Origin of the sequence: Deinococcus sp. Arct2-2, from assembly GCF_004801315.1 — a bacterium.
Taxonomy (GTDB): Bacteria; Deinococcota; Deinococci; order Deinococcales; family Deinococcaceae; genus Deinococcus.
Genome location: NZ_SSNW01000012.1, coordinates 1 through 57,671 on the forward strand (window position 1 = coordinate 1; position 57,671 = coordinate 57,671).

Genomic DNA, 57,671 nt, shown 5'->3' on the forward strand with positions numbered 1-57,671 from the left:
GCGCAGGGCATCATGCCGCTCTATACCCCTGTGGCGGGGAGCTGGCTGAATATGGCGGAGTCCATCCAGCGCATCTTGGTTCGTCGGGCGTTGAGCGGCCAATGTCCAACCAGTCCGGCACAGATCATTCAATGGTTGGAGGCAACGGCGAGAGGATGGAATGCACGCCCGACCCCGTTCGTGTGGGGCGGAAAAAGAAGGGCTCGCCGTCAGCGAGCCTATGCGAGGCGCCACCCTCTGGGAGGTTCTGGAGCGCAAACCCTGCAGGTCGTCCAGTGAAAGCCTACACCCGTGGCAAGTGACCCACTAGGAATGGGCCTGCCTTGAGGTCAAACCACTGCGTCCACGAACTGCCTTCTTGGATTCGCGCTCAGGCAAAGTTCAGTCGCCGCGCTGGTAGAGCAATTTTGGAACGTCCCGGTACTTGAGGGGAAAGCGGTGACCGGGCCAAACCGCGTGCTGACTGATGGCTCTTGGCAAACGGTGGCGATCCGGTGACACAACCCCCGTCACAGGTCTCGGTTGGCGGTGCTGCTACCGTCACCCCGGAGGACAAGGCCGGGCGGCACGCCATACTGGGCTATGGCCCGCATCTTGCTGACCGGCGGACGTGCGCCGGCCACCCTTGAACTCGCCCGCTTGTTCCTGAGACGGGGCCACGAAGTCGAGGTCGCCGAAAGTTGGGGAATCTACGCCTGCCGCTTTTCCCGCGCCGCTCGGCGGCATTGGCCGCTTCCCCCGCCCCGGCAGGCGTTCGTTGCCTTTTCGGAGGCCCTGCAGCAGTTGGTCAGCCAGCGCCGCTACGACCTGCTGATTCCCACTTGTGAGGAAGTGTTCTGGGTAGCGCGGGCCAAGCCGCTGCTAGAAGCCTATGTACACGTGCTGTGCCCACCACTGGCCGAACTGCGCGAGCTGCACGACAAGCACGCATTTTCCGAGCTGATCGGGCGCTGTGGTCTGCCCGGCCCCGATACCACGCTGCTGCACAGTCCAGAAGCGGTACGCAGGTACGCGGCGGGCGCTCCGGCGTCGGTCTACAAACCCAGTTTCTCCCGGTTCGGCACCCAGACCCTGATTCGCCCGTCTTGGGCCACCCTGAGCCGCCTGCGCCCCACACCCGAGCAGCCCTGGAGCGCGCAGCCGTACAAAGCCGGTCAGGAATGGTGCGCCTACGCCGTCCTTCAGACCGGCCGCGTCGCCGCGCTGGCGGTTTATCCCTCGCAGATTCGGATAGGCGGTGCCAGCGTTTATTTTCAGGCGGCGCGGCACGCCGGGATCGAGCGCTGGATCGAGCAATTCGGCCACGCCACGCAGCTCAGCGGGCAACTGGCCTTCGACTTCAAGGAAGACGCCGACGGCCTCTGGGCCTTGGAATGCAATCCACGTCTGACCAGCGGTATTCACCTTTTTCGTGATCAACCGGAAGTGAGCGAAGTCTACTTGGGCCAGTCGTCTGCAAAACCGCTGCACGCCCAGCCAACGACGGCACTGGCCCTCAAGACGGCGATGGTGCTGGGCGGCAAATTGCGGAGCGCCCCGGAGTGGCGGGCCTGGGCCGCTGCACGCGACGTGATGTACGCGCCACACGACAAGCTGCCCGCTCTGGCTCAACCGCTGCTGGGCGCTTCACTGGCGCTGCGTGCCGCTCGGCTGCGGGTGGGCCTGCTGGCCGCCACCACCCACGACATCGAATGGAACGGTGAGGCATGAAGCTCGGAAGCGATCCTTCCCAAATCGAGTGGCCGCCCACTCCCGATGGCGACTACGCCCGGCGCGCCTTGACACCTCTACTAGAGCAGGGCGCGGCGGCGTTCGTTGCCAATGCCAAGGTGCAGATGGCGGTGTTGACGGACGCTCAGACAGCCCTGCCGATCACTTTTGATCCCGCGTGGCATGACAGTTTTACCGTATCGCCAGTCACGCACTTGGCGCATTACGCCGCGCAGGAGCTTCATCAACTGGGCGGCCGGGCAGCAGCACTGGCCGCGCCGCTGCTTAAAGGCCTAGGCCTAGGCCTGCGCGGTCTGGGATTTGAGCGGACGGTGTATGTCAACAACTGGCTGCTCTCTACCAACTTGTACCCGCACCTGACTTCGGCCCAGCTGCGGGAAGCGACCCATACCCTGCTGGCCGCCTTTCCCGATCGGCCGCTGGCGTGGCGGTCTCTGGATACGGCGCGTCATGGGCTGCTGATCGGCGCGTTGGAGGCGGCGGGCTACCTGCGGCTCCCCAGCCGCCTAGTCACGTATCAAGACCCCCGTGAGGCGGCCTTCTGGCGCAATTCCCAGTTGCGCAACGATGCCAGCCGCACCCGCCGTCCGGTGGCCGAGCCAGTTCTCCACGAGGCCTTTACTGCCGCCGACTTACGTGCAGCCCTGACGCTGTATCAGCAGTTGTATCTGGGAAAATATTCTACCTACAATCCGCAGTTCACCCTGCCTTTTTTGCAACTGGCCCACCGCGAGCGGCTGCTTGAGCTACGCGGATTACGGGTCGACGGGGTTCTGAGGGCGGTGCGCGGCAGCGTCAGTCGCGCGGGCGTCATGACCTCCCCTGTGTTCGGGTATGACCTCAGCGCTCCCCAAAAGGAAGGCTGGTACCGCCGCTTGAGTCTGGGCGTGCTGCAAGACGCCCGGCAGGAAGGCCTGCTGGTCAATGCCAGCGGCGGCGTCGGAGCCTTCAAACGCGCACGGGGGGGTGTAGCGGTGCCGGAGTACACGCTGGTCTTCGTGGCCCACCTGCCCAAAGCCCAGCAGCACACTTGGACACTCTTGGCAACCCTGCTGGAGCGTTTTCTCCTGCCGTTTCTGATCGAGAACGACCTTTAGCGCGGCTGGACTTGTGGCAGTGGTACGCGCAGTGGTGCGCTCTCGCCTGGACTGCCGACCCGTGCCGGCGCCGCCAGAGAAGGAGACCACTACCGCTGAAGGGGAGGAGGGACGGTTTCTCTGGACGGCAGTGTTGCCCTGAGCTTTTGAGGAGCACCGCGCCACACTGAACTGATCCTCCGTGCAGGCGTTGCGATATGACAACCGGGTGGCACCTGCCCGCTTGAGGGGCGAGATCAGCACGAGACCGGGCGCGGCACCAACTGCCGGATCAGGCGCACCCCCACCTCGGTCATCGAGGGCGGGCGATCTTTCCTCCAGACCAGCCCAAACGACCAGAGTGGCCCGTGCTGTAGGGGACGGGCCAGCAGACCAGGCCGCAGAGCAGCGCTGGTGAGTGGCGCGGGCAGCAGAGCAATGCCTTCTCCAGCGGCGACCAATCCAGCGAAGGCCGCAACGCCGGTGCCCCGGTACACCACCCGGAGGCTCTGCCCGGCAGGTGAGAGAGCCAGCAGCAACGTTTGTCCCGCCGTGACCGAGAGTTGAGGAAGGAGCAGACGCTCCGAGACGAGTTGGACGGCTGAAAGTCTCTCCCCGTGAGTCAGAGGATGCTGCTGGGGCAGGAGCGCTTCATAGTGACCTTCCAGCAGCGGGTGAAAGCTGAGCTTTGAGCTGCTGAGGCCCCCGAACGCGAAGGCAATGTCCAGTCGGTCGTCCAGCAGGGCCTGTTCCAGTTGGTCGGACGGCAGCACCTGAATCTCGACGCTGGCCTCTGGAAACTGGGTTCGGAAGGCCGTCAGCAGCGACGGCAGCGGGGGCACACTGCCCAGTTCTACAAAATCGAAGCCGACCCGCACGGCCTGATCGTCCAGCCCACCCGTGCGCCGCACCCGCCTCACTATGTGCGCGGCGGTCTCTAGCAGGCGGCGGGCCTCGTCCAGAAGCACCTCACCGGCGGGGGTCAGCAGCGCCCCACGGGCCGTCCGGAGAAACAGCGGCACACCCAAATCGTCTTCAAGCCCCCGAATCTGCTGGGACAACGCAGGCTGCGACAAATTCACCCGCTCGGCGGCGCGGGTAAAATTCAGTTCCTCGGCAACAGCCACAAAGAGTCGGAGCTGACGGAGATCCACCGCAGCAGTCTAGCCCGTAAGAGTCATTCGGAAAACCAATAGCTGTGCACGATATCCAATTGGATTTTTGGTCTCGGGAGGCCGACACTGTGGGCACTTCCGGGCAACGCGCACTCCTGCGCTGACCCCGCCCACCGCTTCCTGTCTGGTTCGAACGATCGCCCCGGTTGTTCGCAGGAGACCTGTGGCTTGCCCGGATCAGGAGACTGACATGTCCAACAAAAATCTCGCCTACCGATTTGCCCAGAGTCTCACCGAACGCGACGAACCCGGCTACGCCTCACTCCTTCATCCCGACTACGTGAATCACAATGCCTTTGCCGCGCCCGGCAAGGACGGATCGGTGAGCGTCTTCTTTCAGGGCTTCGTTCCGGCCCTCCCCGATTTCCGCGTGACCGTAGAAGACGTCTACGAGGACGGCGACACCCTGATCGCACGCTTCAAGTACAGCGGAACCTTCACCCACCCCCTGATGGGCTACGTACCAACCGGACAGCCCATCGAAATGCGCTCCATCGACATCTGGCGGGTTCAAGGCGGCCTGCTTGCCGAGCACTGGGACGAACTCAACACCTTAGAGGTCTTCGTTCAGATGGGCGCGGCGACCCTCAACGCTCCCGCTGCACCGGAAGTTCAGGCGTGAGGAGGCTCAGCTTTCGGTCACTATGGGGAGCAGCGCATGATGCAACGGCCAGCACTCTGAAACCTCGGTCTGGAGGGCGCTGATGACCCTGCTCAATGCCGTTCTGGTGCTGACCGGTCTGCTTTCTGCTGGCGTGGTCTACGGCACCGACATGTTCTTTGCCGTCGTGGGCCGAACCGCCCTCGCACGGACGAGTGACGCCGCCCTCACTGAGGTCATGGGCCGCTTGCATGAGGTGGGGGACGCCCGGATGCCGTTGTTCGGTGTGACTGCCCTGCTTTCCACCCTTGCGCTGGTGTTCACGACAGGCGCAGGCTCTCGGCCCAGCGTGTTTGCCGGACTGGCGTTGGTTGGGCTGGCCGCCCAATTGACGGCTTATTTCCGGGGAGCACAGCCGGTCAACCATGCTCAGACGGCAGCGGCCCAGCAGGGCATCGTTCCTCCAGCGGCGCGTGCCCTTCAAACGCGCTGGGACAGCGTTATCGTCCTGCGGGCGGTAGGTATGACGCTGGGGGTCTTGGGATTGGGCCTGTGCGCGTTGTGGATTCGGTAACGGGCCGGAGCAGAGTTGACGACGCCTCTGCTGGAGTACAGGCTGTGGTGGCGGGAGTGTACAGAGAGTGCAAGGGAATCCCTGCGCCCTCCGAGTAGGTCTGCCTCCCCCCCATCGCCTGACAGCCTGCTCTCACACCCTCAGCAGTCACGGCGTTCAGCCAGAGGCGACCCTCTCATATCCCGCCCAACCCAGCATCTCTGGCACCCCCCGAGCCGTTTGGTTCTGCCGAATCTGGGATGCTGCCCTATAACGTGAGGAGTGCGGCGCGGGGCGCATCCGGCCTGACCAAGTGAACGCCGTGAGGCACCACTAAGTTGTGATATCACCCACTGCCTAGCGGAATTTCAGCGTCGATCAGACTCTTCTCAAGGTGCCGTAGCGCCCTCCAAACGGCCTCCAACAAACACACCAACGTATCAGAATAGTTTTGACATATCAGAATTATTCTGATACGGTTTGGGCACACGGGAGGCGAAAACATGCAGTTGGGTTCGCGAATCCGTGCGCGTCGGCGGCATCTGGGGCTTACCCTCAAGGCCGTCAGTGAAACCAGTGGGCTGTCTGTTCCCTACCTCTCCCAGATCGAGCGCCATCAGGCCAATCCCACCGTCACTTCGCTCGCCAGTATTGCCCGCGCCCTCGGCGTAAATCTGACCTTTTTCGTGCCGGAAGACCGGCATGAAACCGCCGTGACCCGCCGTGACGCTCAGACCTTTCTTCATTTGCAGGAGTTGCCTTACCGGGTCAGCAGTTTGGCTGGCCGGGGTACCGATCTTCAGTTGGAACCGTTGCTGATTCATCTTCAGCCGCGCTCCGAGTCTGCGCCCAACAGCCACCTCGGGGAAGAGTTCCTGCATGTCTTGCAGGGCCAGCTCATTTTGACGGTCGGCGCAGAGCGCTTTGAACTCGGCCCCGGCGACAGCGCCCACCATCCCAGCACCACGCCCCATGCTTGGGCCAATCCGAGTGACACCCAAACGCTTCTCCTGTGGATTGGAACCCCCCGGTTGTTCTAAGCGTTCCGCAGCGCTCCCAGCTTTTGTAGTCGTCTATCTTCACGGCGCCTGGAGGTTTTATGGAACGGCTCACCCTTACGGCTCAGGCGTCCACCGGCACGTTCCAGCGCTTGCCTGCCCACACCGGCCAGTTGTTTTTGCCCGCAGGCACCGTGTTGCCGCCCACCAGCCACCCTCAAGACGAGATCTCGTTCCTCCTCTCCGGCTCGCTGCGTGCGGTCAGCGGGGATCAACACTACCTGCTGCGCGGCGGCGACGTGACCCTGATTCCGGCAGGCGAGGTGCATTCCGGCGAAGTCCTCGAAGACCTCACCCTCTGCTACGTCTTGCTGGAACGCCCGTGAGCCTCGGCTGGCTGATCCGGCGCGTGTTGCTGGCCCTCATGGCGGCCCTTGGCGTCAGCGTGTTGGTGTTTACCTTGCTGCGGCTGGTGCCCGGCGACGTGGTCACGCAACTGATCGGCCTGGAGGGGAACGTCAGTGCCGAACAACAAGCAGAGATGCGGCGGCTGTTCGGGTTAGATCAGCCGATTTGGATGCAGTTCGGGACGTGGTTGATCGCGCTGATGCAGGGAGATCTGGGCGTCAGCCTGCGAACCGACCGCCCGGTGTTTCAAGACCTCTTGCTGCGCTTTCCCGTCACGCTGCAACTCACGGCGATGGCCCTGTTCTTTGCCGTGCTGGTGGGCTTGCCGCTGGGCATTCTCGCGGCATTGCGGCGCGGGCAGGCCGCCGATCTGTTGTCCAGCGGCTTTGTCCTGATCGGGTTGGCGGCTCCCGAATTCTGGTTGGCCATTCTGATGATTCTGTTGTTCAGCCTCAATCTGGGTTGGTTTCCGCCCAACGGCTACGTCTCGCCTGCCGAATCCGTGTGGGGCAATCTCCGCAGCATGTTTTTACCTGCGCTGGCCCTCAGCTTCAGCTTGGCCGCCGCCACCACCCGGATCGTGCGGGCCAGCCTGCTCGACGTGCTGTCTCAGGATTACATTCGCACAGCCCGCGCCAAGGGACTGCGGGCGAGTACGGTCATCATGCGCCACGCCCTGCGCAACGCCATGATTCCGGTGGTGACCGTGATCGGCCTCCAAGTCGGCAACTTGCTGGGCGGCGCGGTCATCATCGAGCAACTGTTCGGGCTGCCCGGCGTGGGGCGCTTTGCCCTAGAAGGCATCAACCTGCGCGATTATCCGGTGGTGCAGGGCGCGGTGCTGTGGATCGCCGTGAGCTTCGTGCTGGTGAATGTGGTCGTAGACCTGCTGTACAGCGTCATCGACCGCCGGGTGGTGTATTCGTGACCGCCGTGACTGGCTCAAACGCGGGGTTGGCTCCCCTCTCCCCCACTCGCCGGGCCGTGCGACTCTTTTTCCGCACGCCCAGCGGTGTGGCGGGGTTGGTTCTGGTCTTGATCGTGGTGGCCGCCGCCCTGCTCGCCCCAGTGCTGGCCCCCTACGACCCCGTGCAGTACGCGCCCATCGACCGGATGCAGGGGCCGTCGCTGCGCCATCTTCTGGGCACCGACTTGTATGGCCGCGACCTGCTCTCACGGGTCATCTTCGGCAGCCGCATCAGCCTTTCGGTGAGTCTGATCAGCGTCACGTTGGCCCTGCTGATCGGCGGATTGTTGGGGGCGCTGGCGGGCTATTACCTGCGCTGGGTCGATACCCTGATCATGCGCGTCACCGATGTGCTGCTGGCCTTTCCCGCCATCTTGCTGGCTATCGCGCTGCTGGCCTTTTTGGGAGGTGGATTCTGGAACCTGACCCTCGCCATCGCGGTGGCCTATATCGCGCCCTTCGCCCGCGTCGTGCGGGCCGCCGTCCTGCGAACCCGCGACACCATGTATGTCGAAGCCAGCACAGCGCTGGGCGCGTCCGATCCCCGGCTGTTGTGGCGGCACGTGCTCCCCAACTCTACTGGCCCGGTGCTGGTCGAAGTGAGCTTGCGGCTCGCCTACGCCATCCTCGGTGAAGCGGCGCTCAGTTTTCTGGGACTCGGCACCCAGCCGCCCGCTCCCGCTTGGGGCCAGATGATCGCCGATGGCCGCCCTTTTCTGGAAACCAACCCGTGGATTTCTATCGCGCCCGGCCTCGCCATCATGGTCACGGTGCTGGGCTTCAATCTGCTGGGCGACGCCCTGCGTGACGCCCTCGACCCCCGGCTGAGCCGTTAACATACCTCTCCAGTCTCAATGTTCTGCTTTAGATGTACTGCCCCGTTGCCCCTATAGGAGGGAGCCATGCCAATCCAATCCCGATCTGTTCGTCCCCTGACCGTCACGCTTCTCTTGGCCCTCTCCGGCGCAGTGATCGGGTCAGCCCACGCCCAGACCGCTGGCGGGATTCTGCGGGCAGGCATGCAGGCCGATCCAGTGGGCTTAGACCCACATGTCACCGAGGCCACGTCCACCCGCAACCAGTTGGAGAATGTGTACGACACGCTCGTGGCCTTCGACAGCGCGGGCAAGATCGTGCCCTCGCTCGCCACCCGCTGGACGGTCAGCAAGGACAACCTGACGTGGACTTTTACCCTCCGCAGCGGGGTCAAGTTTCACAACGGACGCGCACTGGACGCCAGCGACGTGGCCTACTCCATCAACCGGATCAAGAACCCGGCCACCAAATCACCCCGCATCGGAGATTTCGATTTGGTCAAAAGCGTGACGGCGCCCAGCAAGTCCACCGTAGTCCTCACGCTCAGTAAGCCGTTTTCGCCGCTGCTCAGCAAGTTGGCCTTTACGCTCAATGTAATCGTGCCCAAAGAGGCCGCCGCCACCCTCAATACCCGCCCCGTGGGAACCGGCCCCTTCCGGTTCGTCGAGTACGTGCCCCAGACCCGCATGGTGCTGCGGAAAAATCCAGACTTTTGGGGCAAAGACGCCAAGGGCAACAAACTGCCTTACCTCGACGGCATCACCTACAGCTATCTGCCCGATCCCACCGCCCGCGTCACGGCGCTCCGCACCGGCACGGTGGACTGGATCGAGTATGTGCCTTCTACCGACATCACCAGTCTGAAGGCCAATACCGCCGTGAACGTGTTGGGTGGCCCCGCCGCCAACTACCGCGCCCTGTTCTTCAATGTGAATGAAAAACCGCTGAACGATCCCCGCGTGCGGCGGGCCATCGCGTATGCCATCAACAATCAGGAGATCGTGGATGTGGCCCTCTTGGGTGTGGGCGGCTTGGCCTCGGCGGGAACAACCTTTCCCAACGGCAGCTACTACGCCAAACCAGACCCCAGCTACGGCAAACCCAATCTGGACAAAGCCCGCGCCCTGCTGAAACAAGCCGGACTTCCCAACGGATTTACCCTGAATCTCAAAGTGACCAGCACCTACGATTTCCTCCGGATCCCCGCCGAAATCTTGCAGGCGCAGTTGGCCCCCATCGGCATCAAGGTCAACATTACGGCTCTGGAATGGAGCGTGTACTTGCCCGATATTCTGAAGAAGAACTATATGGCGACCATTTTGGGCGAGAGTGGACAAGGCGATCCCGACGACTATCTGTACACGCCTTTTGCTTCGGACAGCGGAGGCAACCTGACCAATTTCAAGGACGCCACCATTGACGGCTGGCTGGATCAGGGCCGCCAAATCTCAGACGCGGCTGCCCGCAAAGCGCTGTATGCCAAGGTGCAGCAACGCCTCGTCGATCTCAGCCCGATGGTGTTCCTCTATTCCAGCACCCAGTACGAAGCCGCCAGAAAAGCCGTACAAGGCTACCAACACTTTCCCAACACCAGCTATATCGGTCTGCGTACCACTTGGCTAAAACGCTGAGCGAACCTGAGTAACAGCAGACAAGGGGCGGCTGAAAGGCCGCCCTGTGCTGTGTAGCGTGAGCGGAGGGGCCGGAACAGAGCCCCCAATCGCCGCCCTGCTGCGGCAGCGGTCAACGTGCTGCTGAGTTGCGGCCTCCAAAACGAACTGACCCCATTGGCACTGAGTTCTCACGCTATGCCCCGTATAGACGACATCCCTGAGCGATCCACCGAAACGCAGAGAGGTCAGCGCTCTGATTAAAAAGGTCAAACGATCAAACCTGAGCTTTAATCAATCTCCTCAACAAACCACTTCAGTCTTTTAAGAAAGCTGGGGGAAAACAAGGCTGTTTTGGGTCCCGGTTTCCGACGACACACCTGAGCGGTATGGCCCCCCCCGGACAACATACCTGAGCGGTTACCGACGACACACTTGAGCGATTTTGTACGACACACCTGAGCGATTGTCCTAATTTAAACCGTGCTGCACAGTATAGTTGCGCGGCCAGTTGATGATGATCATCAATGGAGTTATTCAAATCTTTTCTATCAGAGAAGGTAAAATTCATCAATCACAGCATCAATTACAGGGGGCTGCGTGACTGGCAAACTTACCCGCTTCGACGAACTGAACTTGTCACGGCTCAATCTGATCTCCGCTGTCGATCAGGCCGAGGTCACGGAATGGGACGTGAGCTTGCCTCGGTTTCGCGGCTCTTCCGCACTCCCGGTGCCGCGGGTTTACTCAGGCACCCTGTGCCAGAAGGCGTGTGAATGCGGATACGCGAGTTTTAGCGCGGGGACATCCAGCCAGATGATCCACGACCCGAAGCACATTCAGCGCTGAGGCAGTGGAGAGGTGTTGCAGACGCGTTGTAGCCAGCCCGTAATAGCGTGACCGGCGCATGCCGGTCACCCGCACGCCGACAGATAGGGTTCCTTCGACTCCAGCGCGTGTGGCGTACAGGGCCGCAAACTCCTGGGTCTGCGCCCAAGAGCGCCACGCCAACACTGCCAGGTGCCGCTCCTGTCCTTGAATCGTGACAGTACGCCGTGCCGCTGTGGTGCAGTCCACTTTGAGGGCACAGTTCTTGCCCTGCGTGCCTGAGAACTTGATGCTGACTCCGGCTCGTTGGCGGGCCTCCAGTGCGTCCGTCCAACTCGCACTGATCCGCAGGTCAGTATCTGTGCCTCCCAGTCGATCTTGAACTGCTCTGCTGCACATCCCTTTCCAGCCTCCGCTTGCCACCGCTCATCTGATCGGGCCGGCCCGATCAGCTTCAGCGGGTGAGCCTTCTGCTCGCTCACCCGCACCCCGGTGCTGAGATCGCCCAGATCCACCAGATGCGACTCAGGCAACAACACTCTTGCCGCCAAGTGATGATGTCCGTCTTCCAACACATCAACATTTTGGGTGGTGGCAGGACACGTCTCTCCATGGGTGATCAGCCGCCGCAGGTCGGGATCACACCTCTACCGGGAGATGCACTGTGTCGCCGACCCACGACGCCCTGCGCTTTGTGCTGGATCGGGCGTCAACATCATCGGGCGAGCTCACGAAGTCGGCGCTCGGCGGAAGTTCATCTCCCGTCCGCCACCGCAGTCTTCCCGCCTCAGGATGGGTGAAGTTCTGGAGCCAGACGTTCCACAGGACGGGGCTGTGATTCACCAGCCTGCCGTCTGGGCAAGAGCATCCACGCGGGCCAGCCTGTTCTCATAGACTGTTTCAAACCTGGCTTTGACTCAAGCGATACGTCGCCTTGAGTGAATCGTGACAACTGATTTTTCCACCCCTGCTCGCTTTAGCCCTCTGCCTCGGCGGGTGGCGTCTGTCCTCTAGAGCCTGCCCATGAACAAGACCCCCGCTTCCGCCTAGGCAACCGAGGGCGAAAGCGTCGCCGTTCACACCCATGACGGCACCGCCTGCATGACCAAGAAGGGCCAGTTGTCCGGCCGCTATGACTGCCGTGCCCACACCACCCCGCCTGCGGAGTTCATTCTTGCCGATGAGTCTGGTCTGGGCTGTGCCTCACGTCCTTCTGGTCATGTGGGCGGTATACCCGCCACCGGGCCACTGCCACCCGCCAGTGACGCTCGAACCATCTGCACTGAACGTTCCCTGGTAAAACGCCGGAGAATCCCGGTAACTGCCCCAGATGGTGAGTGTGTCCTGGGCAATCTCGTAGACATAATCGAGGGTCATGCCGTCCGTAAAACTGTAGACCCGTGTGCAGATGTCGTCTGAGGGCTGACCTTCAAAAGGGTGGAGATGCCCGATCATCTCAAGGCCTTTGATGCTCCTGCCATGGTGCAGGAGGTCAAAATGCTGCACGAGGAAAAACCTGCCCTCCGTCCACTCATACCGCACCTGTCCCGTGGCGTCCCCACTGATGTCCCAGGTGCCGACCAGACGCTGCAGAGTGTCGAGATCCGGATGGGGTTGAAGCGCTTCTTGGGTCATGTCGATCCTCCTGGGATAAGCCTGAGAACAGCCAAAGCTCGGATGGCTGTTCAGAGTGTAGGCCACCTGGAGCCGCCACCCCACAGCGCACAGCCATTGGCTTGTTGCTCTTATCAAGCGTCGAGCACCCGGCGTTGACCCCAGCCATCGGTCACTGCACGTGAAACGTACCAGCCGGGTTCCTCACCCCTCTCTGCCTTGGCTCTCTGCCTCGGCGGGCTGCCCGTTGCTCTGAAGGCGTAATTATGACCCAGCGTGAACCCGTGCCACCCGCCTGTTGGCCGGCCGTCAACCGGCCCACTCCCGCCGCAACGCAAGCGCCCGAACGCCTGAATCTGTCTGGATCAGCTCCTCGTCTCACTGACCCGCCGGGTGCTGGCTCCCCGGATTCAGGTCGGCCCCACCATTTGTCCGACTCCCCGCACTCAAATAAATGTCCACCAGTACCGCCGCCTTAAGCAGGCCATTCAAGCTCGGGGCCGGCAGTCAAGCCCGCCGCGATGTGGACGCGCTCTACAATCTCGCGCCGTCCGCCGCCGCACACCCGAATCTGGCGCTGAGCTGGCATGGCTACGTCACCGGGGGGGGCCTCTCCGACGTGTTTTTCCAGCATTCCAGCGGCACCATGCAGTTCTCGCCCCACCGCAACGGCGACCTGCGGGAAGCGGTGTTGGCAATCTACGCGCTCTGCAGCCTGACCGGAGTGTGAGAACACCGGTGTTGACATGCTGCCCTGGCCGGAGTCACCGAAAAACCCTGAATGAAGTGCATTTGCAGCTCTGCGGTGCGCTTTTTTCTTTTGGCGCTTTGGAGGTCGGCCCACCGTCCGTTAACACCCCAGGTTAGGGATCACTTGGTAACCACACATTTCGAGTTGGTTGGCGGCATCGCTCAGGGCTGTCAGAACCACGAGGGTCTCATCGGCGTTGTAGCGCCTAGATTTACTCTGCATCGGGTTGCAAGGCCCGCATCGGATTGCGGGCTTTCTTCTTAGAGGTGGAACCGAATGCAACTGGAAGACGGGATGGGATGACACCACCCACCTCCCAACCGCCCCCAAACAACACTGTTCCCGCCCGCGCTCTCGGCTGCTGGGCGGCTTCTTTTGGCCTCGCTTTCGCCGGGAGGCTCTTGATCTGTACGCTCGCACGTCCGCCCTGGGCTGTGGCTCAAGGCTTTCTCCTCGCTCCCACTCTTGAGGTGTGTTTCATCCTGTAATCCAGCGAACTTTCCCAGGGGTTCTACTGGAGAAGATAGTGCCCGTATGGATCGCCGCATTCCTCAAACAGAGCTGACCAAAGGATCCAGGTTGGTGACTACTTAGCAGGGGATCTGGACGCGGGTAAGCGGATAGAGTAGGGGCATCTCTGACGATGCCTGCCCAAACTGCACCAAACTTGAAGCTCAGCTTGCCGAAGTGCTCGCTGAGCTTCAAGAGGTCAAGGCACGACTCAGTCTGAACAGCACGACCTCGCATCAACCTCCGAGCCAGGACAAGCCGTGGATCCCAAAGAGTGAGCGCCAGAAGACCGGCCGGTCTTCTGGCGCTCAAGTGGGTCACCCAGGCAAGACATTGAAGATGATCGAACACCCAGACGAGGTCGTGACGCTCCCCGTCACTGGGCACTGTGGATGTGGTCAAGCCTGGGATACGGTGACGGTCAGTGATGAACTGGCGCGGCAGGTCCTCGACCTGCCCAAGATTCGTCTGCATGCAGTGGAATACCGTGCCCAAGTGAAGGTCTGTCCAACCTGTCATCACCGCGAGCAGGCTGCCTTCCCCACGCACGTTCCGGGTCAGGTGCAGTAAGGTCCCCGTATGCACGGTCTGGCCACCCTGCTGAACGTCGTGCACTTCGTTCCCCTGAAACGCACCTCGAACATTCTGGAGGCCATCTGTGGAGCCAAGCTCAGTGACGGCACTATCGCCTTGGGTCTGACTGTGGCCGCTGGGCGTCTGGCCGCTTTTGAGACAGAGCTCAAAGCCGCGCTGCTGAATCAGCCCGTCCTCCATGCGGATGAGACCGGCAGCAAGGTGAAGGGGAAGTTGGCTTGGATGCATGTGGTGAGCTGCAAGCAGCTCACGCTATACGGGCATCACGAGCAACGAGGGTACGCGGCCCTGAAGGACATGGACGTCCTTCCCCGCTTCAGGGGCACCCTGATGCATGACGCTTGGAGCACGTATTTCCAGCTTCCTGCACAGCATGCCCTGTGTAACGCCCATCTCCTCAGGGAGTTGAGGTATCTGGCCGAAGGGCATGAGCAGACGTGGGCAGCGGAACTACGTAGCGCCATGCAGCGCGTCTATCACGCGAACAAAGCAGGCACACTGACTTCAGAAGGAAGAGCGGTGTTCTTGCAACAGTTTGATGCTCTGGTGCACTTGGGGTTGGAGACCAACCCTAGAGCCCAATCCATCCTCGGACAGCGGGGCCGAGTGAAGCAGACCCGTGGACGCAACTTGGCGCTGCGGTGCCAGCGGCACCGCGAGGCAATACTGCGCTTTCTTGACGACGAACAGGTGCCCTTTGACAACAATCAGGCGGAGCGGGACATTCGAATGGCTTGTGTCAAGCGCAAAGTTTCCGGCGGCTTTCGCTCAGCGGAGGGTGGTATGAACTTTTGCCGCATTCGTAGCTATACTTCGACGCTGTATAAGCAAGGTAGGAATCTTTGGGATGGTCTTGTGAGCATCTTCCGCAACGACATCCTTATGCCTAACTTCTCGTAATGAGCAGTTACTGAAAAAGTTTAAAGACCTTTATTAAAGGAAAGTTGTGACAAAAATACTTCTATCTGACTTTCTAACCTCAGAAATTTCTATAAAGGGCAGTACTAGTTTAAAAGATTTTCAAAATATGTTCGAAGCCGTATTTAACGTTCATCCAATGGAGGACGGTACAATTCAGGTTTCTGATAGAAACATAGTTGCTTTTTTTGATAAGACAGGCCTATACAGATTTGAGATACTCGTCATTGACGGCCCATACTCTGATGCTATTGATATGCAAGGATTGAGACTTGAAGAAGAAAGAGAAATTATTGTGTGGCTCCATGAAAAAGATATTTGTTTTAAGGAATTGGTTTTAGAATCAGACGAAACAGGCGTGACTTACCAGATTACTTTTCCCAGTAAAGCTGATGCCATCATCATTTCTGGTAAAGTACGAAGAATTGCTAAAAGTTACTAATAGAATGAAAGATCTCAGATAGCTACTCAGCACGAGGCCGAATCTTGTGCTGAGTAGCTACCCAGGTTGTACGTTCGGAACGGCTGGGCACGCCTCCCGGTCACGGTCTTGGACGTCACGGAGGAACGCATCATCGTGTGCAATGGGGCAGGCCTCCGGGAAGAATATTTACGTGATGGCCGTGAGGTCTTGTGGGCCATCCAAAGTTTTGATGCTGTTTCCGCCAGTTATCTCAGTTTGAACTGATTTTCATTCACGTCCACCGCCCACGCACTCGGGGGCTGGGCGGTTCTTCTTGGCCGATGTGGGGAGGCCCTGCCAAGAGGCCCACCGACACAGACGGCAATCCTCCTGATCCACTCGATGTTTGCTGAGACAGCGCAGGCAGCGTGGTCGGTCAGGTCATCAGATCCCCATCACCTCCGGCGACAATGTTGAGCCATGCGATTTCTCCTGCTTCCCTTCCTGCTGCTCGCCAGCTCTGCCACCGCACAAGCTGTCCCCGCTCCCTTGAACGGCATCTGGCAACTCAACGACCTGACGGTCTTCGGGAAGGCCCAAACAGCTTTGCCCTCCACCCAATTGGTGATCTCTGGCGGGCAACTGCGCGGCATGATCGGCTGCGGCACGTACTCCGGCACCATCGCCGCCGCAAACAATCAGATCAAGCTGCAGGTCACACCATTGCCACCCCGTGCCAATGAGCGGTGTCTCTACGCCCTGCCTGGAGCCTTTCATGGGGCCTTAAATGCTTCTGGGCACTACATCATCAGTGGAGACACCCGGGTTTTGGTACTGTTTTCCACAACGACTCGGCTCACGTTCCAGCGCATCGGCTACGTGACCCCAGTCAAGCCCTAGACCTGCTGAACTGAAGACAGATACACCGAGACGGCCCGCAGTCAGAGCGGGCCGTCTCGGTGTAGAGCGTGATGGAGGGAGCCAGTGTTGATCCATGCGACTTACGGCGTGCACCAACTCACCGCCCAGTCGTCCAGAGGACGGCGGCGCTTGGCCTCGACGCGCCGCCCATCCAGCAAGGCCCACACATCCACTTCCTCACTGTGACGTCTCCACCAGAGCAGGGGTTTGACGTGTCTTCCGACTCGTCGTACTGGCTGATCCGCTTCATTGGGCACACCCGTCAACAGGCCCAAATTGCCTTGAGACACCAACTTCATCTCTTCAGTGTGGCGTGCCGCTCTCACACGGGTGTCACGCGCCTGGTTGGCAGTGGGGGCAACTTACCCCCATCCCCTGCTTAGTGTCCTCGGGCCTGCTGAAGGACCAGCAGCAACAAGGCCAGGTCTATGCCGAGAAATACGTAGGAGAGGGGCGTGATCCAGTGGTCTGGGAGGTGCTTTCGTCGTTTGCGTCGTCTGGTCTTCTTACGTGGCATGGACTTGCCAACCTAGCACCGGTGAGGAACGGCAGAGGACTGCGCTCGATGCTCTGGAGACAAAACAAGCAGTCGCGCGGGCCTGCTCTGTGGAAGAACGGATACCGAGCGGTCCACCCCACGGGCAACAAGCCCCCACACGGGTCAGGGCCAAGGTTGAAAGCAAGTCCCTTCCTGTGGAGGCCTTTGTTTTTCCTCTTCCTCGGGATCCTGATCTTCTGGCGGGTGGCCGCAGCCAAGGCCTGACAATCTATTGCGCCAGATTCAATCTGCTCCACAGAAACACGGGGTGCAGCAACGCTGCTTTTTTTCCGGGAGAGTTGCGCTTCTGTTTCCGTAAACCACGCTCCAATTTCGGGCGTCGCTTCAAACAGCGTCTCGGTCACCACTTGTCAGTACGTTGCGCCAGTTTGATCTTGGTACTCCAGATTTGTTTTCTGACGTGAGTTCGGGTTAAGCGGCGAGCTTCAAGGGGCCTGCTTCAGGGATCAGCGAGGGTTTCTTGGGCTGACGTGAATAGGCAATCAGTCCACAGACGAGGTTGACCATGAAATTGACGGGGCTGCGGTGACGGGAATGCTCGACCTGGCTGATGTTTTTCAGTTGGTCAATGACGGACTCGATGATGGCTCTCTTCCTGAGGAAGAGAGCATCTTCGCTCAGAACGGGGACAGCGCACTTCATGTTCTTGCGGAGCCGGGTGTGCAACGCCACGTGGTGCTCCTTCAGGAGCTCGGTGACGAGGGCTTGTGAACTGTACCCGCGATCTGCACACACCTTCCCAAACAGGGAAAACAGGCCGTGCTGGAAAACATCCCGCAAGGCTGCGCGGTCATCTCCATTTCCGGGAGTGAGGCCCACCCACAGCAGTTTACCCGTGTCGCTGCACATCAAATGCAGCTTGAAGCCGTACAACCAGCCCATGGAGGTCTTGCCCAAAGCGGCGTTCTCTTTGAACATAGGGTGGGTGTTCATCCGCTTCAGCCGACAGACTTCCAATGTGGTGGAGTCAACGAAAGAAATCCCGGTACACGCCCCGAAGCTGCGATAGAGGGAGATCACCAGATGCAGCAGCGCCCGTGGCATCAATTCGACGAAACGGGAAGAGGTTGGCGCTTTTGGGAAGTCGGCTCGCCCATGCGTCAGGATTTCCGTCGTGTAGTACGCCTTGAACTGACGATAGCTCGATTGATGGAAGGCGATGAGGATCGTCATGATTTCGCTGAGGTGCAGTCCAGTGGGACGATTCCGGATGAGGTGGGAGTGCAGGGCCTGCTCTGGGAGAGCAGGTCTGGTGAGCGACACTTGGAAGGGTGGGAGAGCTTGGCAGAAGTCGTCGACGTCGCAAAACAATTCGAGTATGGTCATGGTGGCTCCTGAGTGGGTGTCCAAACCAATCATCTCAGTGAGCCTCAACTTTCGCCAAATGTTCGTCTTTAAGCGTAATATACGGCGATATTACGCCAATAAGCTTAACCCGAACTCACGTTTTCTGCAATTCGGCAGCGTCAAACCGACCTCTCCGCACCGCCGCCCGGAATTGTCTGACCAGTTGACCGCTGTATTGAGGGTCACGGAGCTTCTGAAGTTGCTCACTGAGTTCGGGGTACGCCATGAGACGTTGGATCAAATGGGCAAGCGCGAAACGGTCGCCGTGACAAAAGAAGGGAGAGAGATTGAATCCCCGCAAGTACCACAGATTCTAATCAAACGCGGCCCTGTGCCTTGGGCATCCGGCGACTTGAACCTGTGTTCCTGCTGGTCACCGCTCCATCTCGATGTCAACCTGTAGATCCTTGGACGTCCCGCTCACGGTACACCGGGCGGCCACACTGGTCCGGCCGTCCAGCGAGTTGATCTTGAACGTCGCGGTGTATCCCTGCTGGCTCAAGTCAGAGGTAGAGAAATCGAGTTTGTTGCGGGACTGTTTGTAGGCTTCGCGTTCGCACCACATCGCGACATCTGCTTCGGGGAGTGGGCGCGGCGCGAAGTACACGCCAACGGCCAACGCGGTCAAGGCCAGCCCAGCGCTGTACCCCATGAGGGCCCGCCTGTTGGATAAGGTGGGCGGCTTCGTTATCCGCGGCATAGTCAGCACCTTACTCCACTTCGCCTCACACCGTGTTCCGCTGGGAGCGGACCTCGGTGTTTCTTTTGCGCCCCCGCTTCAGGGCGGGAGCGGGTTCGTTCTGGAGGTGTATGCGATTGCCCCTGCTTCTGGCCGTCCTCTTGTCGGCAACGATGGTGTACGGTGGCCAAAATTCCCTCTGGCTCCCGCTGGAGTTGCAATTTGCCGAACATACAGTCGGGCACCCAGCTTCGGGTGGCCTGGCTGGGCGGCAGTGTGCAAGACGCAGCGGCACTGGGTTACCGGGCCAGTCGGGGTCTCGTGCCTGTTCCAATCTGGCTGAAGTCGATCCCCAGCACCTGCCCTCGCCCCAGCTTCGGCTGTGGGTGGGCGCTTGTGCTGTCACCGTCCGCGGATGCAGCCGCGTGACCGGACGCCTGTCAAACTTCTTGACCTGCTCCACCCTCTTGCCCGCCAAGACTGGGGTCGGTCACGTAAACGCCTGGATCTAACGCTGTGCGGGGCGTTGGCCGGTGCCTTCGGCTGTTTTCCGACAGGTCTGTCAGAGGGCGGTGAGTCCCATGCGCTTACGCTGCGGGACATGCTCTCCCAAACACTCCCTGTTGATCTAGAACAGCTCAAGCAAGATCTTGAAGGGCGCCTTCCCGCAAAATGTACTGTTTACGTGGAAGGATGGCCAGCCATGGAGCCGGAGGTCGTGATCGTCACCGTCAAAATGTATCAGGTCGACACGGCGACGATTGTTGGGGTCGAGTTGCCTTTTGTGGCGCTGAAGTGGAAACAGAAAACACAGCAACAAGTGACAGGGGAGGTGGACGCGCTGATTCAGGCGGAACTGGGGAAGGGGTTACCGCCCAAAGGCCCTGAAGGCTTCACACGCCGCCCACTCCGCTAAACACGTTCCGCTCCAGCTTCGGCAGGCGCAGGCTTTTTCGGCGCTCTACAGATAGATGTAGCCCGCAATTTTCCTCGCATCCAGACCACATTCCTCCCAAGACACCCGGATGTCTTGGATAATTCCACCTGCCAGGAAGACCCGGATCTGCAGAGAGGAACCTTCATCTTTCAGCTCTCAGGAGACGCCGTCTCGCAGAGCCATCAGCCGGTGGGTTTCGGTCATGGCTTGTTGCTTCAGGGCCAGTGTCTCAGAGTCGTTGTCCCAAATCTCGAGAGGCATTCCTTAAGACGTATCACGTTCAATGCGGCCGAGCTGTCACAGTGCTACCCGTCTGCTTATTTACCTTCTGGGGGTATCGAGAGCGGGGGGGGCGCAGCAAACTTTTTGCCTGAGACACTTTGTGATGATCTTTTCTGAGAGTGGCCTGTGAGCCAAAAAAGCCCCCACCACGGGGGGCACGTTTAGGCCAGCGGTCGCACCCCGACTCACCTCAACGTGGGTACAGCATGGCAGCGGAGCACCTGGAGGGCTAGAGGAAAGTGTGGTCTACCCCCAGAGAATGAAAAGTCCCACCATGACGGTGGGGAAACTCACACCGAGCGGGCTTCACTTCAGCCGCCCCACCTAGGCAGTCACCTTATCAGGCTGCTGAGGAGCCATGAGGAAAGCGTGCTGCTGATGTGTTGGTGTGCGCCGCTGGCCTGCCCTACCGACGTGATCACAGCGGAAGTGGAGCGCTTATAAGCCCGATGAAGCCTACCCTTCCGCCCCAATTGGCCCGCCTCAGGGCGGGCGTTTCTTCTGTTGGCCCTCATGGATCTGAGCTACCTTGCCCTCTATGGGCCGGGGAAAGGTCAGCCTCAACTTCATCCGAGCCTTGATCGTCTTGGTGGTAGCCAGTTGTCCATTGTTCGTGTGGCTCGTCTGGATTTTGAGTACTGAACTCGTGCATTCGATCATTCGGCGGGACTGGGTGTGGACAGCTGCTTGGACCGGCGTCGCCGTCATCATGGTGTGCGGGATCGGGCAAGTCATCTTGGAGGGCTGGTGGCTCTGGAAGGACAGTCGCCACCAGGGCTGAACCAACAAACCCGCCCAACTGGACGGGGCGCCGTGGGAGTTGGGAAGTCATGCTCCCGCCTCAGTACGGGCTTTCCGCTGTACACTCTGGGAGAGCGCCTCAGCTACGATTCGCTACGACTTCATAACCCTCGAGCCCACCGGATACCCGGTGGGCTTCTGGCTGCCAACAAAAACCCGCCCAATCAAGAGCGGGGCGCTGTGGCGTTTGGGGAGAACTTGCTCCCGCCGAAGCGTAAGGAAAGGGTAGCAGGGGGAAGGGGCAGTCTATTGATATCCCTCTCACTCCTCCCCTGAAGAAGTTAGTGACAAGCGTTCCAATTCGTTAAATAAATGACGGACATTGCCCTTACCGTGTCTTATGGTGAGCCATGCCCCGGTTCCTCCTGATGGCCCTCACCCTGAGCCTCTCTGCCGCCTCAGCCCAGACCTTAATTCTGAATGGCAAGGTTTCTGCAGAAAAGACAGTCGTTGTCGGGGGCAAAACCTATGTGCCCGTGAGTGCCCTCCCCGGATTGGGCGTTCAAGTCAGCACCGGAACAGGCGTGACCAGTTTGACCAGTGCAGGCGGCGCGACCGCAGCAGGCGGAGCAAATCAGAAAGCCAGCGTTTCAGGGTGCGTTAATGAATGGCTGTTCAACGGTATCTGGCGGATGCGAGTCACCAAAGTGCAGCCGGTGGTCGACAAAGATTACGGCGACGGCTGGGGAGTCTCTGTGGAAATCAAGAACGGCACCACCCAAACGCTGACCCTGGACAATGCCGGTATTTACTACAACGGGGCGGTGAACCTGGCCTTTGCCGACGGGGACACCTGGGCCAAAAGCTGGCGTGAAGGCTGGCAAGGCAAAACCTACACCAAGCTGACCCAGGGCGCGGGGATGGTGTACACCTTCAAGATCTTTCCTGAAAGCAAACTCTCAGCCGCTGAGGTTCAAGCGATGCCGCCACAAAAGTTTTTGCTTGAAGACGTCAAGAAGATCAGCGATAATGTCAAGAACGTAGGGTTCACCGTCCCTGATCCGAGCTTCAGGGTCAACCTGACCTGTAAAAAGTAAGTGGCCTGCGCGACACAGCGCGGTGAAGCTGGACGCCGCGTCAGGACCGGACACTTCAGGCGGTGTCAGATGCCTGAGACGGGATCAGGCGCACGCTGGGCCATGTCCAAAGCAGACAAACCCACGTCGCCCCCACCACCAGCACCCGAGCCCGACGCCTCTGGCGGTTCAGCCGGATAATCGAAGCGAAAGACCGCCCCGTTCCAGCTTCGGCTGTGGGCGGGGGCGCTTTTCTGTCTGAGAGGTGGGCCAAGAGAAGCCAAACGAACGGCGCGGAAAACTGCCTCCAGAATCCGTGCCTGCCCTTACCCTGCTGACGTGCGCCGACTTCTCATCCTTCCCCTTCTCGCTTCTTGCGGGGGCACGACGCCTGGGCCCTCGCTCGCCCCACCACCTACCGGGCGTCCGCCGTCACAGACAACGCGCGCTACAGTCTCGTGCTCAGTGGCCCTGGAAATGACGAGAAGCGTGGCACCCTCAACACGTCCAGCAGCATCACCGATCTGGCTTGGGACGGCAGCACGGTGTATGCCGTGACCGACAGCCAACCGATCCGCATCGACCCCGCCACAGGCACCATCACTCCAGTCGGGAACCTCAGAACGAGCACCATGAGCGCTTTAGCTGCCGATGCAGCAGGCAATCTGTAGGGGAGTTCAGCGACTGGGACGTTGTACCGGGTCAGCACAACCACGGGTGCCGCCAGTTCGATTGGTGCTGCCGGCTATCCCTCCAGTGGAGAGTTGGCGTTCAGTGCCAACGGCACGCTGTATGCCACGGTTTAAAGTGCATGATTCACGACCGATGCCCTGGGTACACTGAATGTGGCGACTGGCCGGGCGACCTTGATTGGGGACACTGGTTACAGCGATGTCTCTGGACTGAACGTGCAGGGTGGCGTGATGTATGGACTGACGCTGAAAAGGCAGCTCTTGAACGTGACCTCGGGAACCGCCAGCGTGCTCCGGGACACGGGGCTCGATTTCACCGGGATGCCGTAGCTCCCCACACGCAACACATCCAGCAGTTGCCCCCGCCTCAGCTCCAGATACGTGGCGGGGGCGTTTTTAATCGGACTCATTTTGTAGGGCCCTTGGTAAATATTGAGGGCTGACAGAGCAGGCAAAGATGTGCGTCAGATGGCTGTCAGCCCTCTGCTCTTAAACTGCTGGACATGACCTCCTCCACCCTCCCACGTGTTGTCCATCTGGAACAGCTCAAGCAAGATCTGCAAGAGCGCCTTCCTGCGGACTGTACCGTGTATGTGGAAGGCTGGCCCGCAGCGCTGCCGGACGTCGTGATGGTCACGGTCAAGACGTATCAGGTCAAAACGGCGACGCTGGCGGGGGTTGAGCTGCCTTTTGTGGCGCTGAAGTGGAAACAGAAAACACAGCAACAAATCACAGCAGCCGTGAACGCGCTGGTTCAGGCGGAACTGTTGACGGGATTACCGCTCAAAGGCCCTGAAGGTTTCACGCGCCGCACACTCCACTAACAGACGCCCCCGCCCCAGCTGTGACGGGCAGGCGGGGGCGCTTTTTCGTGTGCCTATTTTTTGCCTTGTCCCAGCAAGGTGAGCAGTCCAAACGGTTCTGTCAAGTTGGGTGTTGAGCGACTCATGCCGCTTTACTTTTGTAAGTTATTTGCAAATACTAATAAATCAATTTAACTTTAGACAAAATTTAGGGGGGGGGGGTTGGGGGGCTATGTATCATCAGTCAACTGCAGATTCAGGGATGCTTAGATTCATGTTTCACATGATGTTCAATTGCCTGAACACAACCCTCCAAGCTTGAATGCCATGCGGACACGGTGGCAGATGAGGCCAAAACAAATCAAATTGATGCTCAAGTGCTGGCTCGTGTTGTGCAGGCGACTCGACCGGAAGTCCGTCCAGTCACCGGTGCCGCTCCACGGCCTTTGCAAGCTCTAGTACGACGTCGACCGCAATTGGCTCAGTGGATGACCGCGGAGCGCAATCAATTGAGCCGCTGTCAAGATGACCCCATCCGGTCATCCATGACAGGCCTCTGAGCGCACCTGGCCGACTTGTGTGCCGCCCTAGAACGCGGTGTTCTGAAAGCAGTGAAGGGAGCTGACCGCCTGACAGAAATTATGAGAAAGCGTCCCCGGTAGGGGACACTTTCTGTTTGTGAAGACCGAAACTGTCACCGGGGACGCTCCACGACTCTATCAAGCCATCCTCCCTCATCTCCAGGGTGCGCTGTGGAATGACGTCCGCAACGTCCACACCCTCGCTTGGATGGTCACGGGACTGCTGCTCTCCAGACGCAGTACCCCCTCTTTCTGGCTCTCCTCTGTCCACTCCCGCGCGACGTTCGCGCAGAGCAGCAAACGTCGCTTTCGGCGCTGGTTCAACAACAAGGCCATTCACCCCAGCCTGCTCTACGGCGAGGTCATCACTCGCGCGCTGCGCGAGTGGGGCGAGCACACCCTCGTCCTTGCCCTAGATACCAGTGTCCTCTTCGAGAAATTCTGCCTCATTCGGGTCTCGGTCCTGTTCCGGGGGCGGGCCGTTCCGTTGGTGTCTCGGGTGATCGAACATGCCAGTGCACAGGTCGACACGGACGAACTGCTCCCAGTGCTCGCGGAGGTCAAGGGGCTTCTGGACTTCGTGGGTATTCGTCAGGTCCGCCTGCTGGCGGACCGGGGCTTCTGCGATACCGATCTGATGGCCTGGCTCCAGCACTGTGGTTGGGCGTACCGGATACGTATCAAATCCACGCTGATTCTCAGCGCGCCAGACGGGCAACGTCTGTGCAAGATCAGCGACGTGAAACTCCAGCCGAGGGAAACGGTCTGCTTCCACCATGTGCGCCTGACAGGACGGCGATTCGGCCCGGTGCACGTCGTTCTGGGTCGTCCATCGGACGACCCAGAGCAGTGGCAGGTCGTGAGTCATGAGCTGACCAGCGTGGAAACCTTCGCCGAGTACGGCGAGCGTTTCCAGATCGAGGAAGGGTTCTTGGACGAGAAAAGCGGCCTGTTCGAATTGGAATCGTCCAAGCTGCGAGATGCGAAGAGCTTGGAGCGGTTGGTCATGGTGGTCTCGGTGGCGACGTTGCTGCTGGTCTCGGCAGCCTTGGATGTCGTGGAGCGTGGGGATCGACGACGCGTCGATCCCCACTGGCAGCGCGGACTGAGCTACCTCAAGATCGGCCACAGAGCAATGAACTACGCGCTGAGTCGAGGCCAAAGATTCTTCAGGACATTAAGATTGCGAGGCGGTCCGGACCCAGAACCGCTAGGCACCAGAAAACGGTGTCAGTCGTCGTTGCTGGAGAGCCTTGAAGCCGGCTGGCACGCCAGTTTTCAATTTCTCTCATAAAATTTGTCAGGCCGTCAGGAAGGGAGACACAACATGGGGATACCGCTTCGAATTGCTCTGCAGTGCACCTGGGGTGGATCCTATCGTGGCGGTCCCACTGATTGCTGCCTTACCGGAGGTGGGTCAGCGGTTTCGCCGAGAGGTGGCGGCCCGGGGCGGTGGGGCACCCTTCAACCACGACAGTGGTCAACGCCGCGTTCAGCGCGGAATTTGGGGAGGACGAGCAAAACTCAGAACCACGCTTTACATGCCCACCTTGGTGGCCATCCGCTTCAACCCAGCCATCCACACACATGGTGAACAACTGCTCCACCGAGGAAAACCGAAAATGGTGGCCTGAATCGCCTGTGTGCGCAAGAGGCTGATCTGCCTCAATGCCCTGCTCGAGACCGATCAACCTTGGCCCCATCGGGCTCCTCCCGCCGTGTCTAGAGGTTGAGAGAACCGAGTCCGAACTGAGCCCTGAAAGCTCGTCTTGATTCTTGATTCGAGTAGGAGCGTGGTTCAGGATCAGCTGTTCATGTTGTGACAAATCCGGCTACCTGCGCGCCAGATCGCGTCTGTGGCGGCTGCTTTTCTAACATCTACCTTGACTGCCACGGCAGTTGCTCTTCGCGGTAACTCATGAGCAGTCCATAAAAACATGTGTTTGTGAGTGGTTGACAGCTGTGTCAGAGACGGACCTTTACAGTGACCAAATCTGACGAGCTCCTGAGCGCACCCTGAGGAACGCAATGCATCATTCAGCTGAAACTGCACGGCAGCACGCCTTATCACGTTACGCACTCTCCGATGCCGCCGGGCGGCAGGCCCTCGAGCGCATCACGCTCCTCACGACCCAGGCCCTCGGGGTGCCCGGCGCTCAACTCAACCTGATCAGCGCACACGCCCAGCACACTTGGGCGCACACCAACTGGCCAGGTGAAGATCTGCCGCGGGAGCTGGGCTTCTGCTTCCACACCCTCCGGCTCCCGACTCATCAAGAAGTGTTGGAAGTCCCCGATACGTGGCTGGATCCACGCTTTGAACACCATCCTTTCGTCACAGCAAGCCGGTCCCTGCGGTACTACGCTGGCGCTCAGCTGCGAACCCCCGACGGCCACGCAATCGGCAGCCTGTGCCTGCTGGACACGCACGCGCATGGACCCCTGACCTTCACGCAACGTCAGCTGCTCACCGGATTCGCCCAAATGATCGTCACGGAATTGGAACGACAGCGTGCCGTGCGCGAGCTCCATCAAGTATTCGAGGAGCGGCACACTCAGGAAGCCCGCCTGCGGGCCCTGATGGATCACACCTCGGACCTGATCATCATCAAAAACCAAGCCGGCCGGTTCGTGGAAATCAATCGGACGGCCGAGGCTGTGCTGGGGCCCCGGCATGAACTGCTGGGCCACGGCAACCACACACTCTTCGACGATGAGCAAGATGCCGCGATCTGCGCTACTGATGACCTGATCACGCCCTCCCACGACCAGCCGCGCTCCGAATCCCGGCTGGTCGTGGGAGGGCGTGAGCGGGTGTTCGAGGCCGCCAACATTCCGCTGATCCTGCCGACCGGTGAGGTGGACGGCGTCATTGTCGTGGCGCGTGACCTCACCGAACGCCGTGACCTCGAGCAGGCCCTGCGGGAAGCCAACACCGATCTGGAGCGCCGCGTGAAGGAGCGAACCCTCGCTCTGGAACACCTGGCCTACCACGATTCGCTGACACGCCTGAGCAACCGGCAGGCTTTTGACTTGACGTTTGACACTCGGCTGGCCTCGGCAACAGGACTGCAGCAACTCTTGCACGTGTTGATTTTCGATTTGGACGAACTCAAGGACATCAACGAACAGTTCGGGTACGCCCGGGGCGACGAATTCCTCACCACGTTCGCTTCGGCCCTAGAAGAGGTTTTTTATGACGCGGAGGTGTTCCGCATCGGGGGGGATGAATTCGCGGTGCTGATCCAGGGCCAGCTTCGCGCGCCCTTGGCCACCCTGGCTGAACAGGCCGTTCAACGCACCCGGGACACCGGGTTCCTGCGGGCCAACGCTTCTGTCGGCACGGCTACCTACCCCACCGACGCGCAGGCCACCAGTGACCTCATGCGCCTCGCAGATCAGCGCATGCTGCGTGACAAAACGGCGCGCCGATCCGCCCGGCACTTCGGCGCTTCACCGGCCTCTCTCACGCTCCCGGCCGAGAATCCCGGCGCCGCCGTGCAGGCCGTACGCTCCACCCTGAAGTTTCTCACGCAGGAAGGAAGCTTGGATTCCGCCGCTTGGAAGGGCCTTCTCGAAGCGGCCGTGGTGAGCGTGCCCGGCGCGGAAGCGGGCTCGTTGACCCTACGTCAAGGCGACGTCTTCACGTATACCGCCCAAGTGGGCTACTCCGACGCCCTGCTCCAGATCCAGCAGACGGCCGTGCAGGCGCAAGCATGGCATGGCGGGCCTGAATGGGCTCAGGGGCGCGCGCGCATTCTGAGTGGCCAGAACGCCGTGCTGGAGCATACCCGCCGGGTGGTTCCCCACCAGGAGAGCCGTGCGACCTACGAGCAGTACGGCGCGTTGTCTGACCTGCGGGCGAACCTGAGCGTCCCAGTGGAACTCGGCGGAGAGGTCGTCGCGGAAATCAACCTGGACAACCTGCACCAGGACAACGCCTTTGACCACCATTCGGTGGTCCTGGCCGAGGAGTTCGCATCACTGGCTGCCGCGCTGATCTCTGACAGTCGCCGGCGAGCCCGCGAACAGGCGCGGCAGCGGGAGCTGGAGGTGATGGTTCGCCTCAGCCGTAACCTGCGGGAAACCCACACCTTGGAGGACGTGGAAACTGGTCTCTGCTTGGAAGCGGCCCAGCTGCTCGGCAACGACCAGGTGGTGTACCTCCGTTACGAACCCGAGGAGGACGCCCTGCGCCTCACAGCCCACGGGTGGCCGGATGAACCCACTTTACACACCACCCTCCGGGGAGACGGAGAACTCTGGGTGGCCCTGCTTGAGCGACGCCCTGTTCAACTGGAGGGAGACTTAGATCACGCGGGGCTCTTTCACCTGGAGCATGCGACGCTGCTGGTCACGCCGTTGCACGCTGGTGAGCGCCCGGTAGGGGTGATCGTTGCAGCGCGGCCGACCGGAGCCACTTTCTCGGCGCCGGAGATCCAGTTGGTGGGTGCGGTGGCCTCATCCGGCGTCACGGCTCTTCAGCGCATCTGGGCAGAGCAGGCGAACGCTGACCGGGTCGCGGAACTTCACCTGCTGGCCGATCTGTCGCGCTTCAAGAGCCTGCTCGATACCCCGGAAATGGTGGCCCAGCGGTGCCTGAGCGCCTGCCAGGCCTTCCTCGGCGCCGAGTATGCCGGGTACTTGCACCTTGACCGGCAGGTGGTGGTGGACGACGGGGTTCCTTCGGCCGCGCTTCGTGCAGCGGTACATGCCCTCACCAAGCACGCCAGCAGCGTAGATGACCTGCTGGACCCGGACGCGCCCCTGCTGCTCAGCGCTACCTACGCCAGCCATCCAAAGGCTCTACCGGCCCTGATCAAGGCGGGTGTTCAGGGAGCCGTGTTCGTGCCAGTCTTGGAGCGGGGCCGCCGGGTGGGTTTGGTGAGCTTCGTGTGGTTCCAGCCCCGGCGTTCCCTGCCGGCCGCCACCGAAGCCCTCGCGATGCGGGTGGCCGAACTGATCGGCCGGGTACTGGAACGTCAGGCGTACATCGAGGAGCTCAAGCACACCCACGAAGGTGCGCTGCTCGCTCTCGGGCTGTCACTGGAACTGAGAGATTTCGAGACCCATGGGCATACCGAACGCGTGGTTCGCTTGGCGGTTGAATTCGGTCACCGCTTGGGGTTGAAAGACGAGGAGATGGAAGGCCTGCGCCAGGGAGCTTACCTTCACGATATCGGCAAGCTGGCGATTCCCGATTCAGTCCTGCTGAAACCGGGCAAGCTGGATGCAGACGAGTGGACGTTGATGCAGGCTCATTCGGCGATCGGCGCCGAACTGATCAGCCGCATTCCAACGATTCCGACCGGGGCAAAGAACGTGATCCGGCATCACCATGAACGCTGGGATGGCACAGGCTACCCGGATGGCCTCTCTGGAGAGGCCATTCCGCTCGTGGCACGGCTGTTCAGCCTGGTCGATGTGTATGACGCACTGGTCAGCATGCGCCCGTACAAACGGGCCTGGACGCACCAGGAAGCCTATGTGGAAATCCGGCGGCAGGCCGGAACGCAGTTCGACCCGGCGCTGGTGGATGTCTTCCTAGCTTTATTCCTGGCCGCGGCACACTCCAGTGCGGTCGAATGACGCCTTAGGACAACACGAGGGGCGCATGCTTCTCAGAGACTGTCTGGAAAGCGTGCTGGTTGGGGAATGGCCTGCAGGATACTCTTTTTTCAATGACGCGGCGACCCACCTACCCCAGCGATGAAGAGTGGGCCATTCTTGGCCCACTGATCCCTGCGCCCCGACCTGGCGGGCGTCCTGCTCGCCTCGCTCGCCGTGACATCGTCGACGCCATCTTTTACGTGAAACGCGGTGGCGTGTCGTGGCGCATGTTGCCTGCTGATTTCCCGCATTGGAAAACGGTCTACGATTATTTCCGACAGTGGAACAAGAATGGCCTGTGGGTGCGCGTCAATGACGCGCTCCGCGTCCGGACGCGGGAAGCATTAGGACGAAATGCGGTTCCAACAGCGGGGATCGTCGATTCGAGGCGCGTGAAGACTTTGCAAAAAGGGGGGCCCGAGGCGACGACGGTGGCAAGAAAGTCAACGGACGAACACATCATCTGATCGTGGATACCCAGGGCTTGTTGCTGGGGGTCAAGGTCTTGCCCGCAAACATCACCGGTCGGGAGGAGAGCCAGCAACTCCTTCAGGAGTTGCACCAGAATCAGCCCCAGATGAAGCTCCATCTCTTTGCCGATGGTGGAGACAAGGGCAAATGGGAAGGCTGGGTCAAAACGACGCTCGGTTACACCGTGGAGACCTGCTCAACGCTCCGATGCCAATACCCGGGGGTATTGGCTCCCAGAGGGGCAGGAACTGATAGAGGAACAGATCAAGACCTTTCGGGGTCACCGCGGCTTTGTGGTGATCAAGAAGCGCTGGGTGGTCGAACGGAGCTTCGCCTGGTTGTCCTTCAACCGTCGACTTAACCGTGACTTGGTGCCCCAGACCACCGAAGCCCTTATCTTCTTGGCTTTCATTCGCTGTATGATTCGCAGACTCACTGCTGTTGCCCAGCCAACTGCAGTTGCCCCTTGATCCTTGCCTTTCCAGACAGCCTCTGACTTGCCTGCTGGCCCGGTACTTTGGGGTCATTCCAGTCAAGCCTGCACACGAGAACCGCCTGCTCTTGCTGGGTTGTGGCCGCGTCCAGAACTGTCACCGACGAGCTGAACGTACAACTCGTCGGTGAATTGGAGTGACTGTGTTGTGCTGACCCCTGCTGTCGCCATGCCCTCATGGTACCCACGCTGAGATATGGGAGTCGGGTTGCCTGTCGGTCCTCTGTTGACTTCTCGGAAAAAGGGGCCCTACACGGGGTCCATGGCCCTTCAGATGGCGGCTGTGCTGGCGTGCTGGACATCTTTTCGCCCAAGAGTCGGCGGACGCCCATCACTTCGTCGCAGATCACGTGACGGCGTGAACCCGAACCGTTGGGGTGATTTCGTTTGAGGCAGGAGGACGACTCTTGGTCTCCACGTCCGTTCTGCCCCGGAAGCCATCAGACACCAGTGGTTCAGAGCTGATCAACGGTCACGCCTGCGGCATGGGAGCCGGAGGGCAGGGAACCTGATGCTCTGGCTCCCACAGGCCCAAGTCAGGCTACCCCAGCCCCCGGTGTGGGTTATTTGGATTTCACCAGCACGTTGAGCGTGCTGCCCAGTGTCAGTTGTTTGGATTCGTAAGCCCCGTAGCTGCTGCCGCCTGCTGCCCCCGTCAGCGTGACGGGCACCGCCCCACCACTGCGAATCAGGGTCACCACATTGGTGGTGCGGTTCCACGTGGCCGTGTAGGCGTTGGCCGCCTTCGCCTTTTCCTCTAGCGTATGCCGCTGCACATACGCGCCGAGGTCGTCCCAGCGCAGCGTATTCAGGGGCAGCGTGGAGTAGCGGGCGTACTTGTCCACCACCGCCTTGACCCAGTCAGTGGCCACACTCTTGCCGGGGGCGTACTGGCGCAGGTTGGTCTGGTGCATGTAGGTGGGCCAGGCCGTGCCCTCGAACAGGTGCCCTACGCCCTGCGTGCTGTCGACATCCAGCAGCTCGGCGTAATCGAAAGCGTGATCCCAGTAAGGCACAGTGCCGCCGGGAGCATACAGTTTGTTGTAGGAGGCGGTGGCTTCTTCAGGCGTGGTGACGTGGTAATGAATACTGTTGGGATAGCGCGGAATCAGCAGCAGGCTGGAATTGAGCGGGTGGGGGATGCCGCAAGTGGGGCAACTCGCATCCCACTGGCTGGCGACGCTGCGGTTGGAGGCCAGATGCCGCACGGCGCTGTTCGTGGCCGCCGTGATCAGGTTGGGATTGCTGCGGCCCAGTCCCAAATCCTGCTTGGGCTGCGAGAAGCCGTCGTCGTTGTGGGTGCCGTCGTCGGTGGGATCCATGTAGCCCAGACCGCTGTGCTCGCCGGTCACGAGGCTCTTGCGGCTCATTTGCAGGCCCAGACGCGTTCCTATGGTCAGGTTGCCTGCAATGGCTGTGGTCGAGGTGGGCAGATCCATCACGTCCATGCGCTGGTGGTCGCGGGTATGGTTGACCCAGTCAAAGTCGGCGGCCATGCAGCGCGACACACTGGTCAGGGCGTCTTTGACGAGGGAGCCAGACAGCTCTGGGGTACAGGTCTTGAGACTGGCCGCGTTCGCGCCGCCGCCGTTGAACATGATGGCGTAGCGAAAGTTGTTGACGACGGTGGAGGTACTGCCCACAGCCCGCTGCTGATCCCGCGCACTCAGGGCGTCCGTGGCCGACAGCCGGAAGGGTTGGGGGCGCAGACCACCCGTCGCCGGATCAAATTCATCGCCGTTCAGGAACCAATCGTCAACGTCGACTTGCAGGAATCGGCGGTGTTCTCCAAGGTGTACGCCCTTGGTGAGCCACTGCACGAGGCCGTACCCCAAGACCTGCGTGTGCAGCAAGTACGGGTTCTGGGCGCTGGTCAGAATCAGGCGTTCGCGGCCATCTAGGGTGCTGGTGGCCGCCACCACATGGCCCGCATCATCGGTCAGTAAGGGTTGGGTCACCACGCCGGGCACGGCTTCCAGTTGGGCGGTGTAGGTATAGGCGTACCGTAGAGGAATCGCGTTTGCGGTCAGGTCCTTGAAGGCGGCCTGGCCTGATGCGGTCACGTTCAGATTCCCAGTGGCGAACTCCGTGCCGTAGACCAAACGCAGGCCGTAATCTTCGGGCGCGGTCGTGGGCGCGCCGTAAAGGGCCAACTGCCGCACTTTGAACGCCTTCTCATATTCGAACAGCGTCGCCCATTCATTGGTGTCCAGCGCGCTGGAGTACACACCGGGGCTGCTCTGAAAGGTGAGGGCCGAATCGGTCAGGATCACGCCCTGATATTTGCCGGTGCCGTCACTGGCAATGAGGGCCTCTGGCGTGAGGAGAGTGGTCGTCGCGTCCAGCACGTCAAAAGGCACGCCCGCTTGACCCAGCATGGCTTTGGCGGCGCCGATGCCGAAATCGGTGGGGCCGCTGCTCAGCACCAACACTTTCAGGGCCACTTTGATAGGCTGCAGGTTGGTCGGCAACGACTGGGCACTCAATCGGTCACCTGGCGGGATGGTCAGGCGTTCAGGCGCAAGGCGTGCAGTGGTAACCTGAGCGGCCTCCGGCACGCCCGGCCGCACGGGCTGAATCTCATGCGCATGACTGCGGGTGCCGCCTCCAGTGTGGTCATCACCGTGGAGGGCGGCCGTGTCGTCCGGCAACGGACTGGCCGGAGAAGTGGTCTGGGCACAGGCTGCCAGAACCAGACTGAGGGTGAGCAGCGGCAATAGGGTGGTGAGTTTCAGCGGGTTAGAAGTCATTTGAGAGGATCCTTGTGACTGAGAGCGATTGACGGAAGGTGTGCAGGCAAGGCCGTCTGGGGAAAAGAAAGATGCAGGGCGTCTCGAGGCTGGGGACGGTGTGGTGGCTGGGCCCGGAAGGGAAGCTGCCTGTGGGACACGGCGCCACGTTTCTAAATGGAGGTAAATGGTCGGAGGTGGAGACGATCAAGTGACTTGTTGAAAGGGCGAGGTGAGGGTGGACACGTGATGCCTATTGAGAGAAAGTATCTAATTTCGAGCTGTCATTGTGAAAAATTTGACCGATGCGGTAAAAAACCACCCGTTGGGGGGGGTAGCATCTGGGCCAGTGCTCCGCACCTCAGGCGCAGGTCAGACTGGTGATCATCGACCACGGTCCAACGCCCTTGAGACCTGGGCAATGCGGACCGCCCTTAATCAGGAGGGGCGTCTCCTCTGAACGTGCGGAAGAGCTTGCTGCTCTTGATGACCTTATAAATGGCGCATTCGCGGAGGCTGTCCTACCCAAAAAACGCTGTCTCAGACGTCTCATGAGGCCAATTCAACGCGCCGAAAGGGGATGGGGCGGCAGCGGCAGTTCCAGGTGCCCTTGAAGTCAGCGGGTGCTTCAGCCTTGCTAGCCCCCTCACTTTCCCCAGCCTCCGTTCGGCCCCCCATTACCTCAGAGATACTGTGTGCCCGCCCAAGCCCGCGCTGGAGCCGGCGGAAGAGTGGCCGCATGCCCAAAGATAAAATCCCTACCTATCACCAAACCCACCCTCCAGACCTCGCCACCATTGAAGAGCTCAAACTGAAACGCCTGCAACCGGCCGATGGTCAACCTGTGGTCGCCCTCTTCAAGCTCCGCGCGAGCGACCGCGAACACCTCAGCGGCCTAGACCGGCGAGCAGACGACGTGCCGCTGCAGGTCAAAAAGTCCACCTGAGCGGTAAAGCACTACCCGACGACTCACCAAGCCAACCTGCCCTACACGCGGCCAGCCGCAGCGGTGACCACCGCCAACGCGTCCCGAACCCCCGCCTGCACCGCACTCCCGACAGGCAGTCAGGGAAATGCTACAGAGAGGCCTTGGCCCCGGTTTTCCCAGACTTTGCCGTTCCCCTGACTGCTCAACAGGGACGGACTCCCCTCAGCCGGGAGCAGGCGAGCCCCTCCCCAGCGTGGCCCGGATCATTCTCTGAGATCGTCCAGCACGGTCAGGTGGGCGCCCCCCGCTTCACGGGCGTACAGCAAAGCCGCCGACACCCGGACGTTCAGCTGCGGATCACGGGTGTCGAGTTCGAGAACCGCGTACAAGCTGCCCACCGCGTTCTCAATCCACTTGGAGCTCAGGCCCAACCGGCCCGCGATGGCCGTGTTGGAGTATCCCTGCGTGATCAGGCTCCACAACTCGGTCTGCCGCGCCGTCAGCTGCGGAAAGCGCCCCCCACCCGGCTCGCCCTGCGCCAACTGCGGATCGAGCACCACTTGCCCCGCGCGCACCCCCTCAATGGCACGCAAGATCGTCTGCACGTCCCGCACCGATTTCTTCAGCAGGTAAGCCCAGCCCGTCATGTCCGCGGCGATCAGCTCCCGCACGAAGGCCAGATGAGCGTGGTTGGACAGCAGCACGATGCCCAGGGCAGGGTGGCGGGCCCGCAGCTGCCGGCCCAGCGAAATGCCGTCCTCACCGCCCAGGTCAATGTCGAGCAACACGACGTCTGCCTCCCTCATCCCCTCGCCCGCCAGCGCTTCCTGCGCGCTGCCGTAGCTGCCGACGACCCGGAGCTGCCCCGTGCGTTCCAGCGCGTGGCACAGCAGGTCACGGAACAACGCCTCGTCCTCGACCAAGGTGACCGTGGGGATGACCGAGACCGGCGGAACGGCGGTCATTTGGGCACCTGTGCCCACAACCGGGTGGGGCCGCCCAAGACGCTCTCGATGCCCCAGCAGCCTCCCATGCTTTCGACCCGCGCGCCCAGGCACAGCAGCCCTAAGCCTGGGGGCTGCGCCCCCACTTCAAACCCGCGGCCGTCATCGGTCACCTCTAGCCTCAGGCCATGCGGCTCCAGGCCCAGCCAGACGGTGGCCCTGTCTGCCGAGGCATGCTTGAGCACGTTCCCGAGCGCTTCTTCGATCACGCGGAAGGCCACCAACCGCAGGGGCATCGTCAGGCTCCGCTCCGCAGCGAGCACAGTGTCATCTGCCACCAGCTGCACGTCCAGCACGCCGTCCAGCCGCGTGGCTAGGAGTTGCAGCGCAGTCACTAGGCCCATTCGGAGCGCTTCAGGATGCAGCTGGTGGCTGACCTGCCGCACGTCGCGCTCGCGCAGGTCTTCCAACTCGGCCCGCACGGCTTCGATGCGGCGACGCGCCTCCTCGCTCACGTCCTCAATCTCGCCGAGGCGGTACTCGGCGACCAGCAGCCGGGACTGCACCCGGGAGTGCAGGAACTCACTGATATCGCGCCGGGTACGCTCTTCGGCTTCACTGATCAGGCGGCGCGAGGCTTCCAGAGCGGCCGCCGTCCGGCGCCCTTCGTCGAGCAGTTCGGCGTTGTGGATGGAGAGCGCCACCTGCCGAGAAAACGCCTGCGCAGTGCGAATCCAGGCCGGGCTGAAGTGCGGGCTGCGCTGGTAGAAGGACAAGCAGCCCAGCACCCGGTGCTCAACGCAGAGGGGAATGGCGATGACGTACGCGGCGCCCGCGACGTGGCTGGCAATGCGGGCGATCAGGGGCGGCACCAGCCCGCGGGTGAACTCCTCGACCGAGCCGATGAGCGGGCCCTCCCCCTCAAAGTTGGCCCGCAGCAACGGGTTGGCGTCCACCGAGTAGGACCGGTACAGATCGAAGCGTGGGACGAGCCGCTGTCCAAGCTCGAGGGCCCGCTGATTGGGTTTGAGCTGCATCCCACCGATGCACACGGGCCGTGACGTGCGCGCCACCGTGTCGTAACGGGCCAGGACGACGTAGGGGAACCCCAGCGCGGCCTGGGAATCTTCGACGATCTGCTGGGCAAAGGGTGACCAGTCCAAAAGGCCCGCGGCAGCTTCTTCAGGCGATTTGGCAGTCATGCCTGATCTTGTCACATGAACGTAGGATGAACTAGGGGGCTACCCCTCGTGGTCCGGCAGAAGGCTCGGTGGTGTGGCCCACACCGGGCGGAGCTCAGCTGAGCTGCTGCAGTGGGCGGGTACCGGAGGGTGACCGATTTCAGAAGAGTCTCATCCAGTCGGCCGGAGGGCTCGGCGACTGCGGCCTGCCGAACAACCCCAACGTTTGGCCCCTCCCCTGTCCGCAGACCCCCCTGTCGGTCATCAATCTTGTGCCAGGAGTCGCTCAATGTATGGTCGAGTTTTGTTGGCTGTGTCGAATCTTGGCCCCGGAACACGGGCGATCCACAGGGGGGGTGCCGTGACAATGCTGAGATGCCTCCCCCCCCCCCAAAGTCCTGGTAGGGGGGGAGAGGGATAGGGGGCTAGCCCCCTATCCCGCATTTGATGAAGACTTTACATTGCTCATCGGACATAAATCTTCCTTAAACCGCACACATAAAAAGTCCACTTTAGAATAAAGGGCGGCTGGAGCAGGTAGAGCAGTCTTTTCTTTATATAGGACTCATTACAGGTGCATTCAGGGCAGAACGTCTCATCTCTGAAGACGAGAAGTCAACACATTCGTTGAGATGCGTGCTATATCTAACAAGAACTTCACCCTTCCCTCATCCTCTATTCAGCTTTACCCTGGGAGTCTCATGAAGAACATGATCGCTTTGCTCGCTGCCCTGACCCTGACCACCGCCCTGGCCGACAGTGTCAGCACCACCGTTACCATCAACGCCACCGTAGCCAACAGCTGCGTGTTCGACACCGCAGCCACCACCGCTGCCAGCTTCAACTACGTCGCCGCCACCGGCTCCTCCAACGTCGTCAACGGCGCCGCCACCTTGTACTGCAACAAGGGCACCCTGGCCCTGCTGGCCCCTGGTGAAGCCGCCTTGACCTCTCCCATTACCCTCACCAAGACCGGTGGCGACACCCTGCAAGCCACCGTCACCCTGGGCACCAGCAGCGACACCGTGCCGGTTGGGGACGGCACCTACGCCGGCGGCGACAAGCGCGTGTACAGCATCGTCCCCGCGGCTGCCTCGGCGCAGTGGGCTGCCTCGAGTGGCGCGTACACCGGCACCACCACCATCACCGTCACGTTCTAATCCCATGCCCTCAGGCCAGGATGCATCCACCCGCGTCCTGGCCTGAATTGGATCGTCGTCTCCTGAACTGAGCGGTGTTGCCGTTCCCGAGGTCTCTATGCGCTTGTACACACTCCTGCCCGCTGTCCTGCTCCTCTCCGGCCTCAGCCTGGCCGACACCACCTCCGCCCCCGTGCCGGTCAACAGCACCGTGCTCAACAGCTGCGTCTTCAATCTTGAAGGCGCCGCCACCATCGTTATCCCCACCTACAAAGCGGCCGATGTTGCGCCCCTGAGTGGCGAGACGACCGTGGACGTGCTCTGCAACAAGGGCACCCAGCCCTTCACCACCTACTGGGCCAACGAACCCGACTTGAACCTAGCCTTGAAGGCCTCGAACAATGACATCCTGAACGTCACGCTGGGCTACGGCGAGGATCCCGAGGCCCCCACCGCAGGCTTCAACGGCGGCGACCTCTGGAGTTACGTCTTGACCGCCACCCCCGTGGCCGGGCAGTACGGCGCGTCCAGCCAAAATGACTACACCAACACCGCCGATTACATCGTCGCGTTCTGAGCGTCAGGAGTCTTGAGATGAAAACCTACGCTGCGCTCGTCCTGTTGTCCCTCACCCTCGCCGCCTGCTCCCAGCAGGCCACACCCGCCACTCAAGGCACACGTTCCGTGGTAGGCACTACTGGTCAGGGCCAAGCCTTCGCCAACACTCAAGCCGCGCAAGAGGCACAGATCACTGCGGAGCTCAAAGCCCTGGGCCTGGACGGGAGCGTCAGCGCGCAGGCGGTGACCCCTCAGGTGTACTTGAACGTCCTGCCGGTTCCCAGCAGCGACGACAGCGTCCGCGCTTATGTCAAAAGCACGTTCGCCAGCCCAGTAACCTGCTCAGTGACCTGGGGCGACGGCAGCGCGTCCACCAGCGTCGCTTCCCCCACCGTCGGCCGCATCGAAACCAAAGACCACGCCTACGCCACCTTCGGCACTTACACCATCACCGTCACCTGCCGGAACGGCGAGTCTGTTGTTGGTACGCAGAGCATGACCGTTCAGGCCGGCAAGAAAGCCACTGGTGTCACGCTGAACTTTGACGCTCCCGTGGCACCTAACCCCCCAGGGTACAATCTCTACGCCACCTATCAGGAACAGGGCTTTACGTTCTCTGCAGATACAACTGGTTATGATGCTCTAGTTCTATTTTCCGCAGCTGGTTTTGGTGGCTACAACCTTGGGCCGACTCAAGCGCTTAACCCCAATTATGGTGGTGACCGGTTATATCTATCTGCGTCTGACTCAGCGCCATTTACTCTGAAGTCATTTGATTTCAGGCCCCTCAATGGAAGCAACCTGAGCACCACGCTTGTCGGTCTCAAGCAGGACGGCTCGACTCTCACCCTGCCTCTGAACACGACGACTTCCACCAATCAAACGGTAACCCTAGATTCCACCTGGACGAATCTTTCCAAAGTGACCTTCAACGCTGGTAATACTTATATTCTGATCGACAACGTCAACGTTTCTAAATAATCCCGGCTGTAGGAACGCCAGGCCGCTCTGGCTTGGCGTTTCTTTTATTCATCAGGAGTCCTGAAATGAAAATCTATGCTGCGCTCGCCCTGCTTTCCCTCACCCTCGCCGCCTGCTCCCAGCAAGCAGTCATCTCTCCTGACGCGACCACCGCCAAAGCCTCGACTCGCGGAGAGGGCGTCGTCTCTTACCGCACCACAGCTGAAGCGCAGGAAGCGCACGTGTTGACCGAGCTGACCCGTATCGGCATGGGCGCTCAGCTGTCTGCTCAGGCCATCGCCGGTCAGGTGTACCTGAACGTGCTGCCTGTGCCCAGCACCGCCGGGGCTGTCCGGGCCTACGTCAAGTCCACCTTTACCAGTCCCGCTATCTGCTCGGTGACTTGGGGCGATGGCAGCACCGCCACCGCCGTCGCTTCCCCCACCGTGGGCCGCATTGAGACCAAAGATCACCTCTACGCGACCTTCGGCACCTACACCGTGACGGTCACGTGCATGGACGGCGCTACCATCCTTGGACAGCAGAGCATGACCATTCAGGGTGGCGTGCCCGCGAATGATGTCACGCTTGATTTTGAAACACCAGCTGTTTCTGGCCAAGCTCTTTATAACGCGTATGAACAAAACGGTTTTATTGCAACAGCGGGATCCAGTGTTGTTCTTCTTCTTGGAGCCAACAGCCAATACAATCCAACCCCCACGCAAGTAATAAGCCCCGGCAATGCCTCTGATCCTTTGATTGTGACTGCTTCAAATGGACTCCCGTTTACATTGAAGTCATTTGGCTTTGCACCTTACGTCAATACGAACGGCAGCTCTTTTGCTGTTACAGGTCTCAAGCAGGACGGTACAGTTCTGTCCACCACCATCTCCAACAACTCGAGCTCATTGCTCACTCAAAACTTTAGCAACTGGACGAACCTCACCTCGTTCAGGATTGATAACGCAAGTGGCTATTACCTGAATGTTGATAACATCAAACTTTCTCGGTAATTTGCTGTAAGTCCAGTGGGGTCAAGGGTTTCAAGCGTGTTGTTGCAACGCCTCCCACTCGAGATCCCTCCCGGGGACTGTTCCACGCATCAACTTCCCTGACGGCCTTCCAGCGGATCCCTTCCCAAGGTCTCGCCGGAGGGCCGCTGAATCCACTCTGAACTGAATGACCTTCACGGAGTCCACCAAGAGCTGGGTTTCAATTGTCCGCAACTGAACAAGAATTTCTCTCCGTTTCAGCAGGTCGGTATACTCTACAAGACCCGCTGTTGCCGTTTCTGAAATCCACCCTGGAGTCTGCCATGAAGACGTTCCTTTCTGCCCTGTTTCTCCTCACTCTCCCTCCCGCCCTCGCTGCTCAATCCAGCGCGACCATCCCACTGAACATCACCACGCTCAGCAGCTGCGTCTTCGATCAGGCCAACGCCTCGCCCACCATCGATCTGTCGCCCGCCTATCAGGCCGGCCTGGCCAGCACCACCAGCAGCCCGCAAGGTCAGGGGCAGGTGTCGGTCTCGGTGTATTGCAACAAAAACACCCCTGTCTCGCAGCGCACCCTGATCGGTGACACCAGCACTTCTACCCCGAATGCCCATGTCTCGACCAAGCTCACGCAGTTCTCGCCGGGCACCACCGATCAACTCAACGTCGATGCTTGGTTCACCGTCGGCTCTTCTGCCCCCGTGCCCAGTGGGCCGTATAAGGGCGCGACCCGCAGCGTGACGCTGGTCTATGCCGGGTGGCCCGCCACCCCGCAGTTCAATGCGTCCAGCGGGTTTTACACCGGCAGCGTGGCGCTGGTCATCAGCTTTTGACGTCGCTCTGGCGTTTCATGTGGCGCTCTCTCGGGTGCCTCTTTCTGCTGGGATCGGCGGCTCAGGCGGCCTGTATCGTCGGCAGTCCCGTCCTGAGCCCGGTCAGTGCCTACACGTACCAGACCGATGCGGTGCAGGCCGTCGAGGTGCCCTTGCAGTGCGCCCTGAGTGATCAGCCGACCCTGACCTTCAGCTCGCCAGGCGGAACCGTCGACCTGGTTCGCCAGAGGTACTTGGGGGTTCTGACGGCGGGAACCGGGGATCAACTTGAGTACTACATCCCAGACGTCTATGGCACGTCCTTAGATCCAGCGCGCACGTCGTTCCGCTTTCAGGTCATCGTGCCGCGCAACCAGTGGGGCGCATCCAGCCGCAGTTACAGCGGCCCCTTGACCATCACGGTGACGTTTTAGCCAGAGCGCAACCGGTACAACGTATTGCAGAGCCCGCGCGGCGTCCTTGCTGAGCTGCGCCTTTCTTCTGTCCTTCTCTTCTGAGGTGTGCATTCATGCTTGTTCGTCGTTTCCTTTTCTGCGCGCTGCTGGGCTGCTTGGGCCAGGCGTCTGCCGCTACCGTCGTCATCAGTCCCGTCACGCTGGAGATCAACCCGCAGCGGCAAGCGATGGCCATGACCACCCTGGTCAACCAGGGCACCACCCCTCTCGTGTTCAGTGCGTCCCTCCTGCGCTGGACGCAGCAAGACGGGCAGGATGTCAATGTGCCCACCCGGGACGCTGCCGTCAATCCCGCCACCTTTACGATTGCTCCGGGGCGGTCACAGGTGGTGCGGATTGGGCTGCGCGGCAAGTCCAGCGCGCCGGAGACGACCTACCGGTTGTTGCTCCGTCAGGCCCCCACACCGGTGACCCCGGCAGCCACGGGAACAGAGGGGCTGCAGGCGGCGATTACGCCGACGTATGTGTTCAGCTTGCCGTTGTTCGTAACCCAACCCAGCGCTCAGGCGAACGTCAAGACCAGCCTGGAGCGCAGCGCGGCTGGCCTGACTCTGGTGCTGAGCAACAGCGGGACGGCACATGAGGTGTACCGCAACATGTCCACCTCCCTCAATGACCAGCCGCTGAATCTGGGCAGCGTCTACGTGCTGCCGGGGTCAACCATGCGCGTCCCCCTGCCCGCACTTCCCGCAGATCTCAAGACACTGGTGATCCGCTCGACCAACCGGGCGCAGCAAGACCGCGTCGAGACCCTGAATGTCCCGGCACCTTAACGGTCTCCTGACTGCTTTTCTCCTCAGCAGCGCCGTTGCCCAGAGTGCCCCTCCGCCCGCTGCCCCGGTGCCTGAAGAACCGGTTTCTTCTGCACCTGCACTGGTGTGTCCGCCGGACGAGTCGTTCGTCGAAGTGAGGGTTGCCGGGCTCAGCCGGGGCGGGGCCTGGGTTCGCACTGGGGCCGCGGATGGGCGAACCTGGCTGCAGCGCAGCGTCATTCGGGCGGGTGAAGAGGCGTATTTCGATGCGCAGCTAACCTGTGAGGACACCGATCTGGTGCGCCTGAAGCCGGAACTCAGGCTGCAATTTGACCCGGAACAGTTGACGCTGACGTTCGAGCCGCTGCCCAGTCTGCTGGGCAACGCCTCCTTCACGGTGACGGCTCCGGCGGCGGTCCGTTTGCCGACGTTGCCGCTGCTGAATCTGGATTACCAGGTGTCGGGAGGCGCAAACGTTCACGACGCCTCGGACAGCCGGGGGGCGTTCGATACCCGGCTGGAGTACGTGCAGGGAAGCTTTTCCAGTTCCATCGGCGTGCGGGGCGCATTAAAACTCCCGCTGGCCGGAAGCTTGATGCCCTACGCACGGCTGCGCTACCAACCGGACGAAGCCCGGTTCGCGCAGCTGGCCTACAACTTGCCCACCACCCTCAGTCTCTGGCGCGGTTCCTTTCGCGGCGTGCAGGCCGGGTTGAGGGGGGGACAGGTCCGCTACTGGCCGTCGCTGACCTTCGTGTTGCCGCTCGCGTCAGACGTGCGCGTGAGTGTGGATGGGCAGGAACTGCAGCGCAGTCAGTTGGCACCGGGAACGGTCACGCTCCGGGATCTTCCGCTGCGACAGGACAAGGGTTCTATTGTGGTCAGCATCGAGGACGAGACCGGCCAGCGGTCGGTCTCTCAGCCCTACAGCTTCTCGCCCGTCCTGTTGGCACCGGGCAGCTACGTCACGAGACTGGAGGGCGGCTGGCTGGGCGATCAGGTCTACGCAGCCGGGGCAGCGCAGTACGGCTTGACCCCCTCCATGACGCTTGAGGGTGAAGCGGGCGTCAAAGGGGGCGCGGTGCAGGCCAACGTCTGGGCGGTGTTCGCCCCGGTCAATCAAGTGGTGCGGCTGGGGATTGGCACCGACACCTCGGGTGAAACGCGAAAGACGTCCCTGAAAGCCCAGTACCGGTTTGCCATCAATGCCTTCAACTTCGGGGTCGACGCCGAAGTCCCCGTCGAGGGAACACGCGACCCACAGCTCGAACTGGGCCTGCGGTACGCGGCGCCGCGCTTCAATGCCGGACTCACGGGTGGCTACAACACCGCGCAGAACGGCTGGTACGGACGGCTGGACGGCAGCGTGCCGGTCAATGCCCAGCTGAATGTGGCGTCCTTTGTAGCGGTCACGTCGCGCAGTACTCGGGTGGGGATAGGCGTCAACTGGATTCCTCAACCGAACGTGCAGGTGCAGACCAGTGCGGTCGGTGGCCCAGGCAGCCCGGGAGGCGTCAATGCCTCCGTCAACTATCAGCTGAATCCCACCAACCGGATCGGAGCCAGCACCGACTTCCAGAACTTGGCGTTCTCATACCAGTTCCGCGATCAGGTGGAAGTGGATGTGGCGGCCAGCACCCAAGGCGACGTGGGCGTGCAGGTGCAGGGCCGGGCCACCCTGGTTGAGGGCAAACTCTCTTTTGCCGCCTCCTCAGGCAGCCGCCGGTTCATTTTGCTCAAAACCGGGATTCCTGACCTCGGCATCTCGGCAGAAGGGCTGTACCAGGGCCGCACCAATGCCCAAGGTGAATTGCTGCTTTCCGTCCAAGCCAGTTCGGGCAGCCAAATTCAGGTGGATCTGAACACCCTGCCGATCGAAGTCTCGCTGCGGGCCGAGACCCTCGTGATGACGCTGCCGACCGAGGGCGCGGTGGTGATGGACTGGCGGGATAATTTCACCCGCTCGCGCTTCGTGACCTTCGTTCAAGCGGCCGGACAACCGGCGAGTGGGGGCAGCGTGCAGTGGGCCGGGCAAGACCGCATCGATCTCGATGATCAGGGTGAGGGGTTGCTGCCTGCTTTGGCTGAAGCGGTGACCGGGATCCTGACCTTCGAGGACGGGCGCACCTGCCCGGTTCAGATTGGGTCGGCTGCCACCACGGTCACCTGTGATCTTTGACCGCTGTTCGAGGAGGGCCAGACGACGGCAAGACTCGGCGGGCGTGTGAGTGAACCGAAAGACGCCCACCGCATCGGGGCCTGCCTCGTCTCCCGTCCCCTCCATTCCGAACCCTCGCTCGGTCGCTGAGTTCACATGGAACATAGACACCATGCTGGGCCAGATCGATACACGTCTCAGGAGACGCCGCCTTGACCGTCCCGACGCACTCGTCCGACTTGCTCGTCACTCTACCCGCTCCTGCCCAAGCAACTTCTGCTGACGATGACACTGCCGCCCCTTCCCCTCGCTACGTCCTGCATCAGCGCACCCGCGAGTTGGTCGATACCGTGATCCCCCGGCTGATCCTGACCTTTGCCAGCGCCGCGGACAGCGCCTTGATGGCCAGCATCGTGGCACATGCCAACGACCATGAGACTCAGCAGCAGCATTTGGAGGCGCTCAGAGAAGAACTCATCGCGCACTACGCCGATCAAGTGGCGGCCCTGACCCTCCAAGAACTGCTTGAGGCGCACGCCCTTCTCCCCTTTGGCTCAGGCGCACCCACGTCACCTCTCTGACTTTATTGGCTGGGAAACCTTTGTTGACGTCGCAAGCCATAACCATTGATTCCTGTCTCGTTGTTTTGAACCCTCGAGCTGGAAGGTGAACCCCCCCTTAGAGGTGGGGACAAGAGCTGTTGCGCTCCCCTTGAGGGGGGCTGGCTGCGGAGCAGACTGGGGATTCACACGGAGTCGTCAACGCTCAACGCTTGCCGAGCTGAGCGATCAGTGGCTGTCGCTCAGATCTACAGGAATCGATGGATGAGGTGAGCTGACCTGTGTTAGCCAGCATATTCAATTCGGAAGGATGTCTCGATCTCCACAAGCCATCACCATAACTTAAACTTGACTAATCCACTCAGGTTAATTAACTTAGGGGCGTGAACCGACTTGTCCTCCTCGGCATGCTGGCCCTGTTGCCTGCTGCCTCTGCCCAAACCCTGACCCTCAACCACGATGAGGGCGTCACCCGCATCAAGAAAAATCCCCAACGGGTCGTGGTCATGGACGAGGAGGCGCTGGGCTGGATGTTCGCGCTGGGGCTGGGAGACCGCGTGGTGGGCTTGGCGAGCAGCTACCTGTCGCCCACCGACATCAGCGGCGGCAAGCTGAAGCCGAGCGTGCTGAAGGAAGGTTTTTATGCGCGTGGCAAGCTGAACAATCCCAGTTTCGTGGGCAGTTGGACGGCCCCCAATTTGGAAACGATCTTGGCCCTCAAGCCTGACCTGATCGTGCGCCTGACGTGGGACGGCAACCAGAATTACGACAAACTCAGCAAGATTGCCCCTACCGCCGGTTACCAAGAGGGCGGACAGGGCTTTTGGCAAAAGGGGCTGCGTGACTTGGCCCGCGTGTTCGGCAAGCAGGTGCAGGCCGAGCAGATCATCAAGCAGGCCGCAGATGTGAACCGCGCCGCTTCCCGCAAGTTGCGGGCGGCAGGCGTGTTCAAAAAGTACGACAAAGTGGTGGTGCTGGCCCCCTTCAGCGGCGGAAGCACTTGGGCGTACAGCCGGGTGCGGCTCATCGACGACCTGCGCTCCTTGGGCTTCAAAAACGGCCTGAAGATCGGCACGGCGACGCTGGGCATCGGGGCACAGATCAGCGATGAGGCGCTGCTGGGGATCGACAAGAAGACGTTGGTGGTGCTGTTTCCTCCCGGCGGCCAATTCAACGGCGCGGACGCTTTTCTGAAGACGCCGGTGGGCCAGCGCCTCAAGGATCAGAGCGTGCTGTACGTTCCCGAAGCCTTCAGCCCGTACTCTGGCCCGTTGGTGTCCATTCGCAACAGCACCGAAATGACGCGGCTGATTCTGGACAAGTTGAAGTGACCGTGACCCGTCCGGCCCGCTTGGCTCCAGCCCGCTCAGCTCTGTGCGCCGACGCCTCACGGGCTGCGGGCGAAGACCCGATTGGCACCGCCCCGCACTGGCAAGAAGTCACGGTGTTGGAACTGGACGTGCCGATGTGGGCGCGGCTGCGCGACGCGGCGAACTGGACGCCTGAACAACAGGGCGTCTTCGAGCGGCTGCGCGGCAAAGTCGAGGCTTCCGGTGCCGGGTTCGGCCTGCTGATGAGCGCCCCGGCTTCCCCCAATCAGCCGTTGCAGGTGCGGCACTACCGACTGGGGAAAGGCGGCTTCCAGCGGAGCGATTACCAGTCGGCGCATCCTCAGAGCGGCTGGGCACACGGCCTGATCGACACGTTGCTGGAACCGCAGAACCTGAGCGGCTGGCAGCGCGTGGAGCGTCCTTCCTCTGGCAGCGATATTCACGTGTGCACGCACGGCACAGTGGACGCGTCTTGCGGGCGCTACGGGGTGCCCGTGTACGCCGCGTTGCAGGCCGCTGGACTGCGGAGCTGGCGCACTGGGCATTTCGGCGGTCACCGCTTCGCCGCCACTGCCGTCGATCTTCCCAGCGGGTATCTGTGGGCGCACCTGACCCCCGAACTGGCCGTGCAGGTGGCCCGCCGCGAGGTTCATCCTGCCGAAGTGGCCGGACACCTGCGCGGTTTTGCGGGATTGCCCCCGCTGGCACAGGTGCTGGACCGCGAACTGCTGGTGCGTTCCGGCTGGAATTGGCTGCGGGCACAGCGCCGGGCCGAAGTGGACGGCGAGAACGTCACGCTTCAGTTCGATCTGGACGGCGTGCAGGGGGTGGCCCGCGCACACGTTCGGCCCGCCCCTTCCCTCCAGCTTCCCGGCTCCAGCCACACCCCCGATTTGGGCGACGTGCGGCAGTGGCATCTGGGGGAGGTGAGCCTAGACCTGCTGGCGGAAACACAGGTCACGGTTTGACGGCGAACGCTGTGCGCAAAGCGGGTCTGCCCCAGTCCGGACGGGTGCTGATCTTTACCGGTGCGTGGCTGCTGCTGCTGCTGGCGCTCCTCGCTTCTTTGGCCCTGGGGGCCAGCGAAATTCCCCTGACGCGGGTGGCCCAGCTGCTCTTTGCCCCCGACGACAGCACCGACAGCTTGGTAGTTCATGCGTTGCGGCTGCCGCGCACACTGGTGGCAGGCTTGGCCGGAGCGGCGCTGGCCGTGTCGGGGCTGCTGCTTCAGGGCGTGACCCGCAATCCACTGGCCGATCCGGGCATTCTGGGGGTAGAGGCGGGTGGAGCCTGCGCCATTTTGGTGATGGTGGTCTTCTTTCCTGCCGCCCCCAGTGTGCTGTTCGTGCCTGCCGCCTTTCTGGGCGGGGTGCTGGCAGCGGCGGCGGCCTACAGCGCGGCACACAGTGCAGCCAACAGTGCGGGCCTGACTCCGCTGCGGCTCGCGCTGGCCGGGGTAGCGGTGGCGTCGTTGCTGGGCGCGGCCACCCGCTCGGTGCAGATTTTGTTCGAAACCCGCGCCCAAGGCGCACTCTTCGCGCTGTCCGGCTCGGTGGCGGGGCGCACTTGGGAGCAGCTATGGCAGGTTGCGCCGTGGCTGGGGCTGGGGCTGGTGTTGGCCCTGCTGTTCGCCGCCCGCGTGAATGTCTTGGCGCTGGGTGAGGACATTGCGAGCAGTTTGGGGGCCAGAACCGCCCGCGACAGCGCGGTTCTCACGGCGCTGGGCGTGGTATTGGCCGCCGGTTCAGTCAGCGTGGTGGGGCCGATTGGGTTCGTGGGCCTCCTTGTTCCGCACGCTGCCCGCGCCCTCGTAGGGGCCGATCACCGCCTGAGCCTGCCGCTCACGGCCCTGTTGGGTGCAGCCTTTTTGATCTTGGCCGACGTCGCCGCCCGCGTCGTTGACCGCCCCGCCGAAACCCCGGTGGGCATTCTGGTGGCCGCTGCCGGAGCGCCGTTTTTCGTGCTGCTGGCGCGGCGCATCGGGCGCAGGGCTTAGCCCTCGTCCTTCAAACGTTCTCCCCCGCCGAGGTGCGCTATGAAGTCTCGTTCCCCCCTGAAAACAACACTCTTGACCCTGTCTGCCCTCGCCCTCCTTTCCTCCGCCCTAGCCCTGACCGTGAAACACGGGCGCGGGACGCTGGAACTTGCCGCCCCGGTCAAACGTGTGGTGGAGCTGGAATACTCGTTCCTAGACACGCTGCTGGCGCTGGGGATTACCCCGGTGGGCGGCGCACTGGGAACGCAGGGGGGAGACCGGGGAGCGCCGCCCTATCTGCGCGCCCGCACAGCCAACATCCCCGCAACGGGCAGCCGCGCCCAGCCCAGTTTGGAAACCATCGCCGCCCTGCGCCCGCAATTGATCCTTGCCGACGCCTTCGTGCAGGGCGAGATCTATCCGCAACTGGCGAAACTGGCCCCCACCGCTGCTTTTCAGAGTCGGCGCGGCAGCTTAGACGATCTGAACGCGCAGACATTGGCGATCGGGCGATTGGTGGGCCGCGAAGCCGCAGCAAAGCAGGTGCTGGCTGACCAGCAAGGCCTGATCCTGAAGGCCAGAACCTTGGCGAAAAAGAATGCTCCCCCGTTCGTCGCGGCGGTGGCGACGCCGCTCTCCTTGACGGTGCACACCGATCAGAGCTTCGTGGGCAGCTTTCTAGAGGGGCTGGGGCGCAGGAATGCGCTGAGTCCCAAGGGCGATCAAACCCAGTACGAACTTTCGCTGGAGGGGCTGGTGGCCCTGAACCCGCAGATACTGGTGCTGTTCACCGCGCCCGATGAAACGCCCATAACCGAGCAGTGGAAGGAAAGCCCGCTGTGGCAAAAGCTCAGCGCCGTACAGCTGGGCCGCGTATATGTGTTTGACCGCGACAACTGGACGCGGGGCCGGGGGCCACTGGCCCTGAAACTGATGGTGGCACAGGCGATTGAAAGCCGCCTGTTGGTGGCTGCCGCGCCGCCCGCCGCCTACAGCGACAAGAAATGAGGAGAGGAGTGGTTGCCGCGTGACTGTCCCGTTTTCTCCCCGCTTCACCAGTGCCCGCGCCCTGCTGGTGGCCGGGATTCTGGCGACGCTGACCATGCTGCTGAGCGTGTTGGCACTGGGGTTGGGCGCGGTAGCCACCCCGGCGGCACAGGTTTGGGCGGCGCTGTGGGGCGGCGGCGATAGCCTGACCCGGCAACTGGTGCTGGAGTTGCGGCTGCCGCGTGTGGGCGTCTCGCTGCTGTGCGGCGCGATGTTCGCGGCGTCCGGCGCGGTGATGCAGGGCGTGATCCGCAATCCGCTGGCCTCGCCAGACCTGATCGGCGTGGGGGCGGGGGCGGGGCTGGCGGCCACCGTGTTTTTGCTGGCTTGGCCCGCCGCGCCGCCGGGCGGGTTGCCTTGGGCCGCGCTGGCCGGAGCGTGGGGCGGCTTCGGCTTGGTGCTGCTGCTCTCGCGCGACTGGGGTGGGGCAGACGGATTACCTCCGGTGCGGCTGGCACTGGTGGGCGTGGCGGTGTCGGCGGCGCTGGGCGCAGTTCAGCACTTGGTGCTGGTGCGTGCCCCCGACGGCTTGGGTTCGGCGCTGACCTTCCTGACGGGCACGGTGTACGGCGCGGACGCCGAGCGACTGTGGCGCGTGCTGCCCTGGGCGCTGGTGCTGCTGCCCGCCTCGCTGCTGCTGTCGCGCACGCTGGACGTGCTGAATCTGGGCGAGGATTTGGCAACCGGGCTGGGAACGCGGGTCAATCCTGCCCGCCTGCTCTCGCTGGGCGTGGGCGTCGCGCTGGCCGGAGCCGCCGTGACCGGGGCAGGCCTGCTGGGCTTCGTGGGCTTGCTGGCTCCGCACCTCGCTCGGCTGCTGGTGGGCGCAAAGCACGCACGGACGCTGCCGGTGAGTCTGCTGCTGGGAGCGTTGCTGGTGCTGGCCGCCGACACCTTGGGCCGCACACTGCTGCCGCCGCTTGAAGTTCCGGCAGGGCTGTTGACCACGCTGGTAGGCGCACCGTATTTCCTGTATCTGCTCAGAAGGAGCGCATGAACCGCCCAGAAGACCTCGCCTCACCGCTGTCCACCCACGATCTGAAGCTGGCCTACGGCACGTCTGTCATCGTGCCGCACCTGAATCTGAGCCTCAAGGCCGGGCAGGTGACCAGTATCATCGGCCCCAACGGCTGCGGCAAAAGCACGGTGCTGCGGGCGTTGGCGCGGCTGCGGCCTGTCAGCGGGGGGAACGTGACGCTGTACGGTCAGGCGCTGCACAGCCTGCCCAGCAAGGAAGTGGCGCGGCGGCTGGCGATGTTGCCGCAGGGGCCGGTTGCCCCCGAAGGTCTGTCGGTGGAGGAACTGGTCTGGTTTGGCCGCCACCCGCATCAGGGCCGCTTCCCGGTGCGCCGTCCGGAAGACCGCGAGGCGGTGGCGTGGGCGCTGTCCCAGACGGGCATGACCATCTTCGGCCGCCGCCCGCTGGAAGCCCTCTCCGGCGGGCAGCGGCAGCGGGCATGGATCGCCATGAGCTTGGCCCAGCAAACCGAAATCTTGCTGCTGGATGAACCCACCACGTACCTGGACTTGTCGCACCAGTTGGAGGTGTTGCAATTGGCCCAGCGCCTGAACCGTGAGCAGGGCAAAACGGTGGTGATGGTGCTGCACGACCTGAATCAAGCGGTGCGCTACAGCGATGAGATCATCGCCATGCGGGACGGCGAGGTCTACGCCCAAGGCCGCCCGGAAGACGTGCTGACGCCAGCCTTGCTGACCGACGTGTTCGGCCTCAAGGCCCACCTTCTGAGTGACCCGGACACGGGCAGGCCGTACATCATTCCGTATGCGTTGACGCGCTGAAAGGCGTACTTTATGCCAGCACCGGGTCAACGCCCTTGCCGCCGTCTCATCCGAGCGGACTTGCCATGCTGCGAAACGGACGGGCAGCTTTTACCCCTACCCAGCTAAACGATCCTGCACTTTCGCCCTTTCTGTGGGCGGTGGATGGTATGAATACAGGTATGCACAAACTGATTCCGGCGATTTTATTGGTGGCCTGCACTTCGGTGGAGGCCGCGTCTTACACGCTTCCCGTCAACTTGGGACGAATCAGCAACCCAAAGATCTTGCAAGCCGCCCAAACACTGGAACGCCCGGCGTTGACTGCGGCGCAAACAGCCGCCCTGAGCCGGAACGGATTCGTGATCACGCCTGCGAAGTGGCGGCAGTTCGACGCGGCGTATGAGGCCTACCGGTACGCGGATCAGCCCGTCTTCGTGACCACCGACAGCATGCTGCACATCTATCATCTGGTGTTCGACAAGGTGCTGCGTGACCTCGAACGCCAGTCTCTCGCTCCAGCCCTCAAGCGCATGACGGCGCTGCTGGTCGCGGACGCCGTGAGGCAGCACGCGAACCTGAAGGGCACGGCGCTGGAACGTGACGCCCTGAACGCCTTGGCGTACCTCGCGGTGGCCCAACGGTTGATCGACCCGGCTGCGGCGACGCCCGCTTCTGTGCAGCAACTGGTGACGGCGGAACTCAGGAGCATTGACGCCCATGCTGGCCCAAGCCTGTCCAGTATTTTCAGTGGCAGCCAGATGACCGAGGACTACTCGCAGTATGTGCCGCGCGGGCATTACACCCGGAGCGAGACCTTCAAACGGTATTTCCGCAGCATGATGTGGCTGGGCCGTATCAATCTGCGTGCCCAGAACGCCAGCGAGACACGCACAGCGGCCCTGCTGACCCACCTGATCACGCAAAACGGAGAGGCGCAGAAGCTCTGGGCACGGCTCTATGATCCGACTGCTCTGCTGGTGGGCAAAAGCGACGATCTGGATTACCGTCAGTACGCGGCGGCGCTGAAGCAGGTGACAGGCGGAACCGTTCGTCGGCTTGCAGACGCGGGAACGCTGCAAGCCCTTCAGAACGCCCTGTTCAAATTGCCCCCGCCTCAGGTCAACAGCGTGTTTGTGGTGGCTCAACCCGGTGAGGGCAGAGAAGTGCGTGACCGTGAGACGCTGGGCTTCCGCCTGATGGGCCAGCGGTTTACCCTAGACGGCGCGGCCCTGCAACGCTTGGTGTACCGCGAGGTCGGCACCCAAAATGAGCCGCGCCTGCTTCCCAAAGGGCTTGACCTGTTGGCTGGCTTAGGCAGCAACGCCGCCCTGAACATCCTGCGGGCGATGGGCGAGAGCAACTACGCGAACTACGACGCGCAGATGACCAAAGTCCGGGCCAGTTTTGCGGCGCTCAAACCTGCCGACTGGAACACCAGCGTGTACAGCGGTTGGATCTACACGCTGCAAGGTTTGGCGAAACCTGACCCGCGCGATGACCGCTACCCCGCCTTCATGCGCACACCGGCTTGGACGCGCAAGGAACTCTTGACCGCTCTGGGGTCGTGGACAGAGTTGAAGCACGACACCATTTTGTACGCCAAGCAAGTTATGGCCGAAATGGGTTCAGGCGGCGAAGAACCCAAGTATCCTCGGGCCTTCGTGGAACCCAATCCGGCGGTGTGGAGCAGGTTGGCAACTCTGGAAGCGCTGACCCGCACCGTCTTGCAACGTCAGGGCCTCCTGTCGCCAGAGGCGCGGTTCCGCTTAGACGAACTGCGCGACATGCTGGCCCTGCTGACCCAGGCCACCACCGCCCAACTGAGCGGCCAACTCCTTTCCCGCGACGACAATGACCGCTTGCATTTCTACGGCGGCTGGCTGGAACAGATGAAGATGTCCAGCACGGACGCCGAAGGCGAGGAAGGAAACAGCAGCCAATTGGATGAAAACGCTATGGCCGCCGTCGTCGCAGACGTCGCCACAGCAGGAACGACGGCCCTAGAAGAAGGCACTGGCTTTATTCAGGATCTGTACGCCGTAGTGCCCGACTGGAACGGCGGCCTGCAAGTCGCGCACGGCGGCGTGTACAGCCAGTACGAGTTCACGGTGCCGAGCAGCAACCGCCTCACCGACGAAGCGTGGAAAGTCAGACTGACCAAGGGACAGGTTCCGCCCACGCACTCTTGGCTGGACGGCATCGTGGTGAAGTGATCCACCCTGACCTGCGCCACGTGGGCAGGAGCTTGGCCGCCTGCCTTCTGGCTGTGGGACTGACTTCGGGTGGCCGGGAGGCTCCACCCTTCACACTGGTGCTGGCTGGAGATATCAATCTGGCTCGCGGCGCAGCTAGGGCGCAGGATCAGCACTGGCCGGACACATTCGGCGCAGTGCGGGAAGTCTTTCAGGGGGACTTGGTGCTGGCAAACCTAGAATCGCCCCTCACCGATCAGCCGAAAGTCACCGCCGGCATCGACCTGCGTGCCCCGCTGGCCGCTGTGCAGGCGCTCACCCCGTTTACGCATCTGAGTGTGGAGAACAACCACGCGCTTGACGGCGGCGAGCGGGGTCAGCATCAAAACATGCTCCTACTGAGGGCGCAACAATTGACGCCTGTGACCAGACAGCCTGTGGTTCAGAGTTTTCGGGGCCTGAACGTGGCGCTTTTGTCGTACCTCGACGACGGTTCACCGCCTCCACTGGCGCAGGTGCAGGCTGCCCGACAGCAAGCCCACATAGTCATCGTGATGCCGCACTGGGGCGCGGAATACAACGCCGTGACCACCCGGCAACGCACGCAGGCGAGGCTGCTGGCTCAGGCAGGCGCAACGCTGATCGTCGGGAGCGGGCCGCACGTCCTGCAAGGCCACGAGCGCATCGGAGACACCTTGGTGCTGTACAGCCTCGGCAACTTGCTGTTCGATCAGCCGTACCCGGAAGCGTGGTTGGGCGCGGTGGTGCGCGTGCAATTCAGGGGCGCACAGGTGGGAGGGACACAGGTGAAGGGCACACAGCTGTCGGCCTGCGCCGTGCCGACCTTAACTCGGTCTGGACGCGTTGCGCTGGCCCAAGGGCTGAACTTCCAGAAAGCGCTGTCGCGTTTGAACCTCCAGAGTTGCCCGAAGCAAGGGCGAATGTGACTGGAAGCAGCATCAGACTGACCCGGAGAAATCCTGCTAACCAGCCCAAGTTGCGCGTGTTTCGCCCAGTCTGCCGTTCGATCTTCCTCGGCGCTCTGGCCTGCCTGTCTTGGGCAAGGGCGGGAGGCGGGGAAACGCCTGTGCAGCGCTGCCTCTCCCTCCACCTCCCCGCCACGTGGGAGGTGCGCTCCGGTGCCTATGCCGATGTGACGGGCGACGGTTCGCCGGAATGCGTGCTGAGCGTCTGGCGGCCTTGGCAGGACTGGCCCATCGCCCGCTGGACGGCGCGTCCGACCCCCATTATCCGCAACCGGGATGCTCAGGGGGCCAGCTCGCATATCGCTGTGCTGAAACTCCTGCAAGACGGCGCGTTCCGCTCTGTTTGGATGGGCAGCGCTCTCTTTCAGCCCGTCACTGCGCTTAAGATTCTGCCGGATGGCACGCTCGCCACGCTGGAAACCACCTATCGGCGGGGCAGATACGGCGCTGGTGTGGCCCAGAGTTATTGGAAATGGACAGGATTTGGCTTCGGCCTTCTGAGACGCGAACTTGTGCAGCCTGACACGCTGCGGCGGACTCCAAGCGAGTTGGGGAAGCGGAGGACAAAAGAGCCGTGAACGCGCTTCGGTGGTGCGGCCCTTGCGGGAACTCGTCGCTGAACTTGATACGCCAAGTGCCGATCAATTCGCAGGCAGTCTCACTGCTCCGCCCGAGAAAAAGTTCTCTGACATCGCGGCAACGTGGTGGAAATCGGTGGGAGAGCCAAACCGCGTGGCCGCTGTTCGATGACAGAAAGCGCTGGTGGATCAAAGACTGAACTCGGGCAATAACGGGTAGAGACTCCCACAGCCCTAGTCGACACACAAAAGCCACCCACTGTCTCCCGGTTGTCCGTGCCTATTTGGGGAGTGCGTGTTCCAATCCTGCTGAAAGCATGAAGGCCGCGCCGGGATGACGCTGCCGTACCTGCGGGTGTAGCGTCAAGTATGGAATACCGTCATCTGGGCCGCACCGGCCTGAAAGTCAGCCCCCTGTGTCTGGGAACCATGAACTTTGGCCCCGAAACGAGCGAGCAGGACAGCCACAGCATCATGGATACGGCGCTGGACCGTGGTGTCAATTTCTTTGATACCGCCGACGTCTATGGCCGCCAGCCGGGTCAGGGCGTGACCGAGCAGATCGTCGGGCGCTGGCTGGAGAAAAATCCGGGCCACCGTGACCGGATCGTGCTGGCGACGAAGGTGTACGGCAAGATGGGGGACGGCCCCAACGATCAAAAGCTCTCGGCCTACCACATCCGTAAGGCGTGCGAGGACAGCCTGCGCCGCCTCAAGACCGATCACATCGACCTGTACCAGATGCACCACATCGACCGGGCCACGCCCTGGGAGGAAATCTGGCAGGCGATGGAACAGCTGGTGCGCGAAGGCAAGGTGCTGTACGTGGGCAGCAGCAACTTTGCGGGCTGGCATATCGCGCAGGCCAATACGCTGGCCGCCCAGCGCCACTTTATGGGCTTGGTGTCCGAGCAGAGCCTCTATAACCTGTCGGCACGCATGATCGAGTTGGAAGTTATTCCGGCGTGTCAGGCACTGGGCTTGGGCCTGATCCCCTGGAGTCCGCTGGGCGGCGGCCTGCTGGGCGGGGTCTTGCAAAAAGCCAGCGCAGGCCGCCGCGCCAGCGAGAACATGCAAAAGCAGATCGACCAACACCGCCCGCAACTGGAGCAGTACGAGGCGCTGTGTAAAGAACTGGGTGAGTCCCCGGCAGATGTGGCGCTGGCGTGGCTGCTGCATCAACCCGCCGTGACCGCCCCGATTATCGGCCCGCGCACGGCAGCGCAACTGGACGGCGCACTGAAAGCGCTGGACATCAAGCTCACAGAGGACAGCGTAAGCAAGCTGAACGACATCTGGCCCGGCCCCGGCGGACAGGCTCCGGAAGCCTACGCGTGGTAAATATTCCTTTGGCAGACCAGCTCTCTCTGGCAGGGCCAGTGGTGCTGACCGGCGCGGCGGGCCGGGCTGGACGCGCTGCCCTACGGCATCTGCTGGAACACGGCTACGAGGTCATTGCCGTGGATACCCAGCCCATTCCCAAGCCGGACGGCACTGTGGCGGGTTCGCTGAAAGCCGCCCTGCGTGCAGACCTGACCGATCTGGGTCAAACGCTGGAAGTCATGCAGGGGGCAAGCAGCGTGATTCACCTGGCGAATATTCCTGCTCCGGGTCTTCAGGCCCCGCACCACACCTTCGTGCAGAACGTGACCATGAACCACAGCGTCTTTACGGCGGCGACCATGCTGGGTCTAGACCGGGTGGTGTGGGCGTCCAGTGAAACCACGCTGGGCCTGCCGTTTGGTGTGCCGCCGCAGTACGCCCCGGTGGACGAGGCGCACTACCCGCACCCGGAATCGTCCTACGCGCTCAGCAAGGTGGTCACCGAGACGATGGCACAGGATTTTGCGCGTCACTCGGGCATTCCTTTCGTGGCCCTGCGGTTTTCCAACATCTTGGGGCCGGAGGAGTACCGCCGGTTTCCAGAGCTGGCGTGGCCGGATCTGCACGCCCGCAACTGGAATCTGTGGGGCTATATCGACGAGCGGGACGCCGCGCTGGCCTGCCGTTTGGCCCTGACCGCGCCGCTTGAAGGAGCCAGCAGCTTCATCATCGCCGCCGCCGACACGGTGATGCCGGTTCCCTCACGCACGCTGATGGCACAGGTGTTTCCCGGTGTGCCGCTGCGCGAATCGCTGACGGGGTTCGGGACGCTGCTGAGCATCGACCACGCCCGCGCCCAGCTCGGTTTCGAGCCTCAGCACAGTTGGCGCGGCACGCTGGACGAGCAGGGCCAACAGTTAGCACAGGAGAACCCATGAAGGTTCTGTTCATCGGTGGCACGGGCATCATCAGCTCGGCGTGTTCGGAACTGGCGCTGGCGCAGGGCATGGATCTGTTCCTGCTCAACCGGGGTGAGTCGTCAAGGCCCATTCCAGAGGGCGCAACCGTGCTGCACGGCGATATCCGCGATCCGGGCAGCGTGCGGGAGGCGCTGGGCGAGCTGAAGTTCGACGTGGTGGTGAACTGGGTGGCCTTCACCCCCGAACACATCGAGACCGATCTGGAGCTTTTTGCGGGCCGAACCAAACAGTACGTCTTTATCAGCTCGGCGTCGGCGTACCAGAAGCCGCTGGGCCATCTGCCGATTACGGAATCCACGCCGCTGCACAACCCCTTCTGGCCGTATTCCCGCGACAAGATCGCCTGCGAAGACCGGCTGACCCGCGCCTACCGCGAGGACGGCTTTCCGGCGACCATCGTGCGGCCCTCACACACCTATGACCGGACGCTGCTGCCTATGGACGGCGGCTGGACGGTGGTAGACCGCATGCGCCGGGGCAAACCCGTCATCGTTCATGGCGACGGCACCTCCCTGTGGACGCTGACCCATCACCGCGATT

General features: G+C 61.8%; 54 protein-coding genes and 2 pseudogenes (1 of these 56 running past the window's edge). 48 read left to right on the top strand and 8 right to left on the bottom strand.

The genetic code is table 11. From position 1 onward, the window contains the following. Positions 1 to 582 precede the first annotated feature (582 nt). Positions 583 to 1,710, top strand: a complete 1,128-nt coding sequence (locus E7T06_RS07520) for a hypothetical protein (protein WP_136365218.1) — start codon at positions 583 to 585, stop codon at positions 1,708 to 1,710. After that, positions 1,707 to 2,828, top strand: a complete 1,122-nt coding sequence (locus E7T06_RS07525) for a GNAT family N-acetyltransferase (RefSeq protein WP_136365219.1) — start codon at positions 1,707 to 1,709, stop codon at positions 2,826 to 2,828. The genes E7T06_RS07520 and E7T06_RS07525 overlap by 4 nt, the downstream gene beginning before the upstream one ends. Positions 2,829 to 3,064: 236 nt before the next feature. On the opposite strand, the gene E7T06_RS07530 is transcribed toward E7T06_RS07525, so the two are convergent. Further along, complete coding sequence (locus E7T06_RS07530) at positions 3,065 to 3,961, bottom strand: LysR substrate-binding domain-containing protein (protein ID WP_136365220.1); 897 nt, start codon at positions 3,959 to 3,961, stop codon at positions 3,065 to 3,067. A 211-nt stretch (positions 3,962 to 4,172) separates the two neighbouring features. Between E7T06_RS07530 and E7T06_RS07535 the strand changes: the two genes are divergently transcribed. The 8 genes from E7T06_RS07535 to E7T06_RS07570 all read left to right on the top strand — a co-directional run bounded on the left by E7T06_RS07535 (position 4,173) and on the right by E7T06_RS07570 (position 10,784). Further along, entirely contained in the window at positions 4,173 to 4,604 is a 432-nt protein-coding gene (locus E7T06_RS07535) for an ester cyclase (protein ID WP_136365221.1), read from the top strand. 82 nt (positions 4,605 to 4,686) lie between these two features. Then, a complete protein-coding gene (locus E7T06_RS07540) occupies positions 4,687 to 5,157 on the top strand; it encodes a DUF1772 domain-containing protein (RefSeq protein ID WP_136365222.1) in 471 nt (156 codons plus the stop codon). A 482-nt stretch (positions 5,158 to 5,639) separates the two neighbouring features. Next, entirely contained in the window at positions 5,640 to 6,176 is a 537-nt protein-coding gene (locus E7T06_RS07545) for an XRE family transcriptional regulator (RefSeq protein WP_136365223.1), read from the top strand. Positions 6,177 to 6,235: 59 nt separating this feature from the next. Continuing rightward, positions 6,236 to 6,520 carry a cupin domain-containing protein gene (locus E7T06_RS07550; RefSeq protein ID WP_136365224.1) on the top strand — a complete coding sequence of 95 codons (285 nt, stop codon included), beginning with the start codon at positions 6,236 to 6,238 and terminating at the stop codon, positions 6,518 to 6,520. Next, positions 6,517 to 7,470 carry an ABC transporter permease gene (locus E7T06_RS07555; protein ID WP_205750848.1) on the top strand — a complete coding sequence of 318 codons (954 nt, stop codon included), beginning with the start codon at positions 6,517 to 6,519 and terminating at the stop codon, positions 7,468 to 7,470. The genes E7T06_RS07550 and E7T06_RS07555 overlap by 4 nt, the downstream gene beginning before the upstream one ends. Next, positions 7,467 to 8,345 (top strand): ABC transporter permease, encoded by an 879-nt coding sequence (locus tag E7T06_RS07560; protein WP_240740903.1) that lies wholly within the window; start codon positions 7,467 to 7,469, stop codon positions 8,343 to 8,345. The genes E7T06_RS07555 and E7T06_RS07560 overlap by 4 nt, the downstream gene beginning before the upstream one ends. A gap of 66 nt (positions 8,346 to 8,411) precedes the next feature. Next, positions 8,412 to 9,956, top strand: a complete 1,545-nt coding sequence (locus tag E7T06_RS07565) for an ABC transporter substrate-binding protein (RefSeq protein WP_136365225.1) — start codon at positions 8,412 to 8,414, stop codon at positions 9,954 to 9,956. Between the two features lie 579 nt (positions 9,957 to 10,535). Next, positions 10,536 to 10,784: a hypothetical protein gene (locus E7T06_RS07570; protein ID WP_136365226.1), complete on the top strand. Its 249-nt coding sequence runs from the start codon at positions 10,536 to 10,538 to the stop codon at positions 10,782 to 10,784. 1,182 nt (positions 10,785 to 11,966) lie between these two features. On the opposite strand, the gene E7T06_RS07580 is transcribed toward E7T06_RS07570, so the two are convergent. After that, positions 11,967 to 12,398: a hypothetical protein gene (locus tag E7T06_RS07580; RefSeq protein WP_136365228.1), complete on the bottom strand. Its 432-nt coding sequence runs from the start codon at positions 12,396 to 12,398 to the stop codon at positions 11,967 to 11,969. A gap of 433 nt (positions 12,399 to 12,831) precedes the next feature. On the opposite strand from E7T06_RS07580, the gene E7T06_RS07585 reads away from it, so the two are divergent. The 4 genes and pseudogenes from E7T06_RS07585 (at position 12,832) to E7T06_RS07600 (ending at position 16,453) form a co-directional block, all read left to right on the top strand. After that, on the top strand, positions 12,832 to 13,107 hold the full coding sequence (locus E7T06_RS07585; protein ID WP_136365229.1) for a hypothetical protein: 276 nt from the start codon (positions 12,832 to 12,834) through the stop codon (positions 13,105 to 13,107). A gap of 654 nt (positions 13,108 to 13,761) precedes the next feature. After that, positions 13,762 to 15,132, top strand: a pseudogene (locus E7T06_RS07590) (IS66 family transposase). Between the two features lie 46 nt (positions 15,133 to 15,178). After that, complete coding sequence (locus E7T06_RS07595; protein WP_136365230.1) at positions 15,179 to 15,592, top strand: hypothetical protein; 414 nt, start codon at positions 15,179 to 15,181, stop codon at positions 15,590 to 15,592. Positions 15,593 to 16,033: 441 nt separating this feature from the next. Further along, on the top strand, positions 16,034 to 16,453 hold the full coding sequence (locus E7T06_RS07600) for an META domain-containing protein (protein ID WP_136365231.1): 420 nt from the start codon (positions 16,034 to 16,036) through the stop codon (positions 16,451 to 16,453). A 101-nt stretch (positions 16,454 to 16,554) separates the two neighbouring features. Here E7T06_RS07600 and E7T06_RS07605 read toward each other — a convergent pair whose 3' ends face one another. The 3 genes from E7T06_RS07605 to E7T06_RS07615 form a co-directional block, all read right to left on the bottom strand. Continuing rightward, positions 16,555 to 16,773, bottom strand: coding sequence for a hypothetical protein (locus E7T06_RS07605; RefSeq protein ID WP_136365232.1), 219 nt, complete (start codon positions 16,771 to 16,773; stop codon positions 16,555 to 16,557). A gap of 671 nt (positions 16,774 to 17,444) precedes the next feature. After that, positions 17,445 to 18,359 carry an IS982 family transposase gene (locus tag E7T06_RS07610; RefSeq protein WP_136365233.1) on the bottom strand — a complete coding sequence of 305 codons (915 nt, stop codon included), beginning with the start codon at positions 18,357 to 18,359 and terminating at the stop codon, positions 17,445 to 17,447. Positions 18,360 to 18,753: 394 nt separating this feature from the next. Further along, positions 18,754 to 19,032, bottom strand: a complete 279-nt coding sequence (locus E7T06_RS07615) for a hypothetical protein (protein ID WP_136365234.1) — start codon at positions 19,030 to 19,032, stop codon at positions 18,754 to 18,756. 158 nt (positions 19,033 to 19,190) lie between these two features. Between E7T06_RS07615 and E7T06_RS07620 the strand changes: the two genes are divergently transcribed. From E7T06_RS07620 to E7T06_RS21690, 12 genes and pseudogenes are all read left to right on the top strand, one after another. Further along, a complete protein-coding gene (locus E7T06_RS07620) occupies positions 19,191 to 19,571 on the top strand; it encodes a hypothetical protein (RefSeq protein WP_136365235.1) in 381 nt (126 codons plus the stop codon). 89 nt (positions 19,572 to 19,660) lie between these two features. Beyond that, complete coding sequence (locus E7T06_RS07625; protein ID WP_136365236.1) at positions 19,661 to 19,975, top strand: hypothetical protein; 315 nt, start codon at positions 19,661 to 19,663, stop codon at positions 19,973 to 19,975. A gap of 841 nt (positions 19,976 to 20,816) precedes the next feature. After that, positions 20,817 to 21,059, top strand: a complete 243-nt coding sequence (locus E7T06_RS07635; protein WP_136365238.1) for a hypothetical protein — start codon at positions 20,817 to 20,819, stop codon at positions 21,057 to 21,059. Positions 21,060 to 21,603: 544 nt separating this feature from the next. Beyond that, complete coding sequence (locus E7T06_RS07640) at positions 21,604 to 22,116, top strand: hypothetical protein (protein ID WP_136365239.1); 513 nt, start codon at positions 21,604 to 21,606, stop codon at positions 22,114 to 22,116. Positions 22,117 to 22,469: 353 nt separating this feature from the next. Continuing rightward, the gene (locus tag E7T06_RS07645; RefSeq protein ID WP_136365240.1) at positions 22,470 to 22,766 is read left to right on the top strand and encodes a hypothetical protein; all 297 of its coding nucleotides are present in this window, start codon (positions 22,470 to 22,472) and stop codon (positions 22,764 to 22,766) included. A 174-nt stretch (positions 22,767 to 22,940) separates the two neighbouring features. After that, positions 22,941 to 23,117, top strand: coding sequence for a hypothetical protein (locus E7T06_RS21180; protein ID WP_168733425.1), 177 nt, complete (start codon positions 22,941 to 22,943; stop codon positions 23,115 to 23,117). 173 nt (positions 23,118 to 23,290) lie between these two features. After that, a complete protein-coding gene (locus E7T06_RS07650; RefSeq protein ID WP_136365241.1) occupies positions 23,291 to 23,611 on the top strand; it encodes a hypothetical protein in 321 nt (106 codons plus the stop codon). A 657-nt stretch (positions 23,612 to 24,268) separates the two neighbouring features. After that, entirely contained in the window at positions 24,269 to 25,465 is a 1,197-nt protein-coding gene (locus E7T06_RS07655; protein ID WP_136365242.1) for a transposase, read from the top strand. 52 nt (positions 25,466 to 25,517) lie between these two features. After that, positions 25,518 to 25,805 (top strand): IS110 family transposase, encoded by a 288-nt coding sequence (locus E7T06_RS07660; protein ID WP_276605564.1) that lies wholly within the window; start codon positions 25,518 to 25,520, stop codon positions 25,803 to 25,805. Positions 25,806 to 26,199: 394 nt separating this feature from the next. Then, positions 26,200 to 29,760: an HD domain-containing phosphohydrolase gene (locus tag E7T06_RS07665; RefSeq protein WP_136365244.1), complete on the top strand. Its 3,561-nt coding sequence runs from the start codon at positions 26,200 to 26,202 to the stop codon at positions 29,758 to 29,760. 92 nt (positions 29,761 to 29,852) lie between these two features. Next, positions 29,853 to 30,248, top strand: coding sequence for a transposase (locus E7T06_RS21685; protein ID WP_136365245.1), 396 nt, complete (start codon positions 29,853 to 29,855; stop codon positions 30,246 to 30,248). Positions 30,249 to 30,536: 288 nt separating this feature from the next. Then, a pseudogene (locus tag E7T06_RS21690) lies at positions 30,537 to 30,623 on the top strand (IS5/IS1182 family transposase); the annotation flags it as partial. Between the two features lie 685 nt (positions 30,624 to 31,308). Here the strand turns inward: E7T06_RS21690 and E7T06_RS07685 are convergent. Next, entirely contained in the window at positions 31,309 to 33,495 is a 2,187-nt protein-coding gene (locus tag E7T06_RS07685) for a hypothetical protein (RefSeq protein WP_136365247.1), read from the bottom strand. A gap of 718 nt (positions 33,496 to 34,213) precedes the next feature. Between E7T06_RS07685 and E7T06_RS07690 the strand changes: the two genes are divergently transcribed. Beyond that, the gene (locus E7T06_RS07690; RefSeq protein ID WP_136365248.1) at positions 34,214 to 34,420 is read left to right on the top strand and encodes a hypothetical protein; all 207 of its coding nucleotides are present in this window, start codon (positions 34,214 to 34,216) and stop codon (positions 34,418 to 34,420) included. Positions 34,421 to 34,665: 245 nt separating this feature from the next. On the opposite strand, the gene E7T06_RS07695 is transcribed toward E7T06_RS07690, so the two are convergent. After that, positions 34,666 to 35,385: a response regulator transcription factor gene (locus E7T06_RS07695; RefSeq protein WP_136365249.1), complete on the bottom strand. Its 720-nt coding sequence runs from the start codon at positions 35,383 to 35,385 to the stop codon at positions 34,666 to 34,668. Continuing rightward, positions 35,364 to 36,548 (bottom strand): GAF domain-containing protein, encoded by a 1,185-nt coding sequence (locus E7T06_RS07700; RefSeq protein WP_136365250.1) that lies wholly within the window; start codon positions 36,546 to 36,548, stop codon positions 35,364 to 35,366. The genes E7T06_RS07695 and E7T06_RS07700 overlap by 22 nt, the downstream gene beginning before the upstream one ends. Positions 36,549 to 37,237: 689 nt before the next feature. On the opposite strand from E7T06_RS07700, the gene E7T06_RS07705 reads away from it, so the two are divergent. The 21 genes from E7T06_RS07705 to E7T06_RS07805 all read left to right on the top strand — a co-directional run. After that, complete coding sequence (locus E7T06_RS07705; protein ID WP_136365251.1) at positions 37,238 to 37,687, top strand: hypothetical protein; 450 nt, start codon at positions 37,238 to 37,240, stop codon at positions 37,685 to 37,687. A 97-nt stretch (positions 37,688 to 37,784) separates the two neighbouring features. Then, positions 37,785 to 38,243 (top strand): hypothetical protein, encoded by a 459-nt coding sequence (locus E7T06_RS07710; RefSeq protein ID WP_136365252.1) that lies wholly within the window; start codon positions 37,785 to 37,787, stop codon positions 38,241 to 38,243. A gap of 17 nt (positions 38,244 to 38,260) precedes the next feature. Next, entirely contained in the window at positions 38,261 to 39,205 is a 945-nt protein-coding gene (locus E7T06_RS07715; RefSeq protein ID WP_136365253.1) for a PKD domain-containing protein, read from the top strand. Between the two features lie 65 nt (positions 39,206 to 39,270). Then, positions 39,271 to 40,197, top strand: coding sequence for a hypothetical protein (locus E7T06_RS07720; RefSeq protein WP_136365254.1), 927 nt, complete (start codon positions 39,271 to 39,273; stop codon positions 40,195 to 40,197). A gap of 302 nt (positions 40,198 to 40,499) precedes the next feature. Next, the gene (locus tag E7T06_RS07725; protein ID WP_136365255.1) at positions 40,500 to 41,012 is read left to right on the top strand and encodes a hypothetical protein; all 513 of its coding nucleotides are present in this window, start codon (positions 40,500 to 40,502) and stop codon (positions 41,010 to 41,012) included. Between the two features lie 17 nt (positions 41,013 to 41,029). Then, the gene (locus E7T06_RS07730) at positions 41,030 to 41,425 is read left to right on the top strand and encodes a hypothetical protein (RefSeq protein WP_136365256.1); all 396 of its coding nucleotides are present in this window, start codon (positions 41,030 to 41,032) and stop codon (positions 41,423 to 41,425) included. Between the two features lie 95 nt (positions 41,426 to 41,520). Further along, on the top strand, positions 41,521 to 42,240 hold the full coding sequence (locus E7T06_RS07735; protein WP_136365257.1) for a fimbria/pilus periplasmic chaperone: 720 nt from the start codon (positions 41,521 to 41,523) through the stop codon (positions 42,238 to 42,240). Continuing rightward, complete coding sequence (locus tag E7T06_RS07740; RefSeq protein WP_136365258.1) at positions 42,224 to 44,398, top strand: fimbria/pilus outer membrane usher protein; 2,175 nt, start codon at positions 42,224 to 42,226, stop codon at positions 44,396 to 44,398. The genes E7T06_RS07735 and E7T06_RS07740 overlap by 17 nt, the downstream gene beginning before the upstream one ends. A 191-nt stretch (positions 44,399 to 44,589) precedes the next feature. Then, a complete protein-coding gene (locus tag E7T06_RS07745; protein ID WP_136365259.1) occupies positions 44,590 to 44,958 on the top strand; it encodes a hypothetical protein in 369 nt (122 codons plus the stop codon). A gap of 386 nt (positions 44,959 to 45,344) precedes the next feature. After that, positions 45,345 to 46,268: an ABC transporter substrate-binding protein gene (locus tag E7T06_RS07750; protein ID WP_136365308.1), complete on the top strand. Its 924-nt coding sequence runs from the start codon at positions 45,345 to 45,347 to the stop codon at positions 46,266 to 46,268. A gap of 2 nt (positions 46,269 to 46,270) precedes the next feature. Continuing rightward, positions 46,271 to 47,236 carry a sucrase ferredoxin gene (locus tag E7T06_RS07755; RefSeq protein ID WP_240740904.1) on the top strand — a complete coding sequence of 322 codons (966 nt, stop codon included), beginning with the start codon at positions 46,271 to 46,273 and terminating at the stop codon, positions 47,234 to 47,236. 44 nt (positions 47,237 to 47,280) lie between these two features. Continuing rightward, entirely contained in the window at positions 47,281 to 48,264 is a 984-nt protein-coding gene (locus tag E7T06_RS07760) for an iron ABC transporter permease (protein ID WP_136365310.1), read from the top strand. A 39-nt stretch (positions 48,265 to 48,303) separates the two neighbouring features. After that, entirely contained in the window at positions 48,304 to 49,251 is a 948-nt protein-coding gene (locus E7T06_RS07765; RefSeq protein WP_136365260.1) for an iron-siderophore ABC transporter substrate-binding protein, read from the top strand. 94 nt (positions 49,252 to 49,345) lie between these two features. After that, positions 49,346 to 50,287 carry an iron ABC transporter permease gene (locus tag E7T06_RS07770; RefSeq protein WP_136365311.1) on the top strand — a complete coding sequence of 314 codons (942 nt, stop codon included), beginning with the start codon at positions 49,346 to 49,348 and terminating at the stop codon, positions 50,285 to 50,287. Next, positions 50,284 to 51,090: an ABC transporter ATP-binding protein gene (locus E7T06_RS07775; protein WP_136365261.1), complete on the top strand. Its 807-nt coding sequence runs from the start codon at positions 50,284 to 50,286 to the stop codon at positions 51,088 to 51,090. The genes E7T06_RS07770 and E7T06_RS07775 overlap by 4 nt, the downstream gene beginning before the upstream one ends. A 149-nt stretch (positions 51,091 to 51,239) precedes the next feature. Further along, entirely contained in the window at positions 51,240 to 53,285 is a 2,046-nt protein-coding gene (locus E7T06_RS07780; RefSeq protein WP_240740905.1) for a DUF3160 domain-containing protein, read from the top strand. Further along, positions 53,282 to 54,211: a CapA family protein gene (locus tag E7T06_RS07785; RefSeq protein ID WP_136365263.1), complete on the top strand. Its 930-nt coding sequence runs from the start codon at positions 53,282 to 53,284 to the stop codon at positions 54,209 to 54,211. Before E7T06_RS07780 ends, E7T06_RS07785 begins: the two co-directional genes overlap by 4 nt. A gap of 140 nt (positions 54,212 to 54,351) precedes the next feature. Then, a complete protein-coding gene (locus E7T06_RS07790; RefSeq protein ID WP_205750850.1) occupies positions 54,352 to 54,828 on the top strand; it encodes a hypothetical protein in 477 nt (158 codons plus the stop codon). A 369-nt stretch (positions 54,829 to 55,197) separates the two neighbouring features. Then, the gene (locus E7T06_RS07795) at positions 55,198 to 56,169 is read left to right on the top strand and encodes an aldo/keto reductase (RefSeq protein WP_136365264.1); all 972 of its coding nucleotides are present in this window, start codon (positions 55,198 to 55,200) and stop codon (positions 56,167 to 56,169) included. Continuing rightward, positions 56,163 to 57,089 (top strand): NAD(P)-dependent oxidoreductase, encoded by a 927-nt coding sequence (locus E7T06_RS07800; RefSeq protein ID WP_240740906.1) that lies wholly within the window; start codon positions 56,163 to 56,165, stop codon positions 57,087 to 57,089. Before E7T06_RS07795 ends, E7T06_RS07800 begins: the two co-directional genes overlap by 7 nt. Further along, on the top strand, positions 57,086 to 57,671 hold the 5' portion of the coding sequence (locus tag E7T06_RS07805; protein ID WP_136365265.1) for an SDR family oxidoreductase. The gene runs 425 nt beyond the window's last position; 586 of the gene's 1,011 nt are visible here — the first part of the coding sequence; its start codon is at positions 57,086 to 57,088; its stop codon lies beyond the right edge, outside the window. Before E7T06_RS07800 ends, E7T06_RS07805 begins: the two co-directional genes overlap by 4 nt.

Bases quoted from the DNA above. Each gene is read 5' to 3' on its own strand.
- E7T06_RS07600 (WP_136365231.1), top strand. From the start codon at position 16,034: ATGCGATTTCTCCTGCTTCCCTTCCTGCTGCTCGCCAGCTCTGCCACC.
- E7T06_RS07685 (WP_136365247.1), bottom strand. From the start codon at position 33,495: ATGACTTCTAACCCGCTGAAACTCACCACCCTATTGCCGCTGCTCACC.
- E7T06_RS07690 (WP_136365248.1), top strand. From the start codon at position 34,214: ATGCCCAAAGATAAAATCCCTACCTATCACCAAACCCACCCTCCAGAC.
- E7T06_RS07585 (WP_136365229.1), top strand. From the start codon at position 12,832: ATGTCCACCAGTACCGCCGCCTTAAGCAGGCCATTCAAGCTCGGGGCC.
- E7T06_RS07635 (WP_136365238.1), top strand. From the start codon at position 20,817: ATGGGCCGGGGAAAGGTCAGCCTCAACTTCATCCGAGCCTTGATCGTC.
- E7T06_RS07770 (WP_136365311.1), top strand. From the start codon at position 49,346: ATGCTGCTGAGCGTGTTGGCACTGGGGTTGGGCGCGGTAGCCACCCCG.
- E7T06_RS21685 (WP_136365245.1), top strand. From the start codon at position 29,853: ATGACGCGGCGACCCACCTACCCCAGCGATGAAGAGTGGGCCATTCTT.
- E7T06_RS07795 (WP_136365264.1), top strand. From the start codon at position 55,198: ATGGAATACCGTCATCTGGGCCGCACCGGCCTGAAAGTCAGCCCCCTG.
- E7T06_RS07765 (WP_136365260.1), top strand. From the start codon at position 48,304: ATGAAGTCTCGTTCCCCCCTGAAAACAACACTCTTGACCCTGTCTGCC.
- E7T06_RS07665 (WP_136365244.1), top strand. From the start codon at position 26,200: ATGCATCATTCAGCTGAAACTGCACGGCAGCACGCCTTATCACGTTAC.
- E7T06_RS07710 (WP_136365252.1), top strand. From the start codon at position 37,785: ATGCGCTTGTACACACTCCTGCCCGCTGTCCTGCTCCTCTCCGGCCTC.
- E7T06_RS07735 (WP_136365257.1), top strand. From the start codon at position 41,521: ATGCTTGTTCGTCGTTTCCTTTTCTGCGCGCTGCTGGGCTGCTTGGGC.
- E7T06_RS07740 (WP_136365258.1), top strand. From the start codon at position 42,224: ATGTCCCGGCACCTTAACGGTCTCCTGACTGCTTTTCTCCTCAGCAGC.
- E7T06_RS07700 (WP_136365250.1), bottom strand. From the start codon at position 36,548: ATGACTGCCAAATCGCCTGAAGAAGCTGCCGCGGGCCTTTTGGACTGG.
- E7T06_RS07705 (WP_136365251.1), top strand. From the start codon at position 37,238: ATGATCGCTTTGCTCGCTGCCCTGACCCTGACCACCGCCCTGGCCGAC.
- E7T06_RS07775 (WP_136365261.1), top strand. From the start codon at position 50,284: ATGAACCGCCCAGAAGACCTCGCCTCACCGCTGTCCACCCACGATCTG.
- E7T06_RS07525 (WP_136365219.1), top strand. From the start codon at position 1,707: ATGAAGCTCGGAAGCGATCCTTCCCAAATCGAGTGGCCGCCCACTCCC.
- E7T06_RS07620 (WP_136365235.1), top strand. From the start codon at position 19,191: ATGCGATTGCCCCTGCTTCTGGCCGTCCTCTTGTCGGCAACGATGGTG.
- E7T06_RS07725 (WP_136365255.1), top strand. From the start codon at position 40,500: ATGAAGACGTTCCTTTCTGCCCTGTTTCTCCTCACTCTCCCTCCCGCC.
- E7T06_RS07720 (WP_136365254.1), top strand. From the start codon at position 39,271: ATGAAAATCTATGCTGCGCTCGCCCTGCTTTCCCTCACCCTCGCCGCC.
- E7T06_RS07730 (WP_136365256.1), top strand. From the start codon at position 41,030: ATGTGGCGCTCTCTCGGGTGCCTCTTTCTGCTGGGATCGGCGGCTCAG.
- E7T06_RS07715 (WP_136365253.1), top strand. From the start codon at position 38,261: ATGAAAACCTACGCTGCGCTCGTCCTGTTGTCCCTCACCCTCGCCGCC.
- E7T06_RS07605 (WP_136365232.1), bottom strand. From the start codon at position 16,773: ATGAAGTTGGTGTCTCAAGGCAATTTGGGCCTGTTGACGGGTGTGCCC.
- E7T06_RS07580 (WP_136365228.1), bottom strand. From the start codon at position 12,398: ATGACCCAAGAAGCGCTTCAACCCCATCCGGATCTCGACACTCTGCAG.
- E7T06_RS07550 (WP_136365224.1), top strand. From the start codon at position 6,236: ATGGAACGGCTCACCCTTACGGCTCAGGCGTCCACCGGCACGTTCCAG.
- E7T06_RS07545 (WP_136365223.1), top strand. From the start codon at position 5,640: ATGCAGTTGGGTTCGCGAATCCGTGCGCGTCGGCGGCATCTGGGGCTT.
- E7T06_RS07780 (WP_240740905.1), top strand. From the start codon at position 51,240: ATGAATACAGGTATGCACAAACTGATTCCGGCGATTTTATTGGTGGCC.
- E7T06_RS07750 (WP_136365308.1), top strand. From the start codon at position 45,345: ATGCTGGCCCTGTTGCCTGCTGCCTCTGCCCAAACCCTGACCCTCAAC.
- E7T06_RS07615 (WP_136365234.1), bottom strand. From the start codon at position 19,032: ATGGGGTACAGCGCTGGGCTGGCCTTGACCGCGTTGGCCGTTGGCGTG.
- E7T06_RS07540 (WP_136365222.1), top strand. From the start codon at position 4,687: ATGACCCTGCTCAATGCCGTTCTGGTGCTGACCGGTCTGCTTTCTGCT.
- E7T06_RS07565 (WP_136365225.1), top strand. From the start codon at position 8,412: ATGCCAATCCAATCCCGATCTGTTCGTCCCCTGACCGTCACGCTTCTC.
- E7T06_RS07520 (WP_136365218.1), top strand. From the start codon at position 583: ATGGCCCGCATCTTGCTGACCGGCGGACGTGCGCCGGCCACCCTTGAA.
- E7T06_RS07650 (WP_136365241.1), top strand. From the start codon at position 23,291: ATGACCTCCTCCACCCTCCCACGTGTTGTCCATCTGGAACAGCTCAAG.
- E7T06_RS07610 (WP_136365233.1), bottom strand. From the start codon at position 18,359: ATGACCATACTCGAATTGTTTTGCGACGTCGACGACTTCTGCCAAGCT.
- E7T06_RS07625 (WP_136365236.1), top strand. From the start codon at position 19,661: ATGCTCTCCCAAACACTCCCTGTTGATCTAGAACAGCTCAAGCAAGAT.
- E7T06_RS07535 (WP_136365221.1), top strand. From the start codon at position 4,173: ATGTCCAACAAAAATCTCGCCTACCGATTTGCCCAGAGTCTCACCGAA.